The sequence below is a fragment of the Larkinella punicea genome, from assembly GCF_003334855.1.
Classification (GTDB): Bacteria; Bacteroidota; Bacteroidia; order Cytophagales; family Spirosomataceae; genus Larkinella; species Larkinella punicea.
On the sequence record NZ_QOWE01000014.1, the window covers coordinates 173,015 to 228,661 of the forward strand.

Annotated in this window: 59 protein-coding genes, 1 tRNA gene and 1 pseudogene (1 of these 61 running past the window's edge); 24 read left to right on the top strand and 37 right to left on the bottom strand. The window is 50.8% G+C overall.

What is annotated here, in order from left to right; genetic code table 11:
• Positions 1–480, bottom strand: the 5' portion of a protein-coding gene (gene fdhD, locus DUE52_RS17855; protein ID WP_114407398.1) for a formate dehydrogenase accessory sulfurtransferase FdhD. The gene continues 336 nt to the left of window position 1, outside the view; the window shows 480 of its 816 coding nt (coding positions 1–480); the start codon lies at positions 478–480; its stop codon lies beyond the left edge, outside the window.
• Positions 481–735: 255 nt separating this feature from the next.
• Between fdhD and DUE52_RS17860 the strand changes: the two genes are divergently transcribed.
• The 9 genes from DUE52_RS17860 to DUE52_RS17900 all read left to right on the top strand — a co-directional run bounded on the left by DUE52_RS17860 (position 736) and on the right by DUE52_RS17900 (position 13,469).
• Entirely contained in the window at positions 736–2,871 is a 2,136-nt protein-coding gene (locus DUE52_RS17860; RefSeq protein ID WP_114407399.1) for a bifunctional aldolase/short-chain dehydrogenase, read from the top strand.
• A 130-nt stretch (positions 2,872–3,001) separates the two neighbouring features.
• A complete protein-coding gene (locus tag DUE52_RS17865; protein WP_114407400.1) occupies positions 3,002–4,276 on the top strand; it encodes a sugar isomerase in 1,275 nt (424 codons plus the stop codon).
• 114 nt (positions 4,277–4,390) lie between these two features.
• Positions 4,391–5,788: an FGGY-family carbohydrate kinase gene (locus DUE52_RS17870; protein WP_114407401.1), complete on the top strand. Its 1,398-nt coding sequence runs from the start codon at positions 4,391–4,393 to the stop codon at positions 5,786–5,788.
• 13 nt (positions 5,789–5,801) lie between these two features.
• Entirely contained in the window at positions 5,802–6,377 is a 576-nt protein-coding gene (locus DUE52_RS17875; RefSeq protein ID WP_114407455.1) for a Crp/Fnr family transcriptional regulator, read from the top strand.
• A 112-nt stretch (positions 6,378–6,489) separates the two neighbouring features.
• Positions 6,490–7,224 carry an SDR family oxidoreductase gene (locus DUE52_RS17880; protein WP_114407402.1) on the top strand — a complete coding sequence of 245 codons (735 nt, stop codon included), beginning with the start codon at positions 6,490–6,492 and terminating at the stop codon, positions 7,222–7,224.
• Positions 7,225–7,325: 101 nt separating this feature from the next.
• Positions 7,326–7,802, top strand: coding sequence for a MarR family winged helix-turn-helix transcriptional regulator (locus DUE52_RS17885; protein ID WP_114407456.1), 477 nt, complete (start codon positions 7,326–7,328; stop codon positions 7,800–7,802).
• A 79-nt stretch (positions 7,803–7,881) separates the two neighbouring features.
• Positions 7,882–9,210, top strand: a complete 1,329-nt coding sequence (locus tag DUE52_RS17890; protein ID WP_114407403.1) for a TolC family protein — start codon at positions 7,882–7,884, stop codon at positions 9,208–9,210.
• 22 nt (positions 9,211–9,232) lie between these two features.
• Positions 9,233–10,288 carry an efflux RND transporter periplasmic adaptor subunit gene (locus DUE52_RS17895; protein ID WP_114407404.1) on the top strand — a complete coding sequence of 352 codons (1,056 nt, stop codon included), beginning with the start codon at positions 9,233–9,235 and terminating at the stop codon, positions 10,286–10,288.
• Between the two features lie 49 nt (positions 10,289–10,337).
• Positions 10,338–13,469 carry an efflux RND transporter permease subunit gene (locus DUE52_RS17900; protein WP_114407405.1) on the top strand — a complete coding sequence of 1,044 codons (3,132 nt, stop codon included), beginning with the start codon at positions 10,338–10,340 and terminating at the stop codon, positions 13,467–13,469.
• Between the two features lie 158 nt (positions 13,470–13,627).
• Here DUE52_RS17900 and DUE52_RS17905 read toward each other — a convergent pair whose 3' ends face one another.
• On the bottom strand, positions 13,628–14,086 hold the full coding sequence (locus tag DUE52_RS17905) for a MauE/DoxX family redox-associated membrane protein (protein WP_114407406.1): 459 nt from the start codon (positions 14,084–14,086) through the stop codon (positions 13,628–13,630).
• A 91-nt stretch (positions 14,087–14,177) separates the two neighbouring features.
• Between DUE52_RS17905 and DUE52_RS17910 the strand changes: the two genes are divergently transcribed.
• A complete protein-coding gene (locus DUE52_RS17910) occupies positions 14,178–15,020 on the top strand; it encodes a helix-turn-helix domain-containing protein (RefSeq protein ID WP_114407407.1) in 843 nt (280 codons plus the stop codon).
• Positions 15,021–15,078: 58 nt separating this feature from the next.
• Here DUE52_RS17910 and DUE52_RS17915 read toward each other — a convergent pair whose 3' ends face one another.
• Complete coding sequence (locus DUE52_RS17915) at positions 15,079–15,792, bottom strand: head GIN domain-containing protein (RefSeq protein ID WP_114407457.1); 714 nt, start codon at positions 15,790–15,792, stop codon at positions 15,079–15,081.
• A gap of 354 nt (positions 15,793–16,146) precedes the next feature.
• Here DUE52_RS17915 and DUE52_RS17920 point away from each other — a divergent pair, with 354 nt between their 5' ends.
• On the top strand, positions 16,147–16,782 hold the full coding sequence (locus DUE52_RS17920; RefSeq protein ID WP_114407458.1) for an HAD-IA family hydrolase: 636 nt from the start codon (positions 16,147–16,149) through the stop codon (positions 16,780–16,782).
• 10 nt (positions 16,783–16,792) lie between these two features.
• On the opposite strand, the gene DUE52_RS17925 is transcribed toward DUE52_RS17920, so the two are convergent.
• The 6 genes from DUE52_RS17925 to DUE52_RS17950 form a co-directional block, all read right to left on the bottom strand.
• Positions 16,793–20,020: a DUF7948 domain-containing protein gene (locus tag DUE52_RS17925; protein WP_229312215.1), complete on the bottom strand. Its 3,228-nt coding sequence runs from the start codon at positions 20,018–20,020 to the stop codon at positions 16,793–16,795.
• A gap of 392 nt (positions 20,021–20,412) precedes the next feature.
• Positions 20,413–21,027: an ABC transporter ATP-binding protein gene (locus tag DUE52_RS17930; RefSeq protein ID WP_114407459.1), complete on the bottom strand. Its 615-nt coding sequence runs from the start codon at positions 21,025–21,027 to the stop codon at positions 20,413–20,415.
• Positions 21,028–21,119: 92 nt separating this feature from the next.
• Positions 21,120–21,914, bottom strand: coding sequence for an acyl-ACP--UDP-N-acetylglucosamine O-acyltransferase (gene lpxA, locus DUE52_RS17935; protein WP_114407409.1), 795 nt, complete (start codon positions 21,912–21,914; stop codon positions 21,120–21,122).
• Between the two features lie 99 nt (positions 21,915–22,013).
• Positions 22,014–23,408 (bottom strand): bifunctional UDP-3-O-[3-hydroxymyristoyl] N-acetylglucosamine deacetylase/3-hydroxyacyl-ACP dehydratase, encoded by a 1,395-nt coding sequence (locus DUE52_RS17940; RefSeq protein WP_114407410.1) that lies wholly within the window; start codon positions 23,406–23,408, stop codon positions 22,014–22,016.
• Positions 23,409–23,483: 75 nt separating this feature from the next.
• Positions 23,484–24,515, bottom strand: coding sequence for a UDP-3-O-(3-hydroxymyristoyl)glucosamine N-acyltransferase (lpxD, locus tag DUE52_RS17945; RefSeq protein WP_114407411.1), 1,032 nt, complete (start codon positions 24,513–24,515; stop codon positions 23,484–23,486).
• Positions 24,516–24,589: 74 nt separating this feature from the next.
• Positions 24,590–25,864, bottom strand: a complete 1,275-nt coding sequence (locus DUE52_RS17950; protein WP_114407412.1) for an HD domain-containing protein — start codon at positions 25,862–25,864, stop codon at positions 24,590–24,592.
• A 174-nt stretch (positions 25,865–26,038) separates the two neighbouring features.
• On the opposite strand from DUE52_RS17950, the gene DUE52_RS17955 reads away from it, so the two are divergent.
• A tRNA-Ile gene (locus tag DUE52_RS17955) sits at positions 26,039–26,112 on the top strand.
• Positions 26,113–26,190: 78 nt separating this feature from the next.
• Here the strand turns inward: DUE52_RS17955 and DUE52_RS32450 are convergent.
• Positions 26,191–26,361 carry a hypothetical protein gene (locus DUE52_RS32450; RefSeq protein WP_165840965.1) on the bottom strand — a complete coding sequence of 57 codons (171 nt, stop codon included), beginning with the start codon at positions 26,359–26,361 and terminating at the stop codon, positions 26,191–26,193.
• A gap of 500 nt (positions 26,362–26,861) precedes the next feature.
• Here DUE52_RS32450 and DUE52_RS17960 point away from each other — a divergent pair, with 500 nt between their 5' ends.
• Together DUE52_RS17960 and DUE52_RS17965 are read left to right on the top strand one after the other, a co-directional pair.
• The gene (locus DUE52_RS17960; protein WP_114407413.1) at positions 26,862–27,566 is read left to right on the top strand and encodes a recombinase family protein; all 705 of its coding nucleotides are present in this window, start codon (positions 26,862–26,864) and stop codon (positions 27,564–27,566) included.
• 427 nt (positions 27,567–27,993) lie between these two features.
• Entirely contained in the window at positions 27,994–28,227 is a 234-nt protein-coding gene (locus tag DUE52_RS17965) for a hypothetical protein (protein WP_114407414.1), read from the top strand.
• A 185-nt stretch (positions 28,228–28,412) separates the two neighbouring features.
• Here the strand turns inward: DUE52_RS17965 and DUE52_RS17970 are convergent, their stop codons facing one another.
• The 3 genes from DUE52_RS17970 to DUE52_RS17980 all read right to left on the bottom strand — a co-directional run bounded on the left by DUE52_RS17970 (position 28,413) and on the right by DUE52_RS17980 (position 30,255).
• Positions 28,413–29,243 carry a hypothetical protein gene (locus tag DUE52_RS17970; RefSeq protein ID WP_114407415.1) on the bottom strand — a complete coding sequence of 277 codons (831 nt, stop codon included), beginning with the start codon at positions 29,241–29,243 and terminating at the stop codon, positions 28,413–28,415.
• A complete protein-coding gene (locus DUE52_RS17975; RefSeq protein WP_114407416.1) occupies positions 29,243–29,833 on the bottom strand; it encodes a hypothetical protein in 591 nt (196 codons plus the stop codon). The genes DUE52_RS17970 and DUE52_RS17975 overlap by 1 nt, the downstream gene beginning before the upstream one ends.
• 179 nt (positions 29,834–30,012) lie before the next feature.
• Positions 30,013–30,255 (bottom strand): hypothetical protein, encoded by a 243-nt coding sequence (locus DUE52_RS17980; RefSeq protein WP_133299867.1) that lies wholly within the window; start codon positions 30,253–30,255, stop codon positions 30,013–30,015.
• A gap of 197 nt (positions 30,256–30,452) precedes the next feature.
• On the opposite strand from DUE52_RS17980, the gene DUE52_RS17985 reads away from it, so the two are divergent.
• From DUE52_RS17985 to DUE52_RS18010, 6 genes are all read left to right on the top strand, one after another.
• Positions 30,453–30,914 (top strand): LexA family protein, encoded by a 462-nt coding sequence (locus tag DUE52_RS17985; RefSeq protein WP_229312212.1) that lies wholly within the window; start codon positions 30,453–30,455, stop codon positions 30,912–30,914.
• Positions 30,911–32,185: a Y-family DNA polymerase gene (locus DUE52_RS17990; protein ID WP_310587813.1), complete on the top strand. Its 1,275-nt coding sequence runs from the start codon at positions 30,911–30,913 to the stop codon at positions 32,183–32,185. Before DUE52_RS17985 ends, DUE52_RS17990 begins: the two co-directional genes overlap by 4 nt.
• Before the next feature lie 22 nt (positions 32,186–32,207).
• On the top strand, positions 32,208–32,552 hold the full coding sequence (locus tag DUE52_RS17995) for a YegP family protein (RefSeq protein WP_114407419.1): 345 nt from the start codon (positions 32,208–32,210) through the stop codon (positions 32,550–32,552).
• Between the two features lie 5 nt (positions 32,553–32,557).
• Complete coding sequence (locus DUE52_RS18000; protein ID WP_114407420.1) at positions 32,558–32,866, top strand: hypothetical protein; 309 nt, start codon at positions 32,558–32,560, stop codon at positions 32,864–32,866.
• 406 nt (positions 32,867–33,272) lie between these two features.
• Positions 33,273–33,935, top strand: a complete 663-nt coding sequence (locus tag DUE52_RS18005; RefSeq protein WP_114407421.1) for a hypothetical protein — start codon at positions 33,273–33,275, stop codon at positions 33,933–33,935.
• Between the two features lie 206 nt (positions 33,936–34,141).
• Positions 34,142–34,483, top strand: coding sequence for a hypothetical protein (locus DUE52_RS18010; protein ID WP_114407422.1), 342 nt, complete (start codon positions 34,142–34,144; stop codon positions 34,481–34,483).
• On the opposite strand, the gene DUE52_RS18015 is transcribed toward DUE52_RS18010, so the two are convergent.
• Positions 34,484–35,752, bottom strand: coding sequence for a phage integrase SAM-like domain-containing protein (locus DUE52_RS18015; RefSeq protein ID WP_114407423.1), 1,269 nt, complete (start codon positions 35,750–35,752; stop codon positions 34,484–34,486). It lies immediately after the preceding gene.
• Between the two features lie 76 nt (positions 35,753–35,828).
• Here DUE52_RS18015 and DUE52_RS18020 point away from each other — a divergent pair, with 76 nt between their 5' ends.
• Positions 35,829–37,067 carry a phage integrase SAM-like domain-containing protein gene (locus DUE52_RS18020; RefSeq protein ID WP_133299868.1) on the top strand — a complete coding sequence of 413 codons (1,239 nt, stop codon included), beginning with the start codon at positions 35,829–35,831 and terminating at the stop codon, positions 37,065–37,067.
• A 158-nt stretch (positions 37,068–37,225) separates the two neighbouring features.
• Positions 37,226–38,107 carry a DNA/RNA non-specific endonuclease gene (locus DUE52_RS18025; RefSeq protein ID WP_114407425.1) on the top strand — a complete coding sequence of 294 codons (882 nt, stop codon included), beginning with the start codon at positions 37,226–37,228 and terminating at the stop codon, positions 38,105–38,107.
• A gap of 23 nt (positions 38,108–38,130) precedes the next feature.
• On the opposite strand, the gene DUE52_RS18030 is transcribed toward DUE52_RS18025, so the two are convergent.
• The 12 genes from DUE52_RS18030 to DUE52_RS18085 all read right to left on the bottom strand — a co-directional run bounded on the left by DUE52_RS18030 (position 38,131) and on the right by DUE52_RS18085 (position 45,919).
• Positions 38,131–38,478 carry a hypothetical protein gene (locus DUE52_RS18030; RefSeq protein WP_114407426.1) on the bottom strand — a complete coding sequence of 116 codons (348 nt, stop codon included), beginning with the start codon at positions 38,476–38,478 and terminating at the stop codon, positions 38,131–38,133.
• Positions 38,479–38,592: 114 nt separating this feature from the next.
• Positions 38,593–39,189 (bottom strand): hypothetical protein, encoded by a 597-nt coding sequence (locus DUE52_RS18035; protein ID WP_114407427.1) that lies wholly within the window; start codon positions 39,187–39,189, stop codon positions 38,593–38,595.
• Between the two features lie 248 nt (positions 39,190–39,437).
• Positions 39,438–40,265: a hypothetical protein gene (locus tag DUE52_RS18040; RefSeq protein WP_114407428.1), complete on the bottom strand. Its 828-nt coding sequence runs from the start codon at positions 40,263–40,265 to the stop codon at positions 39,438–39,440.
• Positions 40,266–40,269: 4 nt separating this feature from the next.
• Positions 40,270–40,992: a hypothetical protein gene (locus DUE52_RS18045; protein WP_114407429.1), complete on the bottom strand. Its 723-nt coding sequence runs from the start codon at positions 40,990–40,992 to the stop codon at positions 40,270–40,272.
• Positions 40,993–40,996: 4 nt separating this feature from the next.
• A complete protein-coding gene (locus DUE52_RS18050) occupies positions 40,997–41,272 on the bottom strand; it encodes a helix-turn-helix domain-containing protein (RefSeq protein ID WP_114407430.1) in 276 nt (91 codons plus the stop codon).
• On the bottom strand, positions 41,256–41,801 hold the full coding sequence (locus DUE52_RS18055) for a hypothetical protein (RefSeq protein WP_114407431.1): 546 nt from the start codon (positions 41,799–41,801) through the stop codon (positions 41,256–41,258). Before DUE52_RS18055 ends, DUE52_RS18050 begins: the two co-directional genes overlap by 17 nt.
• Positions 41,802–41,846: 45 nt before the next feature.
• Positions 41,847–42,257 carry an SANT/Myb-like DNA-binding domain-containing protein gene (locus DUE52_RS18060; protein WP_133299869.1) on the bottom strand — a complete coding sequence of 137 codons (411 nt, stop codon included), beginning with the start codon at positions 42,255–42,257 and terminating at the stop codon, positions 41,847–41,849.
• A gap of 17 nt (positions 42,258–42,274) precedes the next feature.
• Positions 42,275–42,736: a hypothetical protein gene (locus DUE52_RS18065; RefSeq protein WP_133299870.1), complete on the bottom strand. Its 462-nt coding sequence runs from the start codon at positions 42,734–42,736 to the stop codon at positions 42,275–42,277.
• A gap of 287 nt (positions 42,737–43,023) precedes the next feature.
• Positions 43,024–44,238 (bottom strand): hypothetical protein, encoded by a 1,215-nt coding sequence (locus DUE52_RS18070; protein ID WP_229312213.1) that lies wholly within the window; start codon positions 44,236–44,238, stop codon positions 43,024–43,026.
• 266 nt (positions 44,239–44,504) lie between these two features.
• Positions 44,505–44,693: a hypothetical protein gene (locus DUE52_RS18075; protein WP_114407435.1), complete on the bottom strand. Its 189-nt coding sequence runs from the start codon at positions 44,691–44,693 to the stop codon at positions 44,505–44,507.
• A complete protein-coding gene (locus DUE52_RS18080; protein ID WP_114407436.1) occupies positions 44,686–45,462 on the bottom strand; it encodes a hypothetical protein in 777 nt (258 codons plus the stop codon). Before DUE52_RS18080 ends, DUE52_RS18075 begins: the two co-directional genes overlap by 8 nt.
• A gap of 256 nt (positions 45,463–45,718) precedes the next feature.
• A complete protein-coding gene (locus DUE52_RS18085) occupies positions 45,719–45,919 on the bottom strand; it encodes a hypothetical protein (RefSeq protein ID WP_114407437.1) in 201 nt (66 codons plus the stop codon).
• A 444-nt stretch (positions 45,920–46,363) separates the two neighbouring features.
• Here DUE52_RS18085 and DUE52_RS18090 point away from each other — a divergent pair, with 444 nt between their 5' ends.
• Complete coding sequence (locus DUE52_RS18090; protein ID WP_114407438.1) at positions 46,364–46,861, top strand: hypothetical protein; 498 nt, start codon at positions 46,364–46,366, stop codon at positions 46,859–46,861.
• 89 nt (positions 46,862–46,950) lie between these two features.
• Positions 46,951–47,394, top strand: a complete 444-nt coding sequence (locus DUE52_RS18095; RefSeq protein ID WP_114407439.1) for a hypothetical protein — start codon at positions 46,951–46,953, stop codon at positions 47,392–47,394.
• A 66-nt stretch (positions 47,395–47,460) separates the two neighbouring features.
• On the opposite strand, the gene DUE52_RS18100 is transcribed toward DUE52_RS18095, so the two are convergent.
• The 11 genes and pseudogenes from DUE52_RS18100 to DUE52_RS18150 form a co-directional block, all read right to left on the bottom strand.
• Positions 47,461–49,962 (bottom strand): tape measure protein, encoded by a 2,502-nt coding sequence (locus DUE52_RS18100; protein WP_114407440.1) that lies wholly within the window; start codon positions 49,960–49,962, stop codon positions 47,461–47,463.
• A gap of 343 nt (positions 49,963–50,305) precedes the next feature.
• The gene (locus DUE52_RS18105) at positions 50,306–50,704 is read right to left on the bottom strand and encodes a hypothetical protein (RefSeq protein ID WP_114407441.1); all 399 of its coding nucleotides are present in this window, start codon (positions 50,702–50,704) and stop codon (positions 50,306–50,308) included.
• 8 nt (positions 50,705–50,712) lie between these two features.
• Positions 50,713–51,036: a hypothetical protein gene (locus DUE52_RS18110; protein ID WP_133299872.1), complete on the bottom strand. Its 324-nt coding sequence runs from the start codon at positions 51,034–51,036 to the stop codon at positions 50,713–50,715.
• Positions 51,037–51,046: 10 nt separating this feature from the next.
• Complete coding sequence (locus DUE52_RS32125; protein ID WP_165840966.1) at positions 51,047–51,634, bottom strand: hypothetical protein; 588 nt, start codon at positions 51,632–51,634, stop codon at positions 51,047–51,049.
• A gap of 149 nt (positions 51,635–51,783) precedes the next feature.
• A complete protein-coding gene (locus tag DUE52_RS18120) occupies positions 51,784–52,059 on the bottom strand; it encodes a hypothetical protein (RefSeq protein WP_114407444.1) in 276 nt (91 codons plus the stop codon).
• Positions 52,056–52,289, bottom strand: a complete 234-nt coding sequence (locus DUE52_RS18125; RefSeq protein WP_114407445.1) for a hypothetical protein — start codon at positions 52,287–52,289, stop codon at positions 52,056–52,058. The genes DUE52_RS18120 and DUE52_RS18125 overlap by 4 nt, the downstream gene beginning before the upstream one ends.
• A complete protein-coding gene (locus tag DUE52_RS18130; protein ID WP_114407446.1) occupies positions 52,282–52,590 on the bottom strand; it encodes a hypothetical protein in 309 nt (102 codons plus the stop codon). The genes DUE52_RS18125 and DUE52_RS18130 overlap by 8 nt, the downstream gene beginning before the upstream one ends.
• A complete protein-coding gene (locus DUE52_RS18135; protein WP_114407447.1) occupies positions 52,577–52,864 on the bottom strand; it encodes a hypothetical protein in 288 nt (95 codons plus the stop codon). Before DUE52_RS18135 ends, DUE52_RS18130 begins: the two co-directional genes overlap by 14 nt.
• Entirely contained in the window at positions 52,861–53,154 is a 294-nt protein-coding gene (locus DUE52_RS18140) for a hypothetical protein (protein ID WP_114407448.1), read from the bottom strand. The genes DUE52_RS18135 and DUE52_RS18140 overlap by 4 nt, the downstream gene beginning before the upstream one ends.
• A 59-nt stretch (positions 53,155–53,213) precedes the next feature.
• The gene (locus DUE52_RS18145; RefSeq protein ID WP_179954872.1) at positions 53,214–54,506 is read right to left on the bottom strand and encodes a DUF6371 domain-containing protein; all 1,293 of its coding nucleotides are present in this window, start codon (positions 54,504–54,506) and stop codon (positions 53,214–53,216) included.
• Positions 54,507–54,621: 115 nt separating this feature from the next.
• A pseudogene (locus DUE52_RS18150) lies at positions 54,622–55,506 on the bottom strand (DNA primase family protein); the annotation flags it as partial.
• Between the last annotated feature and the right edge of the window lie 141 nt (positions 55,507–55,647).

A 55,647-nucleotide genomic window follows, 5' to 3' on the forward strand; every position in this document is an offset into this window, starting at 1 on the left:
GGCAGCCCGCAGTTTTTCCGGTAAGGTATGGATGATTTCCGAATCGACCGCAAAATTGCCGGAAAGCGGTTTTTGACAAACGCTTTGCACGGCTTCAATGGACGTTTTTCCGCAAATCCCGCAACTGGAAGCCGTATAACTGTGTCGTTCGAGCCGCTGCCAGTCGATTTTAACGTCCGGCTGTAGTTCAACGCGCAGGACATTGCCTTTTTTCTCCGAATCGGTAACACAATGTCGAACGGAAATGATTTGGGAAGGTGTAGAAAGTATATTTTCAGTAAATAAAAAACCCAGGGCCAGTTCTTCATCGTGGCCCGGCGTCCGCATCGTCACGGCCACACTGCGTTGCTGACGGTCGTCGGCAGGTCCGAAACCCAGGCGAATTTCCAGCGGTTCTTCCACTGCCAGCAAATCGCTGTGCTCCTGAGGTTCATGGCTTTGACTGATTTTCTGAATGGTTACGGGTGTTACGGCCAACATACGGTTTTATATTCTTTATTTAAAAAACCCAATTAACAGAAAAGAGTTTAAACGCGCTAAATTGGCGGATTGTCGTCTCAAAAGCCTGGGTTGACAGACAGAAAATTCATTTTTCAGGCACAAAATAGGACAGTACATGAAAGTAAGGCTGTCGGAAGCGTTTATCTTTGGGTATAATTTGGTTAAAACCGCTTTTTAGTACAGAATTAAGGCTCTGAAGTTTCAATCGCGTCGGCGTTCCGACATCAATTCGATATGCTCAGTACGAACAAAACACGGCAGGCGAACGAGTTTCGTCATGTAAGCTACTTGTGGGACGAAGCCAAAGCCGCTCAACTGGCCGGTGACGAAGTAGCCCTCCTCATCTATCGTTCTAACCTGTTAGGTGCCGACCTCCGGCTGACCAACTACGGTGGCGGGAACACCTCCTGCAAAGTGATGGCCAAAGACCCGCTGACGGGCAACGATACGGAAGTGATGTGGATCAAAGGTTCTGGCGGAGACATTGGTACACTCAAAAAAAGCGGTTTGGCGGCACTCTACGTCGATCGGTTGCGGAGTCTGAAAAACGTCTACCGGGGTATTGAGTTTGAAGATGAGATGGTGGAACTGTTCAACCACTGCATTTTCGATTTGTCCTCCAAAGCACCTTCAATCGATACGCCCCTGCACGGTTTTCTGCCTTTTGCCCACATCGACCACCTGCACCCGGATGCGGCCATTGCGATTGCGGCTGCCAAAGACGGCAAAAAAATTACGCAGGAACTGTTCGATGGGACCATTGGCTGGGTCGAGTGGCAGCGTCCCGGCTTTGACCTGGGTCTGAAACTGGCCGAATGCCTGGAGCAGAATCCGGGGATTCGGGGCATCATGCTGGGCTCACACGGTTTGTTTACGTGGGGCGACACGGCCTACGAAAGCTATATCAACACGCTGGAAGTGATTGAGAAATGTGCGGAATATCTGGAAGAAAACTACGGCAAAACCCGCCCGGTTTTTGGTGGTGCCAAACTTGAAAGCCTCGAAAAAGACGCCCGGTTGAAGCAGGCGGCCACGCTGGCCCCGGTTCTGCGCGGTTTCTGTTCCAACCATACGTCGATGGTCGGCCATTTTACGGACGACGAGCGTGTGCTCGAATTCATCAACTCCAACGATCTGGACCGGCTGGCTCCGCTCGGAACCTCCTGCCCTGACCACTTCCTGCGGACCAAAATCAGCCCGCTGGTGCTCGACCTGAAACCGGACGAGGATGTGACGGATACCACAGCGATTCAGGAAAAACTGGCTCCGGCGTATGAAGCCTACCGGGCGATGTATCAGGACTATTACGAAACCTGCAAACACCCGAACAGCCCGGGCATCCGCGATAAAAATCCGGTGATCCTTCTGTGGCCGGGTGTGGGTATGTTTGCCTTCGCGAAAGACAAGCAAACGGCGCGGGTGGCAGCGGAGTTTTATACCAACGCCATCAACGTGATGAAGGGGGCCGAAGCCATTTCGGAATACACCTCGTTGCCACGTCAGGAAGCGTTCGACATTGAATACTGGCTCCTGGAAGAAGCGAAATTGCAGCGGATGCCGAAGCCAAAACCGTTGTCGGGCAAAATTGCGCTGATTACGGGCAGCGCCGGTGGAATCGGAAAAGCCATCGCGAAGCGGTTTGTGGCCGAAGGCGCGGTGGTGGTCATCAACGACAACGACCCCGACCGGCTGAAAGGCGCGGATGAGGAATTCCGCCAGCAATACGGTCGGGATACGCACACCTCCGCAACGCTCGACGTAACCAGTGCCGAAACCATCAGCAAGGCGTTTGAAGCGGCTGCGCTGGCGTTCGGCGGGGTGGATATCGTGGTGAACTGCGCCGGTCTGTCGATCTCGAAACCAATTGAAGACCATACCGAAAAAGATTGGGATCTACTGTATGACGTGTTGGTAAAAGGCCAGTTTCTGGTCACCCAAAAGGGCGTTGAGATCATGCGGAAGCAGAAACTGGGGGGCGACGTCATCAACATTGCCAGCAAAAACGGTCTGGTTTCCGGCCCGAACAATGCGGGTTACGGTTCGGCGAAAGCGGCTCAATTGCACCTGAGCCGACTCAATGCCGCCGAACTCGGTAAAGACCACATTCGGGTGAATGTCGTGAACCCGGATGCGGTGATTTCCGATAGTAAAATCTGGGCAGGTGCCTGGGCCGAAGGCCGGGCCAAAGCCTATGGCGTGAAGGTGGAAGAACTGCCGGCGTATTACGCGAAACGTACCTTGCTGAACGAAATTATTCTGCCCGACGACATTGCGAATGCCTGTTTCGCCTTCGTCGGCGGACTGTTGAGCAAATCGACGGGCAACGTGTTGAACGTGGATGGCGGTGTGGCGATGGCATTTGTGAGATAAAAGTTAATTGTTTCGCGGAGTTAAGCAGAGTTGAAAAGAGTTAAGCGGAGTTTTTTCTCATTTCTCTGCTTAACTCCCTTTTTTCTCCGCTTAACTCTGTGTAACAACTCCCTTAAACCCCTACCCTGTCATGCAACTCGAAGCCTATAAAATAGCCGATCATAACCAGCAAGCCCTGGAAGCGCACCAGCGCAAGCTGTCGTTCTGGACCGAGGAAGTCGCCAACGCGGAGGAAATCATTGAAAAACTAATTGATTTTCAGATTGCCATTCCGAGTTGGGCGCTCGGCACCGGCGGCACCCGGTTTGGGCGTTTTCCGGGCGGAGGAGAACCACGTTCGCTGGAAGAAAAAATTGAGGATGTGGGTCTGCTGCACGCCCTCAACCAGTCGAGCGGGGCGATTTCGCTGCACATTCCGTGGGACATTCCGACGGACGGCGAAGCCATCAAAAGCCTGGCGGCCAGTTTCGGATTGCGGTTCGACGCCATGAATTCCAACACGTTTCAGGATCAACCCGGTCAGGAAAACAGCTACAAGTTCGGGTCGTTGCAGCACGTCGACCGGGCGGTTCGGCAACAGGCCATCGACCACAACATTGAGGTTATTAAACACGGTGTGGCGCTGGGTTCCAATTCGTTGACGGTCTGGTTATCAGACGGTTCCTGTTTTCCGGGGCAGCTCAATTTTCGGAAAGCGTTTGAGCGTACGCAGGAAAGTTTGCAGGAAATCTACGCGGCTTTGCCCGACAACTGGAAGGTCTTCGTCGAATACAAAGCCTTCGAACCCAATTTCTATTCGATGACCGTCGGCGACTGGGGTTCTTCGTTGCTGTTCGCCAATAAACTCGGACCGAAAGCCTATACGCTGGTCGATCTGGGTCACCACCTGCCGAATGCCAACATCGAGCAAATCGTTTCGCTGCTGTTGATGGAAGGCAAACTGGGCGGTTTTCACTTCAACGACTCCAAATACGGCGACGACGATTTGACCGTTGGCAGCATTCGTCCGTATCAATTGTTCTTGATTTTCAATGAGTTGATTGAAGGTATGGACGCCAAAGGCATGAATCACGCAACCGATTTGGGTTGGATGATTGATGCGAGCCACAACGTCAAAGATCCGCTGGAAGATCTGTTGCAGTCGGTCGAAGCCATTCAACTGGCCTACGCGCAGGCGCTGCTGGTCGATCGGACGGCGCTGGAAGAAGCCCGCGACGCCAACGATGTGGTGCGGGCGCAGGAGATTTTGCAGGAAGCCTACCGCACCGACGTTCGGCCCCTGGTGGCTGAAGCGCGTCGGCGCGCGGGTGGTGCCATCCAACCCCTGGCTCTCTTCCGGCAATTGAACATCCGCCAGCAACTCATCGGCGAACGCGGCCTAAAAACCATCGCCACAGGACTATAAAACAATTTTGAATGAGTGAATGAGCGAATGAGTGAATAAATAGCTGCCGCCGTTAAAAGCGTGATCTTTGATTCTATTCACTCATTCGCTCATTCACTCATTCACTCATTAAATATGAAAACGCCCGTTATTGCCATTTTCGACGTCGGGAAGACGAACAAAAAGCTGTTTCTGTTCAACGAACGGTATGAAATCGTGTGGGAGCGATCGGAGCCGTTTGACGAAATCGTGGACGACGATGGCGATCCGTGCGAAGACGTTGCCCGGCTCACGGCCTGGGTGCAAACCCTGCTGCGGGAGGTCTTGCAGTTACCTGAGTTCGACATCCGGGCGTTGAATTTTTCGACCTACGGAGCCAGTTTTGTCCACCTGGATGAAGAAAGCCGCCCCATCGGCTACCTCTATAATTACCTAAAACCATATCCGGCCGCAATCCGGCAGAAGTTCTACAACACGTACGGCGACGAAACGACGCTGGCGATGCAGACGGCGTCCCCGGCTTTGGACAGCCTGAATTCGGGACTGATGCTGTACCGGATCAAGTATGACAAACCGAAATTGTTCCGCCGGATCTGGTATTCGCTGCATTTACCCCAATATTTGAGCTATCTGTTTACCGGACAGGTTTTGACGGATGTCACCAGCATTGGCTGCCACACGATGTTGTGGGATTTCAACAAAAATCAGTACCACGATTGGGTGATTGCCGAAGAACTGGACAAGCTTTTCGGGCCGATTTTCACGTCGGACAGTGTTCTGAATGCCATCTGGCTGAACCATCCGCTGAAGGTTGGCGTCGGTTTGCACGACAGTTCGGCGGCTTTGATCCCCTACCTGGCCTCTTTCCAGGAACCGTTCGTGCTGATTTCGACCGGAACCTGGTCCATCAGCCTGAATCCGTTTAACACCATCGCGTTGACGGCGGAGGAGTTGCAGTACGATTGCCTGTGTTACCTGCATTACCAGGGCCAGCCGATCAAGGCGTCGCGTCTGTTTGCCGGGTATGAACACGAACAGCAGACCAAACGAATTGCCGCCCATTTCCAGACACCGGTCGACCAGTACAAGCAGGTCGATTATGATTCGGAACTGATTCAGTATTTGCGGGAATCGCGTCCCAATTCCGACAACCGGTTTGAGGGCGTCAAAGCCCCCCCGCTCCAGGAATCGTTGTTCCGCCACCGCGATTTGTCGGTTTTCCGGTCCTACGAAGAGGCCTATCACCAGTTGATGCTCGATATTGTGTCGCAACAGTTGATCTCCACCAATCTGGTGCTGGAAAACTCGCCGGTCAAGCGCATTTTTGTGGATGGTGGATTCAGTAAAAACCCGATTTATATGAACTTACTGGCATCGGCTTTCCCCCAAACCGAAGTGTTTGCCGCTTCGATGGCGCAGGCGACGGCACTGGGATCGGCGTTGGCGATTCACCACCACTGGAACACCAAACCGTTGCCGGGTGATACCATCGAGCTAAAACATTACTCGGCTACCGGCCGGTATGCGGTTTAGGCACTGTGAATTCTTGGAAACCCTAAAAGCCTTCCTGAACACCCTCACACCCCTTCGTCCCGAAACCTGGCAAAGGGTGGAACCGCTTTTTTCGGAAATCCGGTTGCCGAAAGGCCAGTATTTTCTGGAAGAGGGGGATAAAGCCACGCAGATTGGCTTTCTAACGGAAGGCATTATCCGGGCCTTTTACCGGAATCGGGACGGGACGGAATACAACAAGCATTTTTTCGTCCCGGATTCCTTCGCGGGTGGTTATGCTTCACTGATTACCGGCAAACCCAACCAAATCTGGCAGCAGGCCCTGACCAACTGCCGCTTGCTGGTAGCCGATTTTGCGGCCCTCTCGGCCCTTTATGACAGCGCTCCCGATCTCGAACGGGCGGCCCGGATGCTGGCAGAACGGTTTTTTGTTCAGAAAGAAGAAAGAGAAATTGAACTTGTTTTGCTGGATGCCCAAACCCGCTATGCACTCTTCCAGCAACACTATCCCGGACTCGAACAACGCATTCCGCAATACCACATTGCTTCCTACCTGGGCGTCACCCCGACGCAGTTAAGCCGCATCCGCCGAAAAATTGCGCATCGCTGATTTCTTTACCTATGTCATTTTTTTTTCGTTTCGTGTCCGGTAGTTTTGGCGGCACAAAAATACGATAGTACGTTCTCTATCAGTAACTTACCATCGATTGACAGACTATTCTATGAAAGTTACGAACAATACGATTCTGCTGACCGGCGGCACTTCGGGCATTGGGTATGAACTGGTCAGGCGGTTTTATGAACTCGGCAACCGGCTGATTGCGGTTTCCAGCGATCCGGGCAAGTTAGCCAACCTCCGCAGTCAATTGCCCGACATCGACACCATTCCCTGCAATCTCGCTGATTCGACGCAGGTCAATGCCCTGATCCGGCGGTGCCGGGAGGATTTTCCGGACATCAATGTGCTGATCAACAATGCAGGGGTTCAATACCCGTACGATTGGCTAACCGAATCGGATGGTTATCAGAAAATCAGCGACGAAATCACGATTAACCTGACCAGCCCGCTGCAATTAACCTACGGCCTTCTGCCGGTTTTATTGAAACACCCCGAGGCTGCTCTGGTGACGGTGTCATCCGGTTTGATCTATGCGCCTAAAAAATCGGCACCGGTCTATTGCGGAACCAAAGCCGCTATTCACACGACCACGAAAGCCCTGCGGTATCAGCTTGAGAAAACCGGCATAAACGTTTTCGAAATTATTCCGGCGCTGGTCGATACGCCCATGACGGCCGGCCGGGGAACGGGTAAACTCACGCCCCAACAATTGGTGGATGAGTTTATTCGCCACTTTCGGAAGAACCAGTTCGAAAGCCGGATCGGGAAAACCAAACTGCTCCGGCTGCTCCACCGGCTCTCGCCCGCGTTGGCCGACCGGCTGATGAAGAATGGATAGCTTTTACCGCTCATCCTCCTTATCGACCGCATCCTCAAAAAATACAAAACTTTTTTTGTAAAAATTTGGTTGACATATCAACCTATTATAAGTTTGTGACCATGATCACGCAAGAAGAAACCAGTATACGGGAAAAGATATTCAATCAGATGGGTGGGTTTGTGGTATTTAACGTAAACCACTTTTTACATCAGGTTGCCAAGAAGGCCAACCGGGATTTGGCAAAAGCCGGTTTTACGCTCCAGTATGAACAACTTCCGGTGCTTTTTGTCGTCAACTTTGCCCCCGATGGCTTGCTTTCACAACAGGACATTGCCAATGCGTTACAGAAGGACAAATCAGGCATTCAACGCTCTATTCGCACCCTGGAACGCGACGGCTACCTCCGAATTACCCCGGACAGCATCGATCGGCGTAAGAACCTGATTCAGTTGACCCCGGCCGGCAAGATGATTATCGATCAGATTATCGAAGCGGCCAAAAGGCAGGACGAAGAAGTGCGGAGCCAGCTTGACCCGGAAGAGGTCGATACGCTGCTCAAACTCCTCCGGAAGTTGACGGCTTTGGTTGAAAGTTGATTTTTTATTTATCCATATTGTTGACATATCAACAGTAGACCTATCAACAATATAAGTTTTTCTTCGTTTATTACCAATTATGAAAAAGATCGTTGCTCTCTTTTTATCCCTCTCATTAACCGCTTCGCTGCCCGGTTTGGCGCAGACGAACTGGTCGCTGAAACAGTGCATTGATTACGGTCTCCAGCATTTTGGAACCGTAAAAATCGCTGGCTATCAGGTTGAAACGGCCCACCAGCAGGCTCGTCAGGCGTTGGGGCTTTATTTACCACAAGTGTCGGGTTCAGCGACATTTACGGATAACGTCAAGTTGCAAACGTCCATTATCCCGGCGGGGCCACTGTCGCCCGAACCAATCCGGCTGACCTTCGGTCAAAAATACCAGAACAACGTTTCCGCTCAGCTCACTCAGCCGCTTTACGACAAAGCTTTACTGCTCGGTCTCAAGGCGAATAAACCGAATCAGCAACTGGCCGACCTCAACAACCGGCAAACCCGCGAAGACGTTATTTACAACATCACGAGCAATTACTACCAGGTCTTCATTTCCCAGCAGCAGATCGCCCTTTTAAAAGACAACCTGGAACGGACGCAGCAGGTCCTGAACATTCTGAAACTGCAGCGGGATAACGGCGTGATTCAACCCGTGGATTATACGAATACGGAAGTGAGTTACAACAACACCCGTTCGCAACTATCGCTGGCCGAGAACGATGTCAACCTGGCGCTGAACCGGCTGAAATACCAAATGGGCTTATCGCAGGATCAGCCGCTGACGGTGTCGGATTCGTTGCTGATGAAAGTGGCTCCCGTGGTGGAACAAACCCAGTTCGACGCCAAAAATCTGGTAACGTTTCAACAGGCTGAGACGAACCTGGCACTGCAACGGCTGCAACTCCAGCGGACCCGGGCCGGTTATATGCCTTCACTTAATTTCACGGCCAATTACGGTACGCTGAACTTCGCGAATCAATTCGACAATGCCTTCAAGAATTTTATCGGGTATGGCAGCATTGGACTTCGCTTGAACGTGCCGATTTTCGACGGATTCCAGCGCGATGCGCAGGTGCAACAGGCGAAATTAACCGTGCTGACACAGGAAGAACAGCAACGACTGAATACGGCTTCGTATCAACTCCAGTTCAGCAACGCCCAATCGCAAATTCAGAAAGCAAAACTGAACGCCGAAAACGACGAACGCACCGTGAAGTTGGCGCAGGAGGTCTACAACATTACGACCTTACAGTATAAGCAGGGAACCAAACCGCTGACAGATTTGATCAACGCCGACAATTCCTACCGGCAGGCCCAGTCAAACTACATCAATTCGCTCATTAATTTCTACCAGGCCCGACTCGATTTGGAACAATCGCAAGGCACGTTGTTAACTTTCTATAACCAGCTCTGATTGCTACATACAACCGACTAAAATGAAAAAGACCACCATTATCGTTGTAATCGCTGTTCTGGCCGTTACCTCGCTCATCGGCTTCCGGCTGGCCGCCAACAAGAAGACGATCGATGAAAAAAACCAGATGCCGACTAACACCAACATCGCCATTCCGGTGACTGTTGCACCGGTTGCAGAAGGAACCGTTAGCCAGCAACTGGTCAAAACCGGCAATCTGATCCCGTTCAAGGAAGCCGACATCACGGCCACCACTGCGGGAAAAGTGACGCAGGTGAATTTTGATCTGGGCTCTTCGATCCGGCAGGGCGCGACGCTGGTGCAACTGGATAACAAACTGAAAGAACTGTCGCTGGAAGCCACCCGGCTGAACATCGAAAAACTAAAAAAAGACGTGACGCGGTATACCACCCTGCTGGCGGGCAATGCAACCACCGAAATTCAGTTGAATGAGACAAAATACAACTACGAAAACGCCGTCAATCAGGCCGAGCAGATTCAGAAGCAGATTGCGGATGCCAACGTGAAAGCGCCGATCAGCGGCCGAATTGTGAAGAAAAACATCGAACCGGGCGAATACATCACCGTCGGAACGGTGTTGGGAACGGTTTTGGACGTGGCTCGGCTGAAAGTGCAGGTGCCGGTCAACGAAAGTGACGTGTACCGGTTGCGCGAAGGCCAGACGGTTCGCGTGTCGGCGGATGTGTTTCCGGGAAAAACCTTCAACGGCCGCATTTCGTACATCGCTCCGCAGGGGACCGAAGAACACAATTACCCGGTTGAAATTACCATCGACAACGCCGGTGGACTGAAAGCCGGAACGTTTGTGAACGTTGATTTCTCGCAAAAATCCAACCAGAAAGCCCTGCAAATTCCGCGCATGGCCCTGGTCGAGAGCATCAAGAATCCGTACGTCTATGTGGTGAATGGCAATACCGTACAGAAACGCGTCATCAAAGTAGGCCGGGAATTCGACGATTCCATTGAAGTGCTGAGTGGCTTATCCGCTGGTGATCAGGTGGTAACGACGGGTCAACTGAACCTGAGCGACGGCAAAACCGTACAGATTACAAAATAATATACCGTACCCACGGCTTCACTCCGCGGATACGCAAACCACTACCGAAATGTCCATATCCGAAATAGCGGTCAAACGGCCGTTGCTGGTAATCACCATTTTTATTGTACTCATCCTGTTTGGGGCGCTGAGTTACAAGCAACTGTCTTACAACCTGTTGCCGAAGTTCGAAGCCAACGTCATCAGCGTGGCCACGACCTACCGGGGAGCCTCCGCCGATGAGGTGGAAACCAACGTGACCAAGCGCATTGAAGACGCGCTATCGTCGCTGGAAGGGCTGGATCGTATGACCTCAACCTCGCAGGAAGGGGCCTCCATTGTGATTATTCAGCTTAAAAACGGCATCAGCACCACCCTGGCTCAACAGGATGCGCAGCGGAAAGTGGAGCAGATTGTCAACCTGCTGCCCGACGAAGCTGACCGCCCGATTCTGAACAAATTCTCGACCGACGAAATCCCGGTTTTGCGGATGGGGGTTACAGCCGATATGTCACCGACGGCCCTGTACGATCTGATCGACAATGATATCAAACCGCAGTTGTCGAACGTGTCCGGCGTGGGTCAGGTCAACGTCATCGGCGGGAACGAGCGCGAAATTCAGGTGAACGTCAACCCCGAAAAACTCCGTGCCTACGGCGTGTCGATTGGTCAGGTTTCGCAGGCCATCAACGCGGCCAATACCAGCTATCCGGCCGGTCAGTTGGAAACGCGGGAATCGCAGTATTCGATTCGTTTTGATGCTTCCGTCGAAACGACCAACCGCCTGCGCGAGTTGATCATTGTCCGCAAAACCAACGGCAGCCAGGTGTTGCTCAAGGATCTGGCCGAAGTGGTGGACGCAACCACCAAACCGACCGCCATCAACCACATCAATGCCCTGCCGGCCATCGGGTTGCAAATTCAGAAACAGTCGGATGCCAATGCGGTATCAGTCAGCCAGTTGACGCAGGTCAAGCTGACGCAACTGGAAAAGCAGCACAGCAAGTTCAAGCTGAAATTCAACATTGCCTCCGATCAGTCGATCTACACCCTGGCGTCGGCCAATGCCGTCGTTTTCGATATGGGACTGGCGATCCTGATTGTTTCGGTGGTGATGCTGCTCTTTCTGCACAGTTTCCGCTCGGCCATGTTCGTGCTGGTGGCCCTGCCATCGTCGATGATTCCGACGTTTGCGCTCATGTACATCATGGGTTTTTCGCTGAACCTGATGACACTGATGGCCTTGTCGCTGGTAGTCGGTATTCTGGTCGATGACTCGATTGTGGTGTTGGAAAACATCAACCGCCACCTCGAAATGGGGAAAGACAAACGGACGGCGGCTTTGGACGGACGGAGTGAAATTGGCTTCACCGCTTTAGCGATTACGCTGGTGGACGTCGTGGTGTTCGTTCCATTGGCCATGACCGGCGGTTTGATCGGGAACATCCTGCGGGAATTTGCGCTGGTGGTGGTTTTCTCGACGCTGATGAGTTTGCTCGTCTCCTTTACGCTGACGCCTTTGCTGGCATCGCGCTTCGGCAAAATTGAAGTATTGAGCAAAAGCTCTTTGTGGGGACGTCTGAACCTCGGTTTCGAAAGCCTGATCGACCGGCTGACGGCCGCTTATGGTCGGATTCTGGTCTGGGTACTGGGCCACAAACGCTACGTGTTCATCGGTATTTTTGCCTTGCTGGTGGGTTCCATTGCCTTAGTACCCGCCGGTTTTATCGGTGGGGCTTTCATGCCGGCCAGTGATCAGGGCGAAATGAACGTTCAGATCGAACTGGCACCAACGGCTTCGATTTATCAGACTAACGCCCTGGCGCAACGGGCGGAGCAAATAATTATGAAGCACCCCGAAGTGACCAATGTGTTCACCAACGTGGGGTATACCAGCAGCGGAATTGCCACGGCGTCGAACAGCAACGTTGCCGATTTGAACGTAAAACTGATTGATAAAAAACTGCGCACCATATCGACCGAGGGCTTCGGTCAATTGCTGAAAGAAGAAGTTGGAAAAATTCCGGGCGTGAAAGTAACGGTTGTTCCGGTGGGCCTCGTTGGGGCTTCGCAGGCGCCGATTCAGATTGCCGTGAAGGGAACGAACCTGGCCGACATCCGAAAAGCCGCTGCGCAGGTGAAGGAAGTGACCCAGTCGGTGCCGGGCACGCAGGATGTGAAGTATTCGGTAAAAGACCCAAAACCGGAAGTAACGGTTAATCTCGACCGGGATAAAATGGCCCAATTGGGAATCAATGCATCGGAAGTCGGGATTGCGTTGCAGAATGCATTCCGGGGTAACGACCTGTCGAAGTTCAAGCAAAAGGGGAATGAATATGATATTCTCATCAGCCTGGATCAGTTCGATCGCACCAAACCGGAAGACATCAGCCGTTTGACGTTTGTCAACAACCAGGGCAAAACGTTTGAACTCTCGCAGTTCGCTCAGGTGCAGGAGCAAATCGGAGAAAGCGTTCTGGAACGCATCGACCGGCTTTCTTCGGTAACGGTTAATGCCCAGGTGGTGGGTCGTCCGGTGGGAACGGTTGGGACAGATATTCAAACCAAAATGGCGAACGTGAAGCTGCCGGAAGGCGTTTCGATTCAGTATCTGGGTCAGTTGCAGCAACAATCCGACGCGTTTGGTAGCCTCGGACTGGCGTTGATGATTGCCATTCTGCTGGTGTATTTCATCATGGTGGCGCTCTACGAAAGCGTGGTTTATCCGTTCGTCGTCCTGTTCTCCATTCCGGTGGCGCTGGTGGGAGCCTTGCTGGCACTGGCCCTGACGATGGAAAGTCTGACGGTTTTCTCGATTGTCGGGATGATCATGCTGCTGGGTCTGGTGGCCAAAAACGCCATTCTGATTGTTGACTTTACGAACCAGTTGAAGGCCGAAGGGCACGATGTGGTCGACGCCCTGATCGAAGCCGGGAAAGAGCGGTTGCGCCCGATTCTGATGACGACGCTGGCGATGATTCTGGGGATGCTGCCGATTGCGCTGGCCAGTGGTGCCGGTGCCGAAACCAAAAACGGGATGGCGTGGGTCATCATCGGCGGTCTGACGTCGTCGCTGATTTTGACGTTGCTGATCGTTCCGTCGATGTATCTGGTAGTCGATCGGATTATGGCCCGGTTTACCGGAAAAAAGGTAAAACCGAAAAAACCGCAGGAACTTGAAGTGGCGCAGGCCGTTGACTGAGAATCTCTTAAGGATTAAATCCCCTTTCTTTTAATCTATATTGAAAGGGAATACTAAATGTAAAATGATGAATGTTAAATGTAAAAGTGGTTCTCAATCCAGCACTTTTACATTTAACATTCATCATTTTACATTTAGTATTCTATTCCTATTTAATCCTAAACTGCTTCAGACCTGTAAGCTTCCGGCCTCACTCGACCCGGCTTTGTGTCGTACCCGGTTTTTCGCAAGACGTTGTCCAGCGCCCAGTCGTTGTGTTCCAGGTGCGTAAACAGGAAGACGAAAAACAGGCCATAAATCATCTGCGACGTAATCCAGTCCCACTGCTCTACCAGATTCGAGCCAAAGATCAGCGACAGCAGAAGCAAGGTGGATGCGATCAGGCTAGCCCGGGTGAGCAAGCCCACCAAAAGCATAAGGCCCAACACCAGTTCAATAACCGGAACGGCCAGGCTGAAAGGGCGGACGATGAAATCCGGGAGGATGGTTTTGCTAAATAGCCCAACCATCCAGTCACTGAAGGCCAGCAGTTTAGGCAAACGAACCACGCCATGCCCGATGAAACTGGCGGCCACTGTGAGCCGGGCTGTCAGAAAAGCAAATGCATAGGTACTCATGAGAATTGTTGTTTAAAGTTCGACACAAAAGTACCGTCGTTCCGGCAATGATCCCTTGTAAATCCGGGGGAGATGCTTGTACCTTTGGGGGATGATCAAATGCATTCAACACCGGTTGATCGACGTGGCGGTTTTCACTGCGGAGGTCTGGCCCCTGCCCGAACACGGCCACACGCAGTACGAAATTACCTTTGTCCACAAAGGGCGGGGCTACCACCGGCTGAACGGGATCACGCAGCCTTACGAAGCGGGAAATTTATTTTTGCTGGGGCCTTCGGATGTTCACGTTTTTGACATTCACGAAGAAACCGAATTCACGATCGTCAAATTCATCCAGATCTACCTGAAAGGGTCTGGTGATACGCAGGTTCAGACGAGTTGGAACCGCTACATCGACGGTTTTCTGGTTCATGCCATACAGAAAAATCCGGCCATCACCGAACCCTGTTTTGACCGGGAAACCATGGATTCGCTAATGCGACTCATTGGCAGGGAATGGCAGAAAAGCCAACGTGAAACCAGTGAACTAATCTTCTTTTTAACGCACGCGGTGTTGTCGCTCATCAAAAACCACCTGACGGTGAAAGGGGCTGAAACCGCGGGGTATCAGGACAAAATCGCGGGAATTCTCCAGTACATTCACGAGAATATTTACCAGCCTGACCGCATCCAGATCAGTCACCTGGCCCAAACGTTTCATCTGTCCGAAACCTACCTCAGCGAATTTTTCAAAACCAAAACCGGTGTCTCGTTGCGGGACTACGTGGCCCGGTATCGCCTGACGTTGATTGAAAACCGGCTGCAATACAGTTCGTTCAGTGTCAAGGAGATAGCCAACGAACTGGGTTTTTCCGATACTGCTCACCTGACCAAATTTTTCAGCAAACACCGGGAAATAGCCCCCACCGAATACCGGAAACAGCGAACTGCCTGAAACCACAAACGCCGTCATCCGGTGAGCAGATGACGGCGTTTGTCTAGTTTAAAGAACCTCAGTCCTTGCGCACGGTGCTTGACCCCGATATATTGGTTTTTACCTCAGGTGTGCCCCGATACCGCACGCTGCTGGCGCCACTGGCTTTTACCTCGAGTAGTTTCGATACCCGGACGCGGGCCGTGCTGGCTCCTGACAAATCCAGTTCGGCTTCATCGACCGGATAATCGAAGGCTTCCACCTTGCTGGCTCCCGACAGTTCGCCGATCAGCAAGCCACTCGCGCCCCGAAGGTCGAGGTCCGATGCGCCCGACAGGTCGATGTTGGTCCGGTCGGCATCGATGTCGACCGTTGAACGGGATGCACCCGTCAGCCGGATGTCGAAATCCCGCAGGCCCTGAAAACCGGTAATGTCGGACCGTGAAGCGCCGGAAAAATCGACGCCCCGCAGGCTTGGCATCGTAATGGTGATGTTCATGTCGTACCGCCGGTTGCGCGATGAGCCATTGCGATAGCGGGCGTACAGCGTACCGGCGCGGGTATAGATGTCGAGATCATCGAGATCCCGGCTGTTTCCGCGGGCTTCGATGCTAAAGTTGCTGCCTTGTTCAACGCTGATGTTGAAAGCACTGCCCATGTCGAGCCGGTCGAAGTTGGTCAGACCAAACGAGCGGTCGTCCTCTTCGTAAGGGCCGACGTGTTCAAAGTCGCAGGAGGTCAGCGACACCAGGGCGAAAAGAAAAAAAGCGGAAAGAATGGTGGATAATTTCATGGTTGTCATAGCGATTTGTGAATGTATTTGCTGTTGTATGCCGCTATGACCCGCGTCGGAAGCGCTCCCCCTACGCGGTTTTGAAAAAAAGTTTTTAGTAGTAGGAATTATATTTGATCATTCTTAGGACTTTCGCTTTTGCCCCTAAATCCCCTAAAGGGGACTTGGACGCAGCTTAACTCGGATGCTAAAAGTCCCCTTTAGGGCAGAAAGAGAAAGTCCTAAGAAAAAAAGTTGGGGGATGATGGATGGAAAAACCGCTTATCGGCCTGACCTTTGGGCGTTTCTCTCGAACAAGTTCCCATCCAAAGTGCCTTTCAGGCGTTTAAATCGGCAAGTAAAACAACGATTACTATGAACTACAAGCTGGTTATTTTCGATTTCGATGGTACGCTGGCCGACTCGTTCCCCTATTTTTTAAAAACGGTAAACGTGCTGGCGGAAACCTATCATTTTCCACCCATCGATCCTGAAAATGTCGATCAACTCCGGGGCATGGACGCCCGGCAATTGATGAAAAACGCCAGGCTACCCGCCTGGAAAATACCGCTCATTGCCAATGCCTTTATTCGGCAGATGGGCAAAGACATTGCGCAAATTCCGTTGTTTGAGGGTGTTCCTGATCTGTTAAAGCAGTTATCGAATCAGGGTGTCCGGCTGGCCATCGTCAGTTCAAATTCGGAAGAGAACATCCGCCGGGTGCTGGGCCCCGAAACCGCAGCCCTCATCACCCACTACGGCTGTGGCAGCTCGCTGTTCGGGAAGCAGCACAAATTCCGAAAAGCCCTGGTGAAGGTTGGCGTTCAGCCCCGCGAAGCACTTTGCGTCGGCGATGAAATTCGGGATCTGGAAGCTGCGAAAGGAGCCGGTATTGCCTTCGGTGGCGTTGCCTGGGGCTACACCCGCGCCGACGTACTGGAGGCATACGCCGATGGTATGGTTTTTTATACCGTACAGGATATCGTCAAAACCGTGGTCTCTGCCGGGTAAGGTAACGGTTTTACTCCAACACTTCGACCCACCCCTTGCACTGCGTTCCCCGCTGCGTCGTCAGCAGGTAATAATACAGGCCGCCCGGTGCCTCATTCCCCCAGGTGTTCGTATAATTTTCACTGCGGTAAATCAGTTTGCCCCAGCGGTTAAAAATCTCCAGCTTTGCCCCCGTGAATCCCACGTTGAACACATCGTTTTTCCCGTCGTTATTGGCCGTTACGACGTTCGGAACCTCACTCATATTCTCGATGATGACCGGCAGGTTGAGCGCCAGACTGCAGCCGTTTTTGGAGGATGTCACCGTAATTTCATACTGCCCGGATTGCGGATATTGATATGGTTCGGGCGAATTAGTCCGCAACGTGTCACCATTGCCCATCGCCCACGCCAGGCCGGTGGCTCCCGTGGTTTTGTTGACCAGTTCCACTTTCATGGGCCGCCCGCATTCCGAACTGAGCCGCACCTCGGCAACGGGCCGGAAGGAATCGTCGGTGGTAATCGTCACATTTTTGGTGGTCGAACACCCATTTTCGTTCGTGATCTTCACGGAATAGGTGGTGGTTTGGGTGGGATTCACCACCGGATTGCCCACCGTCGCCGTGGTCATTCCCTGCGTGGGCGTCCAGGCGTAGGTGGCTCCACCCTCCGCCAGCAGTTGAACCGATTGCCCCGGACAAATCGTGGTGTCTTTGCTGATCTTGAAATTGGCGGGAAACACTTTAATCACCTTTTTGGCGACATCGACCCGCTTGCAGGTCAGGCGGTTATAGGCTGTCAGCGTAACCGTGTATTCCCCCGGTTTATCGAACGTGTGACTCACCTGCGCCGGATTGGTCGAGGTGCCGGTATCGCCAAAATCCCACGCGTAGGTAATACCGCCTTCGCTGGTGTTGACAAAGTTGAGTGTCAACGGCGTACATCCCTGAATGACGTCTTTCTGCGTTCCCTGATAGGCATCGAAGGTGGCTTTCAGTCGGTCGATGTCAAATTTGAAGGCCGCATTATTGCAGTTGGGGCTTTTGTTGGTTGTCGACCACACCTGGGCCGTTGCCGGAAAAGTCGTTCCTCCGCAGGCACAGGCCGCGTGGTAAATGACCCCGCTTTTGTCAAAACGGCTGGTTCCGCCGTCGACGTGATCACCACGCCCGACCGGATTTTCACTGCCGAAATAGGTGGCATACAAAAGCGATTTTCCGCCCTGCTCCAGCAACGCCAGCCAGAAATTACTGCCATCGGTCGTCCGTCGGAAGGCATCCGCCGTAACGGGCAACCCACGCGTACTGCTGTTGACGTTGGCACTCCGGATGTTCACGTTGCCGCCCCAGCCCGACAAATAAATGTTACCGCATTCGTTCACCAGAAAAGCCGTTGGCGAAATATCCGGCCCTACCCGACCGGAGCCGATCACGGTTGAAAAGATGGTTTTCGACAGCGTGGGGTCGAGCGCGTGAATGAACTGACTGCCTCGGGCGTTCTGGTAAACACTGTCCGTCACCGCATACGTCCCCCGGGTTAGTCCGAAAACGTGCGGATTTTCCTGCGGGTCGAGGTCGATCAGATAGGCCGCATCGTCGGCGGTGGTGCCTAAATAAGTGCTGCGTTCGAGCTGATTATTCGTAAATTTGACCAGAAAACCGTCTTCCCGACCACCGATGGCGGGTTTAAAGGCTCCGGCCATACCCGGCAAATCCGCACTTCGGGTTGTTCCAACGGCGTACAACGACCCCGACGCGCCGATTCGCAACGCATAGGCGACGTCGTACCCACTTCCGCCGAAATAGGTACTCCAACGCAACTGGCTTAAATCCGGACTCAGTTGCAGCAAAACCGCATCGGCCGGGCCATTGAGCCTGGGTTGCGGAGCGTTGGCGGTCACCGGAAAATCAGCGGAAAACGAAACCGTGGCCACGTAGACATTGTCGTTTTTATCGACCATGATTTCACCCCGCAGGTCGTCGCCATAATTGTAGATGCCCAGATACTGATCGGCCACGTTGATGCCGTCGTTGGCCGAACCGCCGACGTACGTACTGCTTTTCAAGGTCCGGCCGTCGGTGCTGAGGTTGGCTAAAAACAAATCGGTTCCGGTTCGGAAGTAGATGGTTCCGAAAAGACTGCCCGGTTCGGGCAACCCATTCCCGATGGGAATATACCCCGTACCGCCCGCAAACTTCCGGCTGTAGGCCGATGCGGTCGTCGGAAAATTGGCCGACGAAGTGACTCCGTAAATTAACAGCTCGTTTTTACTGTTCACAATTAGACTGTTAGGCGTTTCTCCGGTCGCTCCGCCCAGGTAGGTTGCATACAGCAATTGCTTCCCGTCCGGACTGAATTTCATAATCGCCACATCCATTTCGGCCCCATACCGGGTTTGAAACGCGCCGGTGGTGGGCACAAAACTGGTTCCGTACACGGTTCCGGCGGTATAGAGGTTGCCATCGTTATCGTAAGTAGCTGTATGCCCCCAGTTGTCGCTGACCGAACCGGAATAGGTTGAAAAGATCAGGGTTGGGTCAATGGTGAGCGGTTGCTGTTTGTCGTAGCCATTCGGAAAACGAAACGTGGCGGTTTTATCTTCCAGCACCCAGTCGGCCGGAACCTCCGTGGTTTTGTTGTTTTTTTCGGTAAACGAATACGGTTTTTCTTCCCGAAAGGGCAAGAGGCTGGTTTCAATTACCAATTGTCCCTTTTCCGAACGAACCGACGACGCCCCGTCATACCGCAGCCGGATCACCGACGGATCGGCACCCGGTTTTACCAGAAACTCGTATTTCATGGTCTGGTAATAGGCAAACAGACGCAGGTCTATACCGGGATAAATGTCGTGGTAAATGATTTCGCCAAAAGCCGGAACGGCACTCGCCCAGCGGTTGGCATCATTTCCCAGAAAATAGTTATGGTGTTCAGAAACGCGGTTTTTGCTTTCAATTTGGGCCGTGGGCAAGCTGTTTTGCAGTTGTACATCCACACCGTGGGCATTTACCAGCGGTTCGGCGCGTTCGGGGGGCGCTGCGGTTCGGGCGGCAGTCTGATTAACCGGCCCCGAGTGAAGACGATCCAGGGTTTCGGTATCGTAAAAAACGTAGTGGAGCGACTGCTTTTTCAGGAACAGAAAACCGCCCGGTAATTCGGCGCGGAACAGCACTTCCGGCGACCACTGGCCTTTGTTCTGCACAAACCGTACAGCCCCGCCCGGAGCTTCAGCGAAGGCGGAAGACAGCAGTCCCAAAAGCACGAAAAACAAAGCGAAAGTAAACGTTCTGCACATAAACCGGCGACATCAGTAAAGGATTTCAAGATAATCATTTTAGAGGAAAGAGGTTAGACAAGAGATCAGAGATAAAACCGGTATAGAGCCTTCTTTCTTCTTTAATCTATCCTCTCTCCTCTTAGTAACCATGACTCCATAACGACGCGAAGAGTTGCAACTGTATGTTCCTGAAAAGTCGTTTTGAGGGACAATTAAATCCTATAGGACTTTCGCTTTCTGCCCCTAAATCCCCTAAAGGGGACTTTAGCATCCGGATTAAGCTGCGTCCAAGTCCCCTTTAGGGGATTTAGGGGCAGAAAGCGAAAGTATAATAAAATTATCAGACGTAAGTCCTATCCTTGAGGAAGCCCGAAAAATTACTTCCAGCGGCTGATGTCGATGACGTTGGGGCAGAAATCGTATTCGTCGGGTTGGTTGGAGCCGATCAAGACCAGTTGGTCGGAAAGCAGCCGGACGCGCTCCCGGTACCAGGCGACGCCCTGTTTGTCGAGGTTGGAGGTGGGCTCGTCCAGTATCACGATGGCGGCTTCGGAGTAAAACGCCAGCCCCAGTTTCACGCGTTGTTTCATCCCCGACGAAAACGCCTTGATTTCCTTGTTTCGGGCGTGGCTCAGGTACATCAGTTCGCAAAGCTGGTCGGGTGTAAGCTGGTTTTTGAACGGTTTGAAGGCCTGGTGGAACGTCAGCAATTCAAGGAGCGTCAATTCTTCAATCAATTCGAGGTAGGGAGCTGCTACCACCAGGTGACGGAACCAGTCGTCAATTTCGAGCGGTTTTTCCTGAACCGTATACTGAATGGTGCCTTCCGAAGCGGGCAAAACGCCGGCGAGGGTCTGGAGCAGGGTCGATTTCCCACTGCCGTTGGGGCCGACGAAGGTGTAGCTGTTTCCGGCCCGCATCGTCAGATCAACGTTCCGGAAAATCCACTCGCGCCGGAAGCGCTTGCTGAGTCGTTCGGTGGTGATTTGCATAGGAATGATGACGGGGCCGCCCGCGCGGTGATGAATGATGAACGATGAATTAAGTGCGTCGGCCCATTCATCGTTCATCATTCATAATTTTATCATTCTCCCACTTCCCGCCCCGACGGGCCTTTCATGATGCCGCGTTCGGAGTTGCGGATGAAGTTGACGATTTCGTCGCGTTCGTCGGAAGGAGGTAGTTCCAGGTCGATGCGGGTGAGGGCTTCGGCATTGTTCAACCCACGCAGGTAAACATACCGGTAAATTTCCTGAATCTGGTTGATTTGCTCGTTGGTATATCCGCGCCGACGCAGCCCCACCGAGTTGATCCCGGCGTAGGTAATCGGTTCACGGGCCGCTTTCGAAAACGGCGGAACGTCTTTCCGAACCAGCGAACCACCCGAAATGAAGGAATGAATCCCGATTTTGGCAAACTGGTGTACGGCACTGAACGCGCTGATGATGGCCCAGTCGCCGAGTTGAACATGGCCCGCCATCTGGACTGTATTGCCAATGAGGCAGTGGTTCCCGATCCGGCAATCGTGCGCAACGTGCGCATAGGCCATGATCAGGCAATCGCTGCCAATTTCGGTCCGGCGGTGTTCTTCGGTTCCCCGGCTCACCGTGGCATACTCCCGAATGGTGGTATTATCGCCCACAAAGGTGAGCGTATATTCGCCCTTGAATTTCAGATCCTGGGGAATGGCAGAGATGACGACCCCCGGATAAATCCGGCAGTTTTTGCCAATGCGGGCGCCCTCATTTATGACGGCATGGGAGCCGATCCATGTTCCTTCACCGATTTCGACATCTTTATGGATGATTGCAAATGGCTCGATAACAACGTTTTGAGCAATTTTGGAATCAGGATGGATGTATGCAAGTGGTTGAATCATTAAACTTCGTGGTTTAACGTTTTCGGTTTAACGTTTTCGGTTTAAAGTGGGGCGTTGAAATGAAACGCGTCCTTAAACTTTGAACTTCAAACCTTAAACCTATTTTTTCTTAACAAGACTGGCGATCATTTCGGCTTCGCAGACAAGTTGCCCGGCGACGTATCCCCGACCGGACATTTTGACGATCCCCCGCTTCATGGGCGAGATAAATTCACAACGAAAAATCAGCGTGTCGCCCGGAACGACATTCCGGCGAAAACGGCAATTTTCGATACCGATCAGGTAGGGCCAGTAGTTTTCCGGATCCGGAACGGTGCTCAGCACCAGAATTCCGCCGGTTTGGGCCATCGACTCGAGTTGCAATACGCCCGGCATGACCGGATTTCCCGGAAAATGCCCCATGAAATATTGCTCATTCATGGTTACATTCTTCACCCCAACCACGCTGCTCTCGTCCAGCGCGATGATTTTGTCGATCATCTGGAACGGGTAGCGGTGTGGGAGCAGACTGGCGATTTTATGAAAATCATACACCGGCGGTTGAGTCGGGTCGTAGGCCGGGCTCGTGTTCGCGGCATTTTTCTGCATCAATTTCTTGATCTTCTTGGCAAAAGCCACATTGGCCGCGTGGCCGGGCCGGGCCGCCAGAATCTGCGCTTTGATGGGCCGCCCCACCAGCGCCAGGTCGCCGACGAGGTCGAGCAGCTTATGGCGGGCCATTTCATTCGGGTAATGCAGATCGAGGTTATTCAGAATGCCCTCCTTTTTGTTGACGCTAACTTTGGGTTTGTTCAGCAGGTCGGCCAGGTAATCCAGCTCGCCTTCGCGCACATCCCGATCCACAATGACGATGGCGTTGGTCAGATCACCGCCCTTGATCAGGTTCTGTTTGTAGAGCATTTCCAGTTCGTGCAGAAACACAAAGGTTCGGCACATCGCGATCTGCGACGAAAACTGGCTGATGTCGTTCAGAAACGCATGCTGGCTCGTGATGACCCGCGAATTGTAGTCCACCATGACGGTGAGCCGGTAATCGTTGAGCGGCAGAGCGGCAATTTCAATGTCTTTTTCGGAATTCTTGTAATGAACGTATTCGTTGATTTCGAAGTAGTTACGGTACGCATTCTGTTCTTCAATACCGGCATCCTGCAAGGCTTCGATGAACTTGATCGAGCTGCCGTCCATGATGGGCGGTTCGGGGCCGTCGAGCTGAATCAGAATGTTATCGAGTTGCAACCCGACCAGCGAGGCCAGGGCATGTTCGACGGTATGAATCCGCGCGCCGTTTTGCTCCAGGGTGGTGCCGCGGGACAGATCGACCACATTATCGACATCCGCATCGACAATCGGCTGACCCGGCAAATCGACGCGTTGAAACTTGTAACCGTGATGGGCGGGTGCGGGCAGGAACGTCATCGTTGCCGTAACGCCTGTATGCAACCCCACACCTGAGACCGATACCGATTTTTGAATTGTTTGCTGTTTGGTATTCATTCCGTAAGCTTCTGACCAGAAGACTATTATCGTCACTTCATAACGGACATTCCGTAGAAAACCGTTCGTTTGTAACTACTGATTGTTTAGTTTATTTTCTAACACCCCGATGCGTTTTTCGAGTGACGGCAACCGTTGAAAAACAAGGGCCGATCGCAAGCTGTCTTTGACATCGAAAGCGGGCATGCCATTGAGCGACAATCCCTCCTCTTTCACGGATTTGGTAACACCCGACCGCCCCCCCACTTTCGTGCGGTTGGCCAGAACGATGTGACCGGTGATGCCGCTTTGTCCGCCGATGACGCAGTTTTCGCCAATTTTAGCGGAACCGGCAATGCCACACTGGGCCGCAATAACCGTGTTTCGGCCAATTTCAACGTTGTGTCCCACCTGAATCAGGTTGTCCAGCTTGACGCCTTTCCGGATGATGGTGGAACCCACCGTGGCGCAATCGATGGTGGTGTTGGCCCCAATGCTGACATTGTCTTCAATAATAACGTTGCCCAACTGCGGAATCGCCCGGTAGCTTCCGTCGGGTTCGGGGGCAAATCCGAAGCCTTCGCTGCCAATCACCGCATTCGGTTTGATGACGCAATTCTGACCAATTACGGTATTGTCGACGATTCGTGCACCGGCATGAATGATCGTATTGTCACCAATGGTGACGTTGTTGCCAATATAGGCCTGTGGGTATATTTTGACATTGCTGCCAATCAGGCAATTTTCTCCAATGTACGAAAACGCCCCGCGGTAGGCACGGTCGCCAATCCGGCTGGTTTCGGCCATAAAGGAGGGCTGCTCCACGCCAATTTTTTCTGTGGGCTGGAGCCGGTTTACCTGCTCCAGTAACTTGGTAAAAGCGGAATAGGAGTTATCTACGAAAATTAAGGTCGCCTGAACGGGTTGCCGGGGTTGAAAAGACCGATTGACAATGACGGCTGACGCGGCTGTTGTATACAGATACTGTTCGTATTTCAGATTCGCTAAAAAAGAGATGCTGCCTTCCTTACCCTCTTCTATTTTGGACAGTTGACTGATTTTCAGAGATTCATTCCCATCAACTGTACCGCCGAGCAGGGCAGCAATCTGCTTCACTGTAAATTCCATAGAGTTGACGTCGTCGTCGTTGGGGCTATGTAAGACTCGGATATTTGTGCCGCTAAGGTAGAGAACAAATTGAACTATACCAACCGAACCGGTTGCCGGGTCAGGTTTTTCGCCCAGCAGAGGTAGTATCGCCTGACCATATTGGTCAGGGCTTTAATACCGGGCAGATCGGACGCATCGGCAATGTCAATAATACGATCATCTTTCAGCTTGATATTTATATTATCGATAGACGGTAAATAGGCGGAATTAGTGGCAACGCCTTCGACCAGAAAATAGGACAATTCGTCCTGCTGAATTCCGGCTTCCAGCAATTGCTGCTCAATTTCGCGCACCAGATCCCCGGCAAAAGGCTGGTCTGACAGAATAATTTTAAACAGCCGCCGGTCGAGCAGCATCTGGCAAAGCGTAGACAAAACCCGGTCGGGGTGTTGGCTCCAGAATTTAACCGACGTCCAGATGTCGTAATCGTCCAGTTGCGTAAACGCGTTCAGGTAGTCCGGATTCTGTTGAAAGTCTTCCATCGTGATCGGTTTTGACAGAAACGTGTGCAGGGCCGGGGTCGTAAACACCGCCGTTTCGCGGTCCTGACCCGGCTCCGTTTGTGTCAGCAAAAACCGCGCCCGTCGGATAATCTGCACCAGCATCGACTCAGCGCAGAGCGACGTTTTGTGCAGATACACCTGCCAGTACATCAGCCGCCGGGAACTCAGAAAATTTTCGATGCTCAGAATCCCCTTGGCTTCCACCACCAGATGGTCGTCGACGAGGTCGAGCATTTTGATGATGCGATCCGCGCCGATGGTGCCTTCGGCCACGCCCGTGTAGAAACAGTCGCGGTTGAGGTAATCCATCCGATCCATATCCAACTGACTGGAAATCAACTGGTGAAAAAACGGCCGGGGATAGGTTCCCTCGAACATCTGAATGGCGATCGACAGGCCACCACGGAATTGCCGGTTCAGTTCTTCCATCAGCAGCAGCGACAGCCGCTCGTGCGGAATGCCTTGCAGGATGGTGTATTCCAGAACGTGGGAAAATGGGCCGTGGCCAATGTCGTGCAGCAGAATGGCGATTTGGGCGGCATCGCATTCCGGTTCCGAAATCCGGTGGCCTTTGCCGCGCAGGGTCTGAATGGCCTGCCCCATCAGGTGCATGGCACCCAGGGCATGGTGAAACCGGGTGTGCAGGGCGCCGGGATACACCAGTTCCGACAGCCCCAGTTGCTTGATCCGGCGGAGCCGCTGAAAATACGGGTGTTCGACCAGATCGAACGTCAACTCGTTCGGGATGGTGATAAACCCGTAGACGGGGTCATTCAGGATTTTTTTTTTGTTCTGGGAAGCCAAATGGAATGGAACCGGTTTTCAGACAAATATACGCCAAAATGGAGTAGAGTGTTGCACGACACCATCAGACAATCCAATCGGGCGACTTTTGTGGTTACGATTTGAAGCGGAAGTCGATTTTTGTATATTTGCAGATGCTTTGCCCTTAGGGTCGGAGCCCCGGTTTTCCGGTGCGGGCCTATAGCTCATTCGGTTAGAGCAACTGACTCATAATCAGTAGGTGCTTGGTTCGATTCCAAGTGGGCCCACGAACTACTAACGCAATTAGCTAATAATCAACAACTTAGCTAGTTGCGTTTTTCTTTGTTGACGATATTGTTGACGATTTAATTTTCCTCTTCTCCGGACTTTCCTTTGCCTAATTTGTAGTTTCTTACACTTTTTGCAATTAAATCCCGTACTGCGTCGGATACGCTAATCTCGCGCTCTTCGCATGCGGCTACAAATGCGGCTTTCAGTTTGCTGCTAATTTTCAGGTCTAATCGGCTGTCTTTCATACTAGTTATATTGGCATGGTTTGTTACTAAAGATAGCGATTTTTACGGATAATGTACGTATAAATCAGCGAGTTAAATGTACGTACGTTCACCGTATCGCTCTATAACAAATCTTGAACGCACGTTTAACATTTGTTATAAATGTACTTTTTGCGTACTTTTAAGTAGCCAAACCGCACAGCCAGAAATGCGAAAGAGGCATGAATGAATTGACTTCTAATGCTGCGCCATCGGCATGACGGGCTTACAATGAAGAAACTACTAGTGGTTGCTGTTGTCATTACGGCCGGTCTGATTCAGTCCTGTACCAAAAGTCATGGACAATCTCAGAACGTTATACCTGAGGTTGTCACTATTAAGCATGTGGCGTTAAGCCATAAAGAGATAAACCGAAGAATTGCTATAGAGTATAACAGGAACTATAGGCTGGTAAGCTCTATTACTTCCTGTTACGAACAGAGTTGTGTCACATCCTTAGTGTTTGAAAAGTAGGCTAAGTCATGGCAAAGAAGACAGCTATCACCACTGACGGCATTCAGAAGTACATCGCTTACTACCGGGTTTCAACGGTCGGACAGGGTAAATCGGGTCTTGGTCTGGAGTCGCAGCGGGATTCAGTCCGCGGCTTCGTTCGTGACTCTCCGATTGTTGCAGAGTTCACCGAAGTAGAGAGCGGAAAGAAGAACCAGCGGGAGCAGCTAGTTTTAGCGATTGCTGCGGCCAAAAAGAACGACGCGGTTTTGATCATTGCGAAGCTCGACCGGTTAAGCCGGAATGCAGCCTTTATCTTCACACTGAGGGACTCGGGTGTTAACTTCCTATGTGTTGATATGCCGGATGCCAATACGCTCACAATCGGCATCTTTGCGACGCTGGCGCAGCACGAGCGCGAATTGATCAGCAGCCGGACCAAATCAGCATTGGCCGTAAAACAGCAACAGGGCGCGGTACTGGGTAAACCAGAGAATCTGACCAGCGAGGCCCAGGCGAAGGGCGTAGCGTCGATTAAAAGGAAGGCAGCGGACAATCAGAACAACCGGCGGGCGTCTGCTATGGTAGCCCATCTGCGGAGTCAGGGTAAGACGTTTGCAGAGATAGCGAAGCAATTGAACCGTGACGGGTTTGTGACCTCAACCGGGAAAGAGTTTCACGCTATGCAAGCGCAACGACTGCACAAGCGAAGTACGTCCGGCGACACACTTTGAGCCGGGGAGACCCGCCCGGTACTACCGGGTCAGGTTCTCAACGATTCGCCCGTAAGCATTCACACCGAACAGCCGCCCGCGTCGATACACGTAGTTAATTGGCTGTGGAAGGTTTGATACCGTCATGTAATTCGTCAAGGGCAGCGTTTGACTCCGCAATTTTCGTATTGATCCGATTTTCATATATTTATTGGTTTCCCGCAAGTTACAGCCACCCTCACTGAAACCTTATCGGTACGAGTTGGTAAAATCTCGGACTTTCTTGATCCTTATCGACTAGAATTGATCCGGGCAAAAAATATTTTCTTCTGACCTGCACTTTCTACACTTCCTACACGGTTAGTCAGTAACCTTTTCATTTTTCGTGTTCTCCAGCGCACCGCAAATATCCGAGGTGACTTTACCCGCACCGGGGCGTCTAAGCAGTATGAAGACGCTGCTCCTTTACTCCGCCCTCGCTTTCGCCCAGCCAGATACCGTTCCACCGACGGACACAACCCATTATTACGATCCGGTACAAGCGAGTGTTCAGAAAGATTTACAGGCTCAGCATAACGCCTGGAAGCCGATGGAGAAACGCATCAGCCGGGTGATCTGGATTTTTATCGGGGTAGTCGGTACTTGGACTTTGGTGTTGATCGCCAGGCGGGGAGTGCGGTAAAGAGATCCCTGCTGACGCCCGAATTTTTGCATGGTTGAATAACTGTACAATCCAGCAGATTGCGATCTACGAATTAAACGCCTAACTGACTGAATTTGACCGGGAGATAATGGTACTAGTGCGGGACTTCTTTCTGGTGGTCAAAAGCCGGGAGTGGAGCAAGTCCAGGGTAATATACAATCAAATTATTGCAACCATAAACGCTCGAACCCCTTCATGTTAGACCAAAAAACCATCTCTATGTCATTCTTAGAGGCCATATATCCTAACTGGCGATTCATCTTGTCAATGTTGTAACCAGTGGCTCGGTCATTAACAAGAGCAATCTTTTTTCTAAGAATATCGGATGATAAAAAGTCAGTCGCTATTTCAAAGTTGATGTTGGATCGGCCAATACTTCCAAGAAAGTAATTCGTAGTAGAGCCGGTAATGTAATTTACTAAAGTCAGTTTTCCATTTGGCTCATTAATCGCTGCATTAAAGCGAATAGATTTATGAAACTCTGAAAGCGCATGGGAAAACACTGTTCTTTTTGGCCCAAATGTCTCTTTCAAATAATCGTTAGCGGATCTAAAAAAACCATCTCGTTCGCTTTTCTCTTTTTCATCTACATAGATCACCGATGATGCATTAACAACGCCGGTGATAAAATTCACCATATCAAAAATAATTGAAGGCACTCGCTCTATCTCTACAGATGTTTTGTAATAGGCAAAATCTGCATTAGCGGAATCGGTTGTTTTTACCTCATAGAAGGTTGAATAGTCGGTAAGGATTTTATAAAAAATCTCATCGTTATAGTCGGGCGTAACGCCGTAATCACCGTCATTTATATTGCCTCCATCCGTAACGACGAACTTACCTTTGCGTATGGTAATGAAAACCGAAACAAATTTACTGGTGATGGTAACGAGGGGCGTAATGACTTCTATCGATTCGGCGTGAATCTTATATGACCATAAAGAGTTGTAAGACTCCTTCAGGTTCTCATAGATTTCCATGAACGCCTTTTTCATTATTCGTATTTGAATTTCCGGGTTGGATCTCCCTCGGGTTCTGGTTCAAATAAACTGATCTGTTCGTCCAAAATTAAGGAAATAGTCGGAAAATCATCTTCATTAAGCCTCATATTTGATTCGTGACAAAAATGAATTACGCACATTGAAATATCTTCCAATGCTAAGGATTCATTTTCATCCAGAAGTTTTTCGGTTTTGTAAGCAATCATAATTCCCTCATCTGTAAACTTCTGAAAATGAGGAGTAGATACCATTTCTTCCTTGAAGTTAACTTTTGAGCTTCGATTCCAATGTGGCTGTCCGCTGGAATCGAAACGAAAGAATGGCTCTTCGGTTAAATGATGGCAGGTTAATCTAAACTTAAAGCGTTTGGGGTTTTTCGTTTTAACCTCAACTCCGAAGTAAACTTGACCGATAGGTTCCATTGATGCATAGACAGATTGATACTTCCATGCCGCATGACTGTCTTTGTTGTTTCGGACATAAATCACTGGGGTGTCAATTGTTTTTCGATCCTCCAACAATGAAGTGTACCAGCCATAATCTGCTATAATCTCTCTATTAACCCTGGGTTCCTTTCTCGGCATTGGTCTGTTGCTATACGTTTTTCCCCTCCAATCTACACAGTCCTCGAATCTTTCGCAAACTCCACCTTCTGAACGGGAGGACTTCCACTAATACAAAAACAAAACCCTGCTAATCAAGCCGGGCTGTCACCATTTTCTCCGTCCTACCTACTGTTTATCAGCAGCAAAGCAAATTACGATTATTCCCCCACCCTCCTCACCAAATCAGCCCCGTTCACATGCTTACCGACTAACTCCTTCATGTACCGGAACGGCACGTCGTCAATATAAACTTCAATCGTGCGGGCTTCCAGGCTGGACGCAAACACCAAAGCCTCACCATCGATCCGGATCGCTCCAATCCGGCTAACTTCCTGATTAAATTCCTCTTCGGTGGTGTGGCCGAGCTTGAGACGGAGCCACATCCGGCGTTTGGTGTCCATGTCGCCAATGTAGCAAAAAGGGCTACATAAAAACAACCCGGCTCCAAAGGAAACCGGGTTGTCTGTTTTGTTCTGTCCTACCAGATAGTATCCCTAAAGTTAGGAAAAACTATACCATTATCTAAACATACTGATATAATTAACGGATAATAGTTGACAATATGGTAACATTTGTATTATAGTTGCATTATATCACAATGAATCCTACCATGATCGTGCTCAACGACCGCATCCGAATTGATGACATCCGGCGCATTGTGCCGGGTATCCGGCTTAAAATCCCCCTCTTTTCCTCCTACGTTGCTGCGGGCTTCCCCAGTCCCGCCGAGAATTACATTGAAAAGGTGTGCGACCTCAACGACCTCTGCATTCTCAATGCCGAAGCGACCTATTTTGTCCGCGTTGGCTCGGACTCCATGAGTGGCGACCGCATCGAAGCCGGGGATATTCTGGTAGTCGATTGTTCCCTCGAACCAGTCGGCGGGCGGATCGTGGTAGTCTGGCTGAATGGCGATCATGTCGTGAAGCGCATCCGCTTTGCCGGTGAAATGATTGTGCTGGAGTCTTCCAACCCGAAATACCTGCCTATTTACGTGCATCCCGGCGAAGACTTCAAAGTATTCGGCGTCGTCACCCGGGTAATCATGAAACCGGTATGAACCTGATCGGCATTACGGATTGCAATAACTTCTATGTTTCCTGTATTCGCAGCTTTAACCCGAAACTCATCGGGCAGCCGGTGATTGTGCTCAGCAATAACGACGGCTGTGTAATAGCCCGGTCGAACGAAGCCAAAGCCGTGGGGGTCAAAATGGGGCAACCCGTCTTTCAGATGGACAAACTCATCAGCGATTATAACATACAGGTATTCAGCAGCAACTATGAACACTTTGGCGACATGTCCCGTCGGGTCTTTGACTCGATGGGCCGGTTTCTGGAAAACGTGCATGTCTACAGCATTGATGAAGCCTTTTTTGAAGCGTCCGGCTACGAAGCGATACACCCGGATTTAGAGGAGTTTGCCCGGATGCTTATCAATACCGTGGGGCAATGGACCCGCATCCCTATATCGATCGGTATTGGCGAAACGATGACGCTGGCGAAGGTCGCCAATAAGTATTGCAAAAAGCATCCCGAGCTTGGTGGTGTGTTTATCATGGATACGCCTGAAAAGCGCAATGAGATCTTATCTGACTTTCCGATTGGCGACCTGTGGGGCGTGGGCTACCGGTACCAGGCATTGTTGAAACGGAATGGCATTAAAACCGCACTGGATCTGAGCAAAATGCCCCACGACTGGATTAAGCAGTTTATGACCGTGGAAGGCTTACGGCTCGTTTATGAACTTCAGGGCATTCAATGCCGGTCGCTGGATACCGAGCCCCTGCACAAGAAATCGATCTGTTGCGCTCCTTCGTTTGGTACGAAAGTCTGGAGCCTGGAAACTATCCGGGAAGCCTTGGCAACATACGTAGCCCGCGCCGGGGAGAAGCTGCGTCGGCATAGTTCAGCGGCCGGAGTCGTAACCGTCTTTCTGCATACCAACCGGTTCGACAAGGTAGGCCCACATTATTCCAACAGTCAGACCGTCATTTTGCCACACCCTACCAGTTCCACGATGGAACTGCTCCAGTACGCCGATACGGTGCTGGAGTCGATTTACCGGAAAGGGTATGAATACCAGAAGGTGGGTGTGATTCTCAATGACATCGTTTCTGAATCCCACCAGCAGGAATTGATATTTAATGAAACGCCTGACCAGCGCCAGGCTCAACTTAGTAAGCTGGTCGACAAGATAAACGGAAGGTACGGTCGCGATAAAATCAGGCTGGCAAAGCAAGGTTTTTACGAAAAGAACTGGCGGATGCACCAGCGGCATTTATCCCCTTGCTATACGACCAAATGGAGTGATATACTACTAGTCAAATAACTGCCACATAAACACTACCCCTATGTATTTTATCATCGAAGAAGCCAAAAGTCCGAGCCATTACCAGGTGCGACTCATGACCGAGAAACACCAGCCCCTGATGAATAGTGAACTCCTCAGCAGTAAAGACGCCTGCCACCGCTGCATCCGAATGGTGAAGCGGGCGGCTGCACACACCGACAATTTCATCCGCTGGGACATCGATAAACATTGCTTCAACCTGCATTACGGTGACGATAGTCAGATGATCGGCGCGATAAAGTACAAGTCCGCTGCCGACCGCGATGAAGCCATCAACACGAGTCGGCTGGCGATTATAGAAGCCCCGGTCGAGGATTACACCACCTCAATGCGCCAGGCCGCGTAATCGCCATGATCATCAAAGCAACGGTTTTTGAAATTCGGGATAGCAGTCGTGCCATGAAACGACCAGCCTCCCTGAATGTACGGGCTTCTCTCATGGCGGATGTGATGCGGAAAATTGCTGCCTACATCCTGATCGATGAGAAGCCCGTCGTTGCTTCCGGACCCAGCGGTACCGGTCTGGAGGTAGGTACCGCGTTTATGGCCCTGCACCGGGACGATTACAAACAGGTACTGGCTTTCCTGCTGGAACTCGCCGGGGGCGACAAGGAGAATGCAACGTATCGTCAGATTCGGGCGATCATGGAGCGGGAGTAAATTAGTCTGTACCCGCGATAGCTTCAGTACACCAATGGGCAAAGAGGTTCTTTCTGAAACTGACTCAAGGGACAACTGGGGAAGTCCAGTAAGCCGACGTTGCCTAACTCGTCAATCGAGCCTGTTCTCAGACTTTGACTGGTAGAATGAGTTGTTTTTCATTCTGAATACCAACACTTTACAAGTCAAATTTTCAGCCAATTGTCAACAAATCCACGTTTTATAGGCTCTCCAACCTTACCTAGACTGGACGTGAAATCTAATCATTCTTGCTTGGAAAAATAGCTAAATAGGACGCAACGACTAATTAAAAAACATCGTATTGTTTAAACACGAGCCAAAATTCTGAATTTAAGCTGACTGTTTTTCCAGTTGAATCCTTATCCACCCTTAATACTTTTAAGCGATGAATAAATCTATCCTGGCATTTGGCCTTTATCTAGGGATACTATCAGTAGCTCAGTCTCAGATAAATAATGGAGGAAGTTCGATCCGGGTAGGCATAGACTATATGAGTTTAAAAGCACCTGAAGATTTTATAGTCTTGTTTCCAACACGTAACCTCGGTATTAAAACAAGTGTAGCGGCCCCCGACAAAATGGCAATTCGTTATGTAACTCAATTTGTTCATCAAATTGCCAACAATCGAATTGTTATTGAGGGCAGCATAGGATTTATACCCATAAGACGGCCCCGCCTACAGCTTACCGACGCTTATTATGTCGAAGGTCACAGGCGGCAGAGATTTACTGGGGACATGACAGTTCTAGTTAATTTTATTAAAAACTCTCGTCACGCTATAAGACTTGGGGGCGGACCTTCAGTCTGGTATCGTATGGACAATATGTTAGAAGAAGTAAGATATGTGATTGATAATGGGAATCAGGTTATTGTTAACCGACAAAGTCGCCAACAAACGAATGAACTAAATGTAGGTTATCATTTAACGGCAGAATATGCGTATGAGCTAAATAATCGATTTATTTTAGGCTCCCGACTTGGTATTGCAAATTTCAAGGGAAAGTATGGTACCAAACTAGTAGGTATATTTTTAGGGTACCGATTATAGCCTGTTTAAACAGGCCAGTACTATTAATACAAATCCTGTTTGTAGCATTTTGTTTTTCTGAATATGGCTAGGTCAGTCTAACAAACCTCCGATTAGCACAGTACCACTATTCAGTTATCCAACAAACACGGAAGGGAAAATCTGAATATCTTACGGCCCCGGTGAATAGCGTCAATTGAATCCGCTTCCGCTCGCCGTCTTCCGCCATGACCCGAAAAGACATACTAGATCGCCAGTCCGAATGTATTTCCATAGCCCGAACCGTTCCCGCTGCCTTCAAGCGGGCGATGAACCATCCCGGAACTCAGCCAATCACCCCGCCTGACCTAACTCCCTATTCGTTATTTTACCATCTGCCAACGGGAGTGGTTACGTTCGATCTTAATTGGGACCAGGGGGATGCTTTTTCTCCGGCGGAGCAGGAGTACTGCCAACAAGGCAAAATGATCGTAGCGGGTTACTTTACCCAGTACGAGGTCAATGCCCTCAGCCAGTTTCAACTCGCGGAGCGAATCTACCAGTTCCTGAAATCGGTGGATATGGAGTGATTACCTTAGATAATCTCCCGACCCTGATTCCGAGTCCTGCAACCGTTCCATGTTGTCATCGACCACCTCCTGCCAGGTGGTCAGGTAATGCCGTTGGAACGTCCTGAAATCCTTCAGCCCCAGGATCTTCTGCACCGCTTCCATCCGGTATCCCCGGTGGATAAACAGCGCACCCGCCGTTTTACGGCACACCTTTGTGGTGAAGCGAAACGGTAAATCCAGCCGACCTTCGATCTTCTTTAGGTTCTCATTCAGGCCGGTAAACGAGGGTGCCCGTAAGGACAGCATTCGGGGCAGCAGCCGCTGGGTCTCTTCCAGCAGGGGAATATGGCAAATCGCCCACTCGGGATACGCCTGATGCACCTGCTTGACTTTCAAACGCTTCCAGACCAATTTGTCCCCCTGCGGCAAACGAACCAGATGAGCTTCCGGATTTTTCACCACCGCAATGGCGTCGGGGTAATCCAATCCCGTATAACAGCAAAACAGAGCCCACCACCGGGCCCGATCCAGCGGTTTAGGTAGGTCGAGTTGCTCCAGCGTCTGGAGCTGAACCAACGACAAACAGTGGATCGCTTTGCTCGCCTGCCAGGTCAGCTTCAAAGAACTCAACTTATTCTCGGGGATCAATTCGTTTTCCAGGGCAAACTGGAGAACTTCGCGCACATTGCCGATTAGTTCCGTCGAATAGTTGATGGCCAGCGGACGAGCCCGCAGCCACTGGTAATAGTCTTTCGCCCACCCGATGGTAACCCGATTCAGGGGTAATTCTGCTTGGCCGGTGGACTCGAGATACGTCTTGAGATACCGGTAACTGAGTTGCCATTTGTAAAGGGTGCCCACGGCCCGGCGCTCGGGCTCGGGCATAGCCAGTAACGTGGTCAGGTATTCATCATATACGTGAATCAACCGGGGCGCTATGGATTCACCGCTTAGCCAATGGTGTTGTACGCGCTGGGCATTTACCGGCAGGTCGGCGCGAATCAACGATTGAACGATTGAGAGGTGACCCGCCCGAATATCCGAGAGCAGGTGATTGACGATACGTGCTTCGGCGGAGTCCCCTTCCGGGCATTGCGTGGCGGCATTCCACAAGGCGGGTAGGGTAAATACGCCCGATCCGTAGGCTTCTACCGTAGACTCATTCACCGTCAAGTGGCACTGTAATTCGGCCAGGCCACTTGTAGCCTGCGGGGCAAAGTCGAACCGTAAAACAAGGGCAACACGGCTTTTAAGCGGTAAGGAAGGGGTTAGGGTCAATGAATCCATGCGGCAAACCTACCAATGAATCGCCGGTTTATTCATATGATTGGAATATATTCGCGCTGATTTTTTACTGTACCCCATGCCCCCACCGTCCCGATTACAACCCCGCCCCGCCCGCCAGCGGGTGAGCCTAAAGCTGACCTTTGATTTCCCTCCACATACGCAGTTGGAGTTTGATGAACTGCAATGCCTACTGCACGTCGATGATCAGGACGTACCACCGTACGGGTCTGGTATCTACCTTTTGCGATCACTTTGGAACCCCGCTCGCCAGCAGGCTGAGGGGCCCACGCGGGAAGCCCGCGTCGTCAACCGCTGTCTATCGGATATTCGGGCGGATCACCGCACCATTATGATGGATATACAGCGGTCGAATCAGGGGATGTCACCCGCATTAATTCAGCGATACTGGCTCTCGGGAGAACGAATCTCGGTTCAACTCCTATCGGTGTATGAAGAGTACCTGACGAAATTACACCAGGCCCCTTTACCCGAGCGTAGTTCCCCCAATACGCTCTACAAGTGGAACCGGGGTTATCACCTACTTTCCACCTATTTAACTACGAATCTATTTCCGGATCTGTCACTGGATGGGGTTTCCGTTGGCTGGGCAAAAACCTACTATTTCTGGCTCCGCCAGCGCCCCTTGTCCATCGACTCGGCTTCCCGATACATCGGGCAGATTCGGGAGCTATTGCAATATAGCGTCGAGCAGGAACTTCTTATCCGCAACAAACTCAGTGAGTGGCATATCACCGCTGAGCCCGCCAAAACGGTTTACTGTTTAACTCCCCAGCAAGTTCAACAATTAGCTGAGCTGGTATTACCCGAGCAATTGGACACCGTGCGGAACTGGGCCCTGCTGAGTTGTTATACCGGGCTGGATTTCAAAGATGCCGTTCAACTGGCTCGGAATCCGGCGGAACATCTGGTGGAGCTATCCTTCGGACAAAAGATTGTCATCCGGCGGCAGAAGTTCCAGGCTGTTCACCAGGCCAGACCCGACTGGGGCGTTTCCCATATTCCCCTACTGCCCGAAGCAAAAGCCTTGTTGGAGCGGGCTCCTGACTGGCCTACCGTGACGATTCAGCGGGTGAACCGCAACCTGGAGACCATCCAGAAGGTGATGGACCTGCCCTTCCGGTTAACCACCAAGATTTGTCGGAAGACGGCCGGAGCCTTATTCCTTCTCCGAGGCTACCGAACCGAAGCCGTACAAAAGATTTTGGGTATTCAGCACCTGAAGACCCTGGAACGAAATTATTTGCACATCTTTAGTGAGTTGGTCGATGAGAATATGCAGCGGTTGCAACCGTAAAATAAGTTAGAAATACTAACTGAAATCGAAGTGCGTTCTCTACCCCAAGTCCTGCCTGGCAAAATGTAAACCAGCCAGCTTAACGCGTGTTACAGATCGTGGAAGAGAAGATAAGCCAGAAACCAAAAATACTCATTGCGGTAGCTGGGTCCAATGCTATGAACCGCATCCCCGTTTACCTCCTCTCTGCCGTTTTCTTTCTTCTGGTTCCCGTTGCCTGCAAAAAAGCAGATCAGCCGGGTCCGGACACCTCCATACCCACCCGGGACGCTAATCTTGCTTTGGGCAATCCCAGCAACGCAGGTACCCAGGAAAACAATTACCTCATCGAGCGGCCCACCTACGTCCTCAGCTACAACCGCAGCACAGGCATTGCCAACTGGTGTTCCTGGCATTCGTCGGCCGCCTGGAAGGGGTCGGCAACACGCTATTCCGGCAACTTCATTCCGGATCAAACTCTCCCGGCTGGATGGTATCAGGTACGGCACGACGATTACACCCTCAGCGGCTTTGACCGTGGCCACCTCTGCCCGTCGGATGACCGGGACTCAACGGCCGAGGAAAACCGCACCACGTTTTTCATGACCAACATCGTCCCGCAGGCTCCGCGCCATAACCGTGAAAGCTGGAACCTACTGGAAGGCTACACCCGGAAGCTCATTGCCGACGGTAATGAAGCGTATATTATTGCGGGGACGCATGGTAAAGGCGGCATCGGTGACAACGGGGAGGCTGTTACTCTGGCGGATGGCAAAGTCACAGTTCCCTCTGCGCTCTGGAAGGTGATTGTAGTCCTACCGGTAGGAAGTGACGACCTCGGCAGGATCAACGCTCAGACGCGGGTTATTGCTGTATTTATACCGAATACCAACGCTTTCGGCGAAAAGCCCTGGAGCGATTACCGGGTGAGCGTCGATGAGATTGAGCGGTTGACGGGGTATGACCTGCTGGCCAATGTGCCGGATGCCGTCGAGCGGGAGATTGAAGCGCAGGCGGATAAGGTGACAGTGAGCGGGATGTATTTGTATTCGGATTGGTAAATGGACAATTAAGGATTATTAGGCTATGGTGAGTTATCGTTTTGTGCTTCTCCCTCCTTAATTTTACGTATTCGCTCAGCAAAACTAGACTCTATCCTTTCCACACCACTGTGATACGAATCTGTCATCTCTTTGCCTAATTTAGCACCCTTCTCACTTAATTGAATCCGCTCAAGTTCAAGCTGTTCATATTCCTTCCAGTAATAATCTGATACGGCCCAATACTCTTGAACTTTGTTAATCGGGCAATTTTTGGATTCAAAGTAAAGATCTTTCAATCGATCAATGCATTCGCGCTTTTTTGTAAAAATCAGATTCCTTTGATCCATAACCTTTAACAACTCTTCTCCTGCGATTTCAAATGGCTCCATAGTCTGCTTTTTCAATTAATGTACAGACGAATTTTCAAACAGTCAAATGGAAAGGCAAAGAAAAATGTCAGTGTTTGAATAGTAGATTCGCATAAAAAAAGCCAACAACGAAGGTTACTTCTTTTTTTTAACAGTTAACGTACTGGCAGTTTTCGGAGCATGGGACCTGGCTTGCAATTGGCTTTGTTGTGCTTGGTTCAATAACGAGTCTGATGATTTCAATGATAAACCTATTGACTTAACCACTACATTCAAGCTATCTATTCGTGAGCTCTGTGTCCGGTTTTCGCAGTTCTGGAGTACAGCAAGGATAAGTGATAGAAGCGTTAATCCTCCAGCCGCCCATGCAGCATAGCTTGCTGACTTTGCGTGCCTTTCTGATTTCTCGGCAGCATCTGCGCTTTTTGTAGCCGCTTCGGCATTTTGTCGGGAATAGGATAACTCAAGTACTTTCTGCTCATCCTCTTGTTGAAGTTTAGCCTGATAGGCAATCCACCCTCCCGCTTCGAATACCTTTCTACCAAAGGATGTAATAACAAATCGCTGGTACTCTACAGGCGTAGCTAACCCTTTGCTTTGCAAAAAATTACCGTATTCTTGTGAGCCCCCTTTTGCATTAACGAACCAAGGCAATGAGCCGGGACTTACAGACTCTCTGGCATGATAAAGATGCTCCAATAGTTTATCTAATGCCTTAAGTTCAATCTCCATTAGTTTCACACTATGATTTGACGGAAAGATATTAATAGTATGCGGAGATTACAAAAGGCCTTAACCGGTCAAAGCAGGGCCAATAGTCAACACCTATGAAGGACTAGAATAACCCAACACCTCCTTTACCAGCCCCTTTGGGGACTTCTGCTCCGTTTCGTATTAAGCATTACAGGCACAACAACAGAAAGGCGCAGATCATCGACCCGCGCCTTTACCCTACCCACCGTTAATAATTACCTTTGTATCTACAAATCATAACGCTCTTTAATTTTCTTCCATCCTTCATTGAACCGGGGCATAACCTCCCAGATCTCGTTATTGAGTAGCTGGCCCTTTAGGTCCTCATCGATGGCCGCAGTGATCACCCGTTTGATGTCCACCGCCGGGAATGCTTTTTCAAAGCGGGCTACCTCCCGGTAAAACCGTCGTAGGTTGCTCGATGGGTTCATCAGGTAGACCCGGAAGGCTAAATCAATATCATCGATGTAGCTGCATAGCTTTTGCGCGGATAGTGGCAGGTTGTCAGCTATCGCCCGTTCATAGCACCGGTCGGGGTTGTGGTCTTTTAAAACGATGTCGATCGGTCTGGCTGGCTGCGTCGTAGCCGGGTCCTTTACCTTGTCCCACTGGTAGGCGATAATCAATGAATCTACGTGGTCGGCCTGCGGGTCCTCCGGAAACACCAACAGGGCGACGTTTGGAAAGTGGTTCGCGGTGATCTTCGCCAGAGCCGTTTTAAGGGCCGGAATCATTTCATATAGTTCCAGTTCGATCATATCCCGGTAGGCATCGACAATGAGCCAAAACACGTCCTCGTAGGCATCCTGGGTTGATTTGTGAATAATCTTGAACAGATCCAGTAGTTGCCGTATTTCGGTGTTGAGGAACCGTAAGTTATACTCACCGCAGAGGTGGCCACGTAGGAACAAATCAACCGAATCCAGGTGATGCGCGGTTACACCTTCGTTGGCTTCGACCGTTCCGCCGTTCTTTACCCGCTGCTGGTAATCGTTCCACCGCCAGAAGACGCGGGTTCTAAACTCATCGGTTGTACTTTTTACTTTCGTTTCCATCGGATCAGTTGGCTTTGAAGTACCCCAACAACTCAACCGCCAACCCCTGTGCTGCCTCTTCTTCCGTTTCGTACTCCGCACTGCAAGCGTGAACCTCGATCAGAACCCGGCAGGCGTGGTAAAAATCGTTGTACTTATCCAGCGCGTATTCTGTCTCAATCTCTTTGATGTCCCGATCTGCATGGAGTACATCAACCAGATCGGCGGGTAGTTCGCTCTCCGGGACAAAAGTACGCTCCCTGTCGGGGCCTTCGGCTTCGTAGTGCGGTCTGAATGCGTCGCCGAATATCTTTTGAATACCGGTTCGGCTTGTCTCCCGGATGCGGGCGTAAGACCCCGTCAGGGCGCAGAGTTCGGCGTACTGTTCGATCTTCGGCGGTAGTGAGTGAATCGTTCCCCGCCCGTCAATAGTGCCGGCAGTGAAGAAATAAAGCACGTCATCAATGGGGTCGAACACCTGTCCGTCCTCGGCAAACTCCTCGAACTGTTCAATGTACTTCTGAAAGTCGCCAGCCGCAAAATCGGACAGTACCGTGTGGAGCTTGCTGAGGTTGTCGAACAGGTTTTTGGCCTGAAAGTGCGCCTTAATCATCATCATATACGTTTCCGGGTCCAGCATCGTAGACTCTTCTTTATCCCATCCGTAGGAAACGCTTTCAGCGAGTCGGAAGGCGTGACGGGCTTCGTTTCGCAGGGCTCCGATTAATTCAAGATTGATAAATGCCATCGTGTTAGTTTTGACCGGGTAAGTATTTACTTTGGTAGGCGGTGGCGCGGGGCGTGAAAACCTTCGGCTCTTTGATTATCTGCCGCCCCGGTTGCGTCGGGTTGTGGCTCCGGTCGAGGTAGCCGCCAGCCATTAATGACCGACAGGCCCGCGCTATGGCGTTGATTGACGTTCCGAGTTTGTCCGCCAGCTTTCGGGCGTTGAACGGCTCCATCGAGTCCTTTACCGCATACACCAGACAGCGCAGATACAGCACGTCATACTCAAATGGTGTCAGCATGGCGCGGGTGGTAGTAGGCAAGAAGCTCGGCGGCACAAGCCCGTCCGTCAGGACATAGGGTGTCGGAATAGTACCGGTAAACGATTTCGTACCACTGAGCAATGAAGGCGTTATACCCATCCAGACAATGCCGGATATGTTCGTCTTTCGACGCTTCCGTAATCCGTACCAACTCAGCGAACTGGCGGATGTCCTTCACAAAAGCGTAGGTGTGGTCAGGATTGAAACGCTCGAACAGGTCATCGAATGGATCAAACTCCCGGCTTCTGCCTGGGTGCTTCTCCCGGTAGTCATCAATGTACATTTGAAGGTTGCCAGACGCGAAATCTTCGCACTCCTGCCGGAACTCGTCAAAGTTTCCAACCAGTTCGCGGGCCTGAATCAATGCGCTCGTCAACCGGGTAAACATATCCACATCGACATGCTTGCCGGAAGGGTGATTCAGGGCGCGGGGTTGTGCGTGCTGGAGAAAAAAACTCTCGGTGATCTTGACCAGTTCGCGGACTGGTTCTAAGTCGAATCCAACCATAACGGAAGTTTTTTGGAGGTGGCTTTTTGCCTGGTTTCTCATGCTCTAATTTACTAATAAGTCGTTGAAATACAAAACGTTATTCTCTATTTTCGTAGAGACAATGGGCGGTTTTTTGTGGGTAAAACCTAGTTTGAATATTTTCACTGAAACCGATGAGGTAGACCGTCCCAGGTGCTTCGCCATTTGTTTGTAGGTCATCTTTCCGTGGTTGTCGTAGAGGAAATGTATTTCCTCCGGGGTATAGTTGCCATTGTCCGGGCGTACCATGCCAAACTGCGAAGGAAGGCCCAACCGGTCTTTTCGGTTTCTGACACTCTTTGCTGACCGCCCCAATGCTTCGCCGATTTCCTGGTATGTCTCTTTCCCTAGATTTCGGATCAGATACCGATCCTCTTCTTCGGTCCAAAGACTATCGAGGTACCGGCTCTTTCTTGATCGATATGGCATCATCATTGTCATAATCTCGGCGGCTATAGTGGCGCAAACGGCCCGGTAGCGGGTAGATAGAAATCCATAAATAGCAGACTGAACGTATGCCAGTATACGGCGGGCGTTTCCTCTTCGTTTTCCTCCACCGTTGCGGGCGTCTCGGTAATCAATTCGTAACCGATCAGACAGTGGCGGTTATGAAAGTGGCTTTTCTTCGCCAGGTTGAATTGTATTTCCAGTAGGGCAACTTTCGGCATATGCTGCCGCTGCGGGTTCGGGCCGTAGTTCGGGTCTTCGCCGTCGGTGCTGATCTCGATTAGAGTCACATAAACCGGCCCCAGGTTCGCGTAGATAACCAGATCCACGTAATTAGGCAGTAGCCGGTAGATCACCTTCACGGCGAAGTCTTTGGCGCGTCGGCTGCTGTAGATCGCCGTCAGTGCCAGAATCGACAGGATCATTCCCAGGGCGACAAATCCTCCCGCGTAGCCTATGGTTTCCATAATCCGGTGAATGGTGCCACGATGAACGATAATGCCAGAGCCAGCACGAAAACGATGTAGAACAGGGCAAGTACTTTATTGTCGTTACGATCCACCCAACGGGAGAACCGCAGTATGATTTGATGTGATTTCATGGCTTTTGAATAGTACCCAGAAGTGGGGAAAATGAGACATTGAACGCGGCAACTCGCTGGAAACGCACTTTTTAAGAAAGAACCCGGTAGAATATTACCGGGCCTTTACTGCATCCTTCCTTTAACTTTCATTGTGGATATTGCCGGATGGCGTCAGGCTGTGGCCTTTGGTTTGGATGTGGGGTAGCGATTGAATGCGGCCCCGTTCACGATGTCCCAGACAATGCTGATAATGCCGAGTTCCTCGCAAAGCTGGAGGTGAGACTGTCCCTTTTTGCGCTCGAAATCCAGAACGCTGTAGCCGTAATCATTGGCCAGCCGGGCGTAAATTGCTTTGAAAATATCTTCGTGTTTTTCGCCCGTAATACCGGCGCGTTTGCTGACCGCGTGGTTGATCTTGTCCCGCAGCGTCATCGCCGGAATAGCTGCTTTGCCAGGGTACAAACCGAGTTTACGAAGTGCTGCCTGTTGCTCGATCTTGACCAGTTCGCTGACGGTTCCAGACGTGGCCAGCATCTGCCGGTAGAGCTCTGACATTCCCTGTGCCTGCTGTAAAAGTCCCTGTGAAAACTTCACCATCAGATCAAACATATTTGGCCCCTGGTCCTCTTCCGGCTGCGGCTGGTCTTCCGGGTCTACCCAGTCCGGTGATTCACTGACCGGTGGGGTCGCTGCGTCACTGGTCAGTGGCTGAGGTGCTACCGGATCGACAGGGGTAGGGTTGGTAAGAGGAACTTGCTGCTCAGACAACAGATCCAATGGCGTTGGGATTCCTAACGCTGGTTCCGGCTCAACAGGGGCAACGTTTACCGGCTCCATGCCGATGAAGTCTGACAGCCTGCCTTTGGTCGGTAGCTTCTGTTTTTTGAGGTCTTTCCGGTACTCTGTCAGGTAGTCGGCGACCGTACGACCCTTGCCCGAAGTCTGACCTTTGGCGACAATGATAGCCGCGTCGATGGACAGGATATGAAAGGTAACTTTCCGGAACGTTGCCGAATCAGGGGCTTTGTATTCGATATAATCCCGGCCCTCGAATAGGTCATACTTTACGATCCATCGCTGCACCCAGTCGTTGACCCGCGCCGTTTCGTTCTTCGCCCACAACTTGAACAGGTCGCCAGCATTCACAGCCGCCCGCCCCTCAATCTGCATAACCCCGACAGGCCCGGATAATTTGACCGCTACGGGCGTGGTTGGTTCTGAGACGAACAACGGTAAAGTTTTTTGTTCCGGCGTCCCTACGGGCTTATTCTCGGCTTCCGTTGGTGTGTCGGCCGCAAGCGTCTCGGTAATCTCTTTTTTGATCGGTGCGGCTTTGGCTGCGGGTACGGTGTTGAGGATTGAGAGCGCCACCTTTACCGGGACCACGTACTGAAAGTGTCGGTTCTCGCTGTACTTCACGAAGTCTTGCCCTTCGGTCAGGTCCATTTTCCGAATCCGATCTTTAAACCAGGACGGGAACTCAGTAGGGGTAAACCCCATACGTTCGTGAATAGGACGTAAATTAATTACGGTCTGATTGTTACGCTGTAAAATATAGTTTGGGGTATTCATTGCTGAATGTTGTTTTGAAGTTGGAAGAAAGTGAAGGGGTAAGGAGGTGGTATGAGATACCCACCCCCTTTATTATTGAGTTATACCGCTGCGTAGTGAAACTTGCCGTTGGCCAGGTCTTCGGCGAATTGCTCGATTTCCGAAGTAAGGGCGTTAAGGGCTTTTTCGGCTTCGGTAGGCGGCAGCGCCTGCGGACCAAACACCAGTTCAGCGAGGGCGTCCTGTTGCTCCAGAATGGCGGCAATCTGATTGTAAGCGGGGTTATTCATTAGCCCCTCCTTCCGTGGCAGGTGTAGCCGGTTCGTACAGATCCTGCAGCCGTTTGATTTCGGCGGTTGACTCCGCTAGTGCTTCGTTACTCTTATTCAGTGCAACATTGAACCGATCTAGTAAGGCGTTGTAATCTTTGGCGTCAGCAAGTTGTTTATTGAGGGAGTCCAGCGTTTTTACAGCCGCACACTTACCAACCGCTTTTTCTACCTCCGCATCACAAACCGCAAGCCCCATCCGGGAAAGAAACTCAATTAGTGAGGTAAACAGGAGGTGGCTACCTGGAATATCACCCGCGCTGTTATCTATGTTAATAACCCAGGCAGAATACCAGGCGGCAATGTTCTCGGTAGCCTGTGCCAAACTATCAGGATCAGAAACAAGGTCGAAAAACATACCATCGGACTGAATCACCGTTTGGCTTGCAAAGACCGTCTTTGCAATGTCGTAGAAACGGACCTTATCGGAGTTGATTTGAACGTCAGGCAGTTGGCGAGGCTCCTTTACCGAATCAAACAACTGAATAGCCGCGTCGTAAATGGCGTTCATTCGCGCGTTATCCTCTTCGTTTCGGCTGTTATCGGTAAACCCGTCCCGCATCGCTTCAAAGTCGTAGCGGAGTTGCTGCTCTAAATCAGGGGTTGCAAATTGGGCTGCGAAGTAATCCGGCAGCGTGAAGGTTGATTGAACGGTAGTGTTTTTTACCGTTTGTACATTTTGATTTGCAATAGTGGTCCCAGCCACCGAACTTTGCGCTCGTTGAATCATTTTAATGATAAGTTAAAGTGTTTGACTTGTGACCCCTCCACCGGCTTTCCTAGGGCATCTGTGGAGGGGTTTACTGTTTTTTGGGCTTCATACGGTCCAGCGGGCAACCTCATCGGTACTATTTCGCCTTTTCTGAATATCCCCGGTTGTTAATCTTGAAACAAATATAACTACCTAATCTGATAAATGCAAGACAAATAAACAACAATGTATTACAAAATAATGCTATTATTCATCATATGAAAATCGGGTACGTTCACTTCCCGGACTTTACCTGACTCATCCGCTGATCGTACTCGCGTTTAATCTCGATCTCTTTCTCCCGTTCCAGTAGGTTTACAGCCCTTTCGACGGCTTCGGCCCCGCTTTCATTGAAGAAGGTGGCCAATTTTTCAATCAGCCCGATTGTGTCGGCTGGTAGTCGGTAGGTCTTCGATACCTTCGTTTGCTTTGCCATTCTTTTGTAATATTATGTATTACAAATATAAGACATTGTTGGTTATAAAAAACCCCTCACGTGACTGACACGGAAAACTCAACCCTTCCGGGCCTGGTCTTTTTTTACCGTGACAGAATCGGTTAATTGTACTCCCGGCGTACGTTTCAAATGAGGGGTGTCACAAATTGTGACATCTTATAAGGTGGGATTATTCCACCTTATAGGCTAAAGGGTGTCCAGTGGAGTAGACCCTCTTGCGGCAGGGGGCCATTTAGTTGTTATACTAACTATTGTATCTACATCAAATTGGCCCAGTGCCGGAAACGCCCCTACTCGGAATATTTATACCACCTGGTGCGATTTCTCAAATCATTCTCAAATCATTCTCAAATCATCGGGCTACCCCTTGCCGGAATAATCGTATCTTGTATGGTATTATGTTAACCACAAACTAACACTATTTTGATACGGGCAACCATAGCGGGTATCTGGCTCAATCATCCTAATCGTTTCCTCCAGTCCCTTTGCGGTAAGGCTCTCGAACTGGTCAAAGATGCTATACAAATAGACTCCCCGGAAATGTTTGTAGACATGCTGGAGGATTGGATCGGAGAACACTATCAGAGGTTTCCGAAATGCAACCCCGAATCAGTCGTTATCCTCTACCGGAAGTACAGCACCGGCCCCGAAATTCGCATCTACCGGGACCGTGGCAAAACACTTGCTGAGGTGATGCGGATTTCGGTCGGTGATGAAGGCGAAGAAGACGCCCATATTTGCCCTGTATTGAACGATAATCAAGAGTTGGTACAATGGTCGCTTTTGATCAGATCGTGCCGTGAGGTTGAAGAAATGCAGAGAAAAAAAAGGGTGACAGGCAAAATATACCCCCCGATTTTTGAGATTGACGGAAATCGGGCTGTTTCGCTATTTGCGTGGGCATTCGGCGCGGATCGCTGAGGGCTTACCGTTTGCGAAATACGGCGTTGCAATTTGCAACGCTGCGGAGGGGATTGATTATCATTACGAACAAATCAACACCTCGACAAATGAAAGCCCTCGTTATTGCCCTGGTCTGCATACTGACTCACCAAACCTACGCCCAATCAAACTCGACCCCGATAAAGAAAGCAAATGTAATTCTTCTGAATACCTCGCTACCGGATGAGGAGTTATACAAAAAAGTTGGCGCGTACCTGCTGAGTGCCGGGTATAGTCTCGACCGATCAGACGCCACCCTCCGCAGCATCACCACGGCAAAACGTAAATGTCCCGGCGCAAACTGTCAGTATGTGATTTACGCTTCAACCAACGAAGGAAAGATCCGGTTGTCGGGCGGCTTTATTGTTCCGGGTATCGATTCCGACCTTTGGCCTATTGAGAACAGGGGGCAAAAAACATCCCCGTTTATGGTGTCCTTTAACGCCCTCAACAAAGTAGCCTTAGATTTGCAATCAGATACCAGTGGCCAGCTACATTACGCGGTTCAGTAGAAAAGAAAAAAGACCGTAAAACGGTCCCTTTCTCCAACTAACCCATAACCTAACTGTTAACCCTTCTTATCGCTGATCCGTGTTTGCTATGTTCCATTCTTTCAAAGCAATAGCCAGCGGCCCAATATCCATTTGCCCATAAACCTGCACCCTTTGCCCGTTACCGCCCCCCAGTTCGCTTTTTAGCTTACTCAGCGGGGCAACAACTTCCGGGTCAACGTTGGCGCGTGGATTGTCGCCAATCATGGCCATTGTAGGCCCGAAGGCAAGCCCGCCTTTGGCCAGTGCTGGAGCACTATTACCGATCTTCGCGGCCCCTGCCTTTGCAACCGTACCAAGTGCAATCAGGGCAACCCCGGCAGCAATGGCACCAACCCCGCCCAGGCTGGTAAATGCCTTTTTGATCCCCTCCGACGCTATACCGATTCCGATAGCGAGTTTACCTAACTGAATAGCCATGCCACCGATTACCCCTAACAGCATTTGCGGCAATGCCTGAATACCGGCCGATTTGGTAAGTATCTGCCCGAGCATTTCCCCAATCCCTTCAAAGGCTGACTGCATACCCTGTTTTAAAATCTCACTGACGCCTGTGCTGAAATCCTGCCAGGATTGCAACGCTGCGGCCCGTTCTCCTTCCGGAAGTCTCATCAGATCCCCGGCCATTTTCTGATACTTTGCAACGGCGTCTTTTGTCCCCGCCAGCATCGTTGTAAGACGCCCCTCGATTTCCGGCCAGGATATACCCCCCGCTAACCGGGCGGTTACCGAGTTCATCGACGCGGCAATCGATGCGTGAACATCCGAAAACATCCGCCCTACGTCGCTTTTCCGGGTATTGAACGCCCGTTCCATCGGAGTAAGCCACCCCTTAGAAATAGCTTCCCAATACCGTTGGGCTGCTGACTTGACCGGGCCAATATCGGTGCTGCTAGGCAGGTCAGTTTTCTCATTGATGCCTAGTTGGTCCTGAATCCAGCCTTTTTGCATCTTCATAAACGTCAGCGAAGGGTCAATCTTGCCGGGATTCTTCGCTTCAAATTCTTTAATCAGGTCATCGACCGCTTTCAGGTCTTTCCGCATCCGTTCCGCCCAAGTGTCGGCTTCTTTGCCCTTCCCTTTTCCACCACCGCCCCCGGTCTTGAGGATCTTATCATCACGATTGCCCCCGAAATTAAGCCCGTCAAATAGATTCTTAATCTTGCCCGTTGCGTCCGGAACGTCGTATTTGAGCTTTTTTAAGTAGTCATCGATCGTTTTAGATGCTTTGTCGAACGGATCGGCCAGGCTATTCGCGCCAATCGCCCGCAAGCCCTTTGATATCAACTTATTCATGCCGTTCAAGCCTAGCGCAACATACGACAGTATCAGGTTCCAGGAGTTTTTAAGGATGTTTAGAAAGCTCTCCCATAACGCCCCCCAATCGCCTTGCAACAGGTTCGCGAACACCCCGAAGATTGAAACAACAATACCCAGTACGCTTTTTACGATGGTCTTCAGCTTATCCCATGCTCCAGAATTGACGAGCGCGGCCTTTACCTTATCCCAGTGCATAACGACCGCAGCCACCGCCAGTGCCACCGCAGCCACAACCAACCCGATAGGGCTAAAGATCGCAGCAAAACCGGCCCCGATAGCGGGTAAAATTGTACTGGTTAGAAAACCCAGTCCCACCAATAGCGGAGGAACGACAATAGCCAACCCCCCAAGAACGGCAATAACCCGTTGTACATTCGGTGACAGGGTTTGAAAGCGTTCGGCCATACTGGTAATGATGCCTGATAAGCGGTCCATCAGGCCAGTCAGGCCCATTACTTTATCAATCGAACCGAAGACATCAGCCATGGCCTTTTTGCCCGCTGTACCCATGTTTTCGAGCGCGTTCTTCCATCCGCCGGACGCGCGGGGTAGTTTCTCTAACCCCTTCAACATTGTTTCCATCACCTGTTTAGAGGTGATTCCCATTTTCCGAAGGTCTTCGGCGCGGGATGATCCGAACGCTTCTTTTAGGATAGGTACGGTTTTACTCGCGGCTTCGGTGATAATATTCAGGTCTTCGCCTAACGGAAACTCAGTGTTAGACATCTGCTGAATGCCATGCAAAACCCGATCGAACGCTTCTTTGCCTTTCCCCTCAACTGCCAGCGAATTACCGAATTGCTTCATAATCTCAGAAGACTTTTCGGCCGCGCCCTGAATCCCGTAAATACTCTCTAAAACCGTTCGGAGCTTAATATCACCCTCTACTGCGCCCTCAAAACTCAGGCCCGGCATTTTGGCTATTTCGTTGAGGTGGGCCAAACGGGCTTGCAGTGTGTCCGCGTTCTTCTCCAGCGTGGCCAGCCCCCGCGCCATTGAATCCGATTGCCCGAAGGCGTCAGACATCTTCTTGACCAGAAAACCCAACGGCGCGGAGAGTGATACCGACAGGGTTTGTCCGGCTTTTTCGGCGCGGGCAGCAAACTGCTCTAACTTTGATTGAGCCTTTTCCAAGTTGCTCGACCAGTTGCCCAGCTTGGCTTCTAATTCGACGCTTAATGTTTGTGTAGACAAGTTTTTACCCGGCATTACCGGCCCCCGTGTTGTTTTAAGAAAATATCGATGAATTGATCACCGGTAACTGTAAGTTCTTTCTGCTTTTCCCCGTACCCAGGATCACCCGGTAGCGGTAAGAGCTTTTCCGGCGACGGTGCCTTTTTTCCCGCAACCGACATCAGCACTACGGCAGCTTGAAACCGGGCAATCCGCCATAACTCGCAAATCTTGTCGTTATAGCCGTCATAGTGTCGCCAGTACTCCCAGGGCGTCAGATCGTAGAAAAGCTGAGGGGTAAGCCGGAACTTCCCGTAGGCTGTTGATTCAACTTCCGCCCAAGACTTTTGCCAACCGTCGGCAGCACCCCCGGCGTTTACTACTTTCCCGGCCTTGCCCCTTTGCCTGCCGGTAGCTCTGCCGCTGCGGTCGCATCCGTACCCATTGCATTTGCAAAAGCGTCCATCACCTGCCCCACAACCGGCGAACCGATCATACCGCCTGTGTTGTCAATCCATCGGCTGATTGTCATTTCACTGGGGCGGCTGGTGTCTTCCTTTCCGGCTTCTACCGCGCCGTACTGTGCAGCGGGTCCGATCATATCGAACATCGCTGTAAACGGGTCTTTCTTCAGTAGCGAGTCGGCCACCGCCTGCATGCCTGACAGGTCGGTATTCCACGTCTTGCAGATTTCCCGCATAGTCCACATGCCGAATTTTAAGGGTACGGTGCTACCGTCGGCCAATTTGATTTCTGTATATCCTGCGTGCTTATTCATCAGATCAGTTAGTTATCGGTGGGGTTAATTTTGATTGTTGCGTAAGGAAACAGGTCGGCAGGATTGAAGCCTTTGCGGCCCCTGCTTATCGCACCGAGGGTGTCAACGCCCTGGAATGCGTCTTCTATCTGTTTTTGTGTGAGGGTGTGCCAGTTAACCAGCGCCTGTAACGACCCAAATCGATCTTGCAGGATGCTCGTTTGTTCGGCGATCATTTTTGCACTCTCAATCATTGGCAGCGCCCGGTTTTGCAGGTTGCGGGTTTGCTCAGAAAGGAGTTTACACGCTTCGGTAAGTTGATTACTTACTCGAAATTGGAATGATGTTTTCATAATCAGTTAGTTATGTGGCTATAATCCCTAATTTACCGCCCTTAAAAATGGCTTTCGTGCCGTTTGTAAAATGGCTATCACTGGTTGAAAATAATTCATTCACAGTCCGTAATGTGACCGTTTGATTGATGGGTAAGCCACTATCCGGAATTGTCGAAGTTACCGCCCGGAAAAAGGGGTTTTTGCCCGTTTGCCAAATGGCTGTCAGAAAGTTACAGCATTCCGCTCCAGCAAAATCCCCGTTTGTGAAACGGCTCCCGTTCGTTAAAAAAAACATTTCGGCGGTAGGGGGTAACCGTGAATGAATTACTATCAGGAAGTTACGTTGATATACCCGCTCAAAATCCCCGCACACTACATGGCTCGAATTAGGACAAAGAAAAAGCCCCGCAGAGGTGGGGGATTGATAGGTATTATCGATAAGAATTAAAATATTATAGGATTTGTCTATAATACCAGGCTCGGTACCTGGTGAAATGTTTGTTAGAACTTCGTAATGACTCCCGGAAAACCCTCGTTGAGTCGGTAACCCCTCGCGCGTTTTTATCGGGTGGAAAAACTCTTCAGCATCCTCGCGTGACTGACTCAAAAAACTCAACGTGCTTTTTTATAGTGTCGGATGTGTGGGATTCTGCTCTTTTTACCGGGTAAGAAAACTCTTCACCTACGCGTGTAGTGGCCCGGAAAAAACCTTCATTGGTTTCCGGACCCCTTTTTTATCGGGGGACAAAACTCTTCATTGGATAGTTATCGATGATTATCAGGTAAAACAAAAAGTATCTTGTTTGTACTTTCCGGCAGTTGCTCGAACTGTTGATAAGTGAGGGCCTGCTGCTTCGTATTGCCGTTTGAGAATGTCAGGGTCGCTCTTACCGTGTCATCCGGTGCCGGGCCATCGCCGGGTATAATCAACACCCCGCTGGCTTCTTTTGGTGCTGGATTCATCAGGCGTTTTATTGTGGCCGGATCTACATTCCCCTGAACGATTTTGGTTAACAGGGCTACTTTATCGGAGCGTTTCATAGTTTGGGATTAGTGGTTTGAATCAACCGCAGCGGGCGGGAGAATACGGTTTCCAGTTCTGGTATACTCACTAAATCATCCTGCCGGGCCTCCTGATAGATACGCAACTGATCCAGTTCATCAATCGTAAACTGGTCGAGGTCCAGCGTCAGGAAACGCAGAGCGCGGGCGGGGCCGGTGTTGCCTTGTAGCAATTGAATCAGAACATTACGCTTTTGGCTGTTATTCATCGTCTGGCTGTTTAGGAGTAGTATTGATCACCAGGCAAAGCACCGCGTTTTCGGCGCTGTCACCTAACTTCACAAATTCAGTATATGTCAACGGGTGCCGCGGTATAGTCGTGCCATTTCGGTAAGTAATCGAAGTCTGTACAATGTCATCTGGCACCGGGTCAACGTTCTTACAGATACATTGCCCACCCAGCCATTTGATCGGCTTGCGTAGCTCATTGAGTTGCCTACGGGCCAGCGTATTACCTGAGAGAAGATCGGCAAGTAGTTGCCGGTTATCGGGGGCTCTAAACTTTTTCATGGCTACATTTGATTATGGCGTTCAACTCATCGTCGGTGAGCTTATCAAAGTCATAATGCGGGTAAGGCGTCGGGGTAAATATCCGCTCCTTCTGCTCATCGGTCAACCCAGGTGCGCCACCGCGCATAATGATTCTGTCCAATTGCTGATCGGTCATATCATCGTAATTGATTCGGCGGGCGGTTGTGGATTGCGCTTGTTTAACTGCGGAGGTGTCCCCGCTCAGGATGCGGGCGAGTAATTCCCGCTTTGGATTGCCGGGATTCGTTTTCATTGGTTTTCCATCTTGTTTAGTGCTTTCTCCAGTAGATCATCAATCTGCTCGTCGGTCAGGCTAGACACGTCTATTTTCGTTTCGCGCTGCTTGGGCAATACATATTCCAGCATTTTCAGGTAGGCAGATACCCTGTCTTCAGGGTCCAGCTTGTCCAGGTCGTCTTTTATGTCATCAAACTTGTCGTCGATCAACTGGACAATACGCTCTTTGATCGTGCTGTTAACTTTATTTGGTGTTCCGGGCTTCCGTCCTCCGGTCTTTGTCTTTCCTACTGTGAACTTTGTCATGGCTTTCTACTTTTCTCTATTTTAGAGTGGTTTTCCTGTTTTATGATTTGTTGTGGCGCCTATCCCACCCGCTCAATCGGCACCATCCGCAACACCTTTTCAGCGGGGACTATCTCGGACCAGTCTGAGCCGGTAGGGCTTTGCACAAGCCGGGTAGTAGGCAGACAACCGGGATCTATATCCCAATCCGGAGGATAGCCAGGCCACTCGCTCAGTATGAAGTCAGCTAAATCAAATCCCTGCTCTTTCTGTTCAGTGGTGGTACCCTTTTCCATAAAGTCGGATACTTTGATTTTAAAGCCGCGGGCGTTCAACTCTTCGGCCCGCTGGCTCCATTTCTCAAAGGCTACCCCGTTGGTTGATGCGTCAGGGTAGAGTGTGACGCTACGATCACGCAGGGGAGCCAACCGCTCTGGCGTTAGATAAGATAAAGCGCCAGCGGCTAACCATACGTAATCTGGAAAATAGGGCGTACAGAGAATTGCGGTTTTGGGAGCCTCCACCACGGCAACAGGCTGATCTATTGGGGCGGTTAGTAGCTGAGGTAGTCCGAATAGGCAGGGCGAACGTTCGGCGTGTTCGTCGTATACGGACAACCATTCAGGTATCGGCGTTTTCTGCTCGGTGTGTCGCCGGATCAGGGCAGAATGTACCCAACTGGTTTTACTGCATACCTTCCCTTCCTGGTTGCTGTATTTGATTGTGTGCCAATTGCCATCAAACAACTTAATCTGTCCGCCCCGAATACGGCTCTGTTCATCGATGTACCAAAATACGCAGGCTCCAGGCCAGCGGCTTGAGGTTCCAATCTGGAAACGCTTCAGCAGTTCATCAGCAACACCATAGCCGAAGTATTGCCGCAGGAGCCGGGCTAATTGATTCTGATCGTAATGCCCCAATGAAGGGCGGAATACCTCAGCCGGTATGGTGTAAATTGGTGGCGGTGTGTAAACCTGCTCGGGTTGCCGGTCGTAGATATACGTTGCCACCCGTTCGGCCTGCTGTGGGGTCGCTCCTTCCATCGCTATAAGCGTTTGCATAAACCCCTGCCGGGTAACGGCGTTTCGCTTGTGCTTTCCAGCCATTCGAAACCATTCCTTCGGGATAGGCCCGCCCCCGCTCTTTTCTTTTTGCTCATCGTGGTAACTTGTCCCCGAGGTGCCTTTGTGGTAGGGGCTGTTGTGGTAGCCGCAATTCCCCTCCCGGTCACAGCGGCCGAATATCTCCGGTAATGCCTCCCCGGTCGCTGTTTCTACATAAAGGCTGAATGTCTTCCGATTTTTTGGCCCGCACTGGGGACAATCTCGCTTGATTGCTTTCTTCGGTAATTTATACGGTAGTGTAGGTGTCATCAAAAAATGGTTTGTTTTAGGTTACACACCCTACACTACCTACACGGTTTGATTTATTAAGTTTTTAATCGTGTAGGAAGTGTAGAAAGTGTAGGTCAGAAGAAAACATTTTTTATCAGTAAGGATCTGCTGCTTTCCTGGTGTAGCAAACGTTTCCGACATTCTTTCGCTGTGTCAATATGCCGTTTGTGTTTAGCTGGCGCTGGAAATTCTTGTTGCTGAATAACTTGTAATTGTTCTCAATGCAATAGGCTTTGTATTCGCGGTAGATTTCCTTCAGGCTGGTGTACTGCTCACTGACCTGATAGCCTTCATCATCCAGAAAAAGACGGACATTATCGGATTGCTGCTTGTACGTCTCTAGCTGCTGGTTAACCATCTGCGATTCTGTAAACCGCCCCTGAGCCAGCAACCTGCGCAACCCCTCCAGCACCCAGTTGAACACCCCTGAAAGTTCAGTCTGAATAATTTTATCTGCTAGTTGTTTGTCCTGCTCCGCTTCTGGGATTGTTACCGTGAAAGGCACAATCATGAAACGCCGAAAATAGGCGGGCGTATGTTCGACATCGGTTGGCAGCGCATTGCAATTAAAAAGCAGCTTTGCGTAGTCCTTCAAAACAAAAGGTTGCCCATACGGTAGCCGGGCCTCTACGGGCTCACCGGAAACCAGTTGCTTAAAGGTATCAGCCTCAAGCTTTCCATTGATTTCGCTGGCGTAATTCAGGAGTTTGTTAGCCAGGTGAGCGCGGCAATAAGCCGGGTCATTGGTCAGGCTTTGAAGCGAGTAGTGGCTAACGTTTTCGGGACCCAGTAGTGCTGTAACGATCTCAAAAAATACTGATTTGCCGTTTGCCCCCGACCCGTACAGGAGTAGTGTCTTTTCAAGCTTTAGCTTCGAGGGACTTATGAATATATAGCCTAAGTATTCGGACAATATCTTTTGACAATCAATATCTGGCAGCACCCGATTTAAGAATGCTCGAAACCTGGGAGCGTCGGCTACTGGATCGTAAGGTGACTATACCGATGATACTGGGCCGTGTGCGCCGATGCAAACTGGGCCACTGTGGATAAGTGGTATTGAGGAGTAGACAAAGGTAACTATTACCCTATTTTTTCTTCTTTTTTAGTTCGTTTTCGC

Bases quoted from the DNA above. Each gene is read 5' to 3' on its own strand.
- DUE52_RS17860 (WP_114407399.1), top strand. From the start codon at position 736: ATGCTCAGTACGAACAAAACACGGCAGGCGAACGAGTTTCGTCATGTA.
- DUE52_RS17865 (WP_114407400.1), top strand. From the start codon at position 3,002: ATGCAACTCGAAGCCTATAAAATAGCCGATCATAACCAGCAAGCCCTG.
- DUE52_RS17870 (WP_114407401.1), top strand. From the start codon at position 4,391: ATGAAAACGCCCGTTATTGCCATTTTCGACGTCGGGAAGACGAACAAA.
- DUE52_RS17880 (WP_114407402.1), top strand. From the start codon at position 6,490: ATGAAAGTTACGAACAATACGATTCTGCTGACCGGCGGCACTTCGGGC.
- DUE52_RS17885 (WP_114407456.1), top strand. From the start codon at position 7,326: ATGATCACGCAAGAAGAAACCAGTATACGGGAAAAGATATTCAATCAG.
- DUE52_RS17890 (WP_114407403.1), top strand. From the start codon at position 7,882: ATGAAAAAGATCGTTGCTCTCTTTTTATCCCTCTCATTAACCGCTTCG.
- DUE52_RS17895 (WP_114407404.1), top strand. From the start codon at position 9,233: ATGAAAAAGACCACCATTATCGTTGTAATCGCTGTTCTGGCCGTTACC.
- DUE52_RS17900 (WP_114407405.1), top strand. From the start codon at position 10,338: ATGTCCATATCCGAAATAGCGGTCAAACGGCCGTTGCTGGTAATCACC.
- DUE52_RS17905 (WP_114407406.1), bottom strand. From the start codon at position 14,086: ATGAGTACCTATGCATTTGCTTTTCTGACAGCCCGGCTCACAGTGGCC.
- DUE52_RS17910 (WP_114407407.1), top strand. From the start codon at position 14,178: ATGATCAAATGCATTCAACACCGGTTGATCGACGTGGCGGTTTTCACT.
- DUE52_RS17915 (WP_114407457.1), bottom strand. From the start codon at position 15,792: ATGAAATTATCCACCATTCTTTCCGCTTTTTTTCTTTTCGCCCTGGTG.
- DUE52_RS17920 (WP_114407458.1), top strand. From the start codon at position 16,147: ATGAACTACAAGCTGGTTATTTTCGATTTCGATGGTACGCTGGCCGAC.
- DUE52_RS17930 (WP_114407459.1), bottom strand. From the start codon at position 21,027: ATGCAAATCACCACCGAACGACTCAGCAAGCGCTTCCGGCGCGAGTGG.
- lpxA (WP_114407409.1), bottom strand. From the start codon at position 21,914: ATGATTCAACCACTTGCATACATCCATCCTGATTCCAAAATTGCTCAA.
- DUE52_RS17940 (WP_114407410.1), bottom strand. From the start codon at position 23,408: ATGAATACCAAACAGCAAACAATTCAAAAATCGGTATCGGTCTCAGGT.
- lpxD (WP_114407411.1), bottom strand. From the start codon at position 24,515: ATGGAATTTACAGTGAAGCAGATTGCTGCCCTGCTCGGCGGTACAGTT.
- DUE52_RS32450 (WP_165840965.1), bottom strand. From the start codon at position 26,361: ATGAAAGACAGCCGATTAGACCTGAAAATTAGCAGCAAACTGAAAGCC.
- DUE52_RS17960 (WP_114407413.1), top strand. From the start codon at position 26,862: ATGGCAAAGAAGACAGCTATCACCACTGACGGCATTCAGAAGTACATC.
- DUE52_RS17965 (WP_114407414.1), top strand. From the start codon at position 27,994: ATGAAGACGCTGCTCCTTTACTCCGCCCTCGCTTTCGCCCAGCCAGAT.
- DUE52_RS17970 (WP_114407415.1), bottom strand. From the start codon at position 29,243: ATGAAAAAGGCGTTCATGGAAATCTATGAGAACCTGAAGGAGTCTTAC.
- DUE52_RS17975 (WP_114407416.1), bottom strand. From the start codon at position 29,833: ATGCCGAGAAAGGAACCCAGGGTTAATAGAGAGATTATAGCAGATTAT.
- DUE52_RS17980 (WP_133299867.1), bottom strand. From the start codon at position 30,255: ATGGACACCAAACGCCGGATGTGGCTCCGTCTCAAGCTCGGCCACACC.
- DUE52_RS17985 (WP_229312212.1), top strand. From the start codon at position 30,453: ATGAATCCTACCATGATCGTGCTCAACGACCGCATCCGAATTGATGAC.
- DUE52_RS17990 (WP_310587813.1), top strand. From the start codon at position 30,911: ATGAACCTGATCGGCATTACGGATTGCAATAACTTCTATGTTTCCTGT.
- DUE52_RS17995 (WP_114407419.1), top strand. From the start codon at position 32,208: ATGTATTTTATCATCGAAGAAGCCAAAAGTCCGAGCCATTACCAGGTG.
- DUE52_RS18000 (WP_114407420.1), top strand. From the start codon at position 32,558: ATGATCATCAAAGCAACGGTTTTTGAAATTCGGGATAGCAGTCGTGCC.
- DUE52_RS18005 (WP_114407421.1), top strand. From the start codon at position 33,273: ATGAATAAATCTATCCTGGCATTTGGCCTTTATCTAGGGATACTATCA.
- DUE52_RS18010 (WP_114407422.1), top strand. From the start codon at position 34,142: ATGACCCGAAAAGACATACTAGATCGCCAGTCCGAATGTATTTCCATA.
- DUE52_RS18015 (WP_114407423.1), bottom strand. From the start codon at position 35,752: ATGGATTCATTGACCCTAACCCCTTCCTTACCGCTTAAAAGCCGTGTT.
- DUE52_RS18020 (WP_133299868.1), top strand. From the start codon at position 35,829: ATGCCCCCACCGTCCCGATTACAACCCCGCCCCGCCCGCCAGCGGGTG.
- DUE52_RS18025 (WP_114407425.1), top strand. From the start codon at position 37,226: ATGAACCGCATCCCCGTTTACCTCCTCTCTGCCGTTTTCTTTCTTCTG.
- DUE52_RS18030 (WP_114407426.1), bottom strand. From the start codon at position 38,478: ATGGAGCCATTTGAAATCGCAGGAGAAGAGTTGTTAAAGGTTATGGAT.
- DUE52_RS18035 (WP_114407427.1), bottom strand. From the start codon at position 39,189: ATGGAGATTGAACTTAAGGCATTAGATAAACTATTGGAGCATCTTTAT.
- DUE52_RS18040 (WP_114407428.1), bottom strand. From the start codon at position 40,265: ATGGAAACGAAAGTAAAAAGTACAACCGATGAGTTTAGAACCCGCGTC.
- DUE52_RS18045 (WP_114407429.1), bottom strand. From the start codon at position 40,992: ATGGCATTTATCAATCTTGAATTAATCGGAGCCCTGCGAAACGAAGCC.
- DUE52_RS18050 (WP_114407430.1), bottom strand. From the start codon at position 41,272: ATGCTGACACCATTTGAGTATGACGTGCTGTATCTGCGCTGTCTGGTG.
- DUE52_RS18055 (WP_114407431.1), bottom strand. From the start codon at position 41,801: ATGGTTGGATTCGACTTAGAACCAGTCCGCGAACTGGTCAAGATCACC.
- DUE52_RS18060 (WP_133299869.1), bottom strand. From the start codon at position 42,257: ATGATGATGCCATATCGATCAAGAAAGAGCCGGTACCTCGATAGTCTT.
- DUE52_RS18065 (WP_133299870.1), bottom strand. From the start codon at position 42,736: ATGGAAACCATAGGCTACGCGGGAGGATTTGTCGCCCTGGGAATGATC.
- DUE52_RS18075 (WP_114407435.1), bottom strand. From the start codon at position 44,693: ATGAATAACCCCGCTTACAATCAGATTGCCGCCATTCTGGAGCAACAG.
- DUE52_RS18080 (WP_114407436.1), bottom strand. From the start codon at position 45,462: ATGATTCAACGAGCGCAAAGTTCGGTGGCTGGGACCACTATTGCAAAT.
- DUE52_RS18085 (WP_114407437.1), bottom strand. From the start codon at position 45,919: ATGGCAAAGCAAACGAAGGTATCGAAGACCTACCGACTACCAGCCGAC.
- DUE52_RS18095 (WP_114407439.1), top strand. From the start codon at position 46,951: ATGAAAGCCCTCGTTATTGCCCTGGTCTGCATACTGACTCACCAAACC.
- DUE52_RS18100 (WP_114407440.1), bottom strand. From the start codon at position 49,962: ATGCCGGGTAAAAACTTGTCTACACAAACATTAAGCGTCGAATTAGAA.
- DUE52_RS18105 (WP_114407441.1), bottom strand. From the start codon at position 50,704: ATGAATAAGCACGCAGGATATACAGAAATCAAATTGGCCGACGGTAGC.
- DUE52_RS18110 (WP_133299872.1), bottom strand. From the start codon at position 51,036: ATGAAAACATCATTCCAATTTCGAGTAAGTAATCAACTTACCGAAGCG.
- DUE52_RS18120 (WP_114407444.1), bottom strand. From the start codon at position 52,059: ATGAAACGCTCCGATAAAGTAGCCCTGTTAACCAAAATCGTTCAGGGG.
- DUE52_RS18125 (WP_114407445.1), bottom strand. From the start codon at position 52,289: ATGAATAACAGCCAAAAGCGTAATGTTCTGATTCAATTGCTACAAGGC.
- DUE52_RS18130 (WP_114407446.1), bottom strand. From the start codon at position 52,590: ATGAAAAAGTTTAGAGCCCCCGATAACCGGCAACTACTTGCCGATCTT.
- DUE52_RS18135 (WP_114407447.1), bottom strand. From the start codon at position 52,864: ATGAAAACGAATCCCGGCAATCCAAAGCGGGAATTACTCGCCCGCATC.
- DUE52_RS18140 (WP_114407448.1), bottom strand. From the start codon at position 53,154: ATGACAAAGTTCACAGTAGGAAAGACAAAGACCGGAGGACGGAAGCCC.
- DUE52_RS18145 (WP_179954872.1), bottom strand. From the start codon at position 54,506: ATGACACCTACACTACCGTATAAATTACCGAAGAAAGCAATCAAGCGA.